We start from the raw sequence: 57,671 nt of genomic DNA, 5'->3' as shown, positions 1-57,671 counted from the left end.
GGCTATCCTGAATTTACGATGTTTGGAGAACTGCCTTCCTGGGGATTTTATGTGCGCCACGTACACGGAATCCAGATGAAAAATATCAAATTAGTTTTGGATAAAGAAGATTTCCGTCCCGCTTTTGTTTTTGATGATGTGAAAGATTTGACAATGAAAACTATTGATGTTCCTTCTGATAAAATAAATCAAATTGTTTTTAAAGATGTTTTATCAAGCAATTTGGACAGCGAATCTTTAAAAAGAAAAATCGAACCAGAGCAAAATAAGTTTGAATTGCCTTCAAAGTAATCAGATTTAAACAAATGAAGATTTTAAATAATCTATTAATAAACACATAGAAACATAGAATAAAAAATAAAGAAGAGTTTTAAAAAAACTAGTTTTTCACACATACCTATGTGTATTGATGCAAGTGAAACGCCTTTTTAGCCAAAGAATAACTATGTTTCTATGTGTTTAATATTAATCAGACCAATTGGTTTTAATAAACAAAAATAAAATGAAAAAGAAATCCATAATCGCGATCCTAATTTTCTGTATTTCCTTAACTGTTTCTGCGCAGAAAATCTACGACGTTAAAAAGTACGGTGCAAAAGGAGACGGAAAAACGAACGATGCAGCAGCGATTCAAAAAGCAATTGATGAATGCAGTAAAACAGGAGGAAGAGTTTTAATTCCGGCACCGTTTACGTTTTTGGCTGGACCGTTTGATGTAAAATCAAAAGTAGATTTACATATCGAAGCCGGAGCAAAATTATTGGCAAGTCCAGATGAGAAATTATATACCAAAAGCGCTTTTAGAACCAATCCCGGAGAAGGAACGATTTGGATTGGAGGAGAAAATATTGAGGATTTTACCATTAGCGGCAGCGGCAAAATTGACGGAAACGGAATCTCTTTTATGGGCGAAGAACAAGAAGATGCTTATGTACTGAAACCTTTTAATGTTTTAGATCCAAGACCTCACGTTTTGACAATTATCGGCGGTAAAAATATTAGAATTCATGATGTGCATATCGGAAATTCAGCGTATTGGACGATTCATTTAGTGGGCTGTAACGATGTTGTAATCAGCGGGATTACTTTATTGAACAGCTTGAAAGTCCGCAATAGCGACGGAATAGATTTGGATCATTCTAAAAATGTTAGAATCAGCGATTGTTATATCGAAAGCGGTGACGATTGTATTTGTTTAAAAAACCGCAGAGAGTTTGAAGAATTCGGTGCCTGCGAAAATATTACCGTAACCAATTGTACCATGACTAGCAGCAGCTGCGCCATTAAAATTGGTTCGGAAAATATGGATGCGATTCGACAAGTCGTTTTCAACAATTGTATCATTAAAAACAGTAATCGCGCTTTAGGAATTCAGAATCGTGATGAAGGAACTGTAAGCGATGTTATTTTCTCCAATATTATTGTTGAAAGCAAATTAAATACAGATACCTGGTGGGGAAAAGCAGAACCGATTTATGTAACAGCTTTTAGCAGAGCAAAAGGAAATCATAAAGATGCGAACTGGCGTTTTCCGAAAGGTGCGACTGAAGGGAAAGTGGGCGAAATCAAAAATATCTATTTTTCTAATATTCAGTGTACTGGAGAAAATGGCGTGTTTGTAAGCGGCGAATCTAAAGACAAAATCCAGAATATAGTTTTTGATAATGTGAGTGTTTTTATGGATAAAACGACTTCTTTTCCGGGAGGATTATATGACAGACGTCCGGCTAATGTTGAAGGTTTTGTAAAAGGAAGTACTTCTGGATTTTATTTTGAAAATGCAGAACGTATTAAGGTTCAAAACTGTACTGTACAATGGGGAAAAAACAAACCAGATTATTTTAAATATGCTGTCGAAAGTAAAAATGTAGATTCTTTAATTATTACTAATTTAGACGGACAGGCCGCTTTTCCTGAAAAATTAGAAGCCGTAAAAAAATAAAGATTTGACTATTTCCAAAAAACTATGAAAAATAACTTCCTTTCTAAATCCATTTTTGGCTGTTTATTGTTGAGCAGTCTTTATACAAATGCACAAAAAGCGAATTTAGAAGTTGATGCTTCTAAAACGATTACTAAAATCCAGCCCACTATGTTCGGACTGTTTTTTGAGGATATCAATTTTGCTGCAGATGGCGGATTATATGCCGAAATGATTAAAAACCGCTCTTTTGAATTTGATAAACCAATGATGGGATGGGAACAGCCGAATACCAAAAGGTCTTCTTTGAACAAAGAATCAGGCAGTGCTTTGCCAATTAATCTTTCGAAGGAAAAAAACAATTCTAATTTTTGCAGGGTTGAAATCAACAATGATAAAGGATATACTTTGATCAATGAAGGATTTAGAGGAATGGGAGTAAAGAAAGATGCGAAATACAACCTTTCTTTAAAAGTCGCCAATCATAATGGAGCGATAAAAAAAATCATTTTTCAGTTAATTAATAAAGATCAAAAAATAATTGGCGAAACGAGCATTGTTCCAAAATCAGAGCAATGGACTAATTATACTTCGCAGTTTACAGCTGTTGAAACCGAAGCAAAAGCAAAACTAAAAATCACTTTTGAAGGAAACGGAACTATTGATCTGGATATGGTTTCGCTGTTTCCCGAAGATACTTGGAAAAATAGAAAAAACGGACTTCGTAAAGATCTTGTACAGCTTTTGTATGATGTAAAACCAGGTTTTTTGCGTTTTCCGGGAGGATGTATTGTCGAAGGGAGAACGCTGTCAGATCGTTATCAATGGAAAAAATCGGTTGGAGATGTTGAGGAAAGAAAAACAATGATGAACCGCTGGAATGTCGAATTCAACCACAAACAAACACCTGATTATTTCCAAAGTTTCGGATTGGGATTTTTTGAATATTTCCAGCTTTCAGAAGATATTGGAGCAGAACCGCTTCCAATTTTAAGCTGCGGTATGGCTTGTCAATATAATACTGGAGAATTAGCTCCTATGGATGAACTCGATCCGTATATTCAGGATGCTTTAGATTTGATTGAATTTGCAAATAGCGATGTGAGCACAAAATGGGGAAAACTCCGCTCAGATATGGGACATCCAAAACCATTTAATCTAAAATATATCGGAGTTGGAAATGAGCAATGGGGGAAAGACTATATTGACCGATACAAAGTTTTTGAAAAAGCTATAAAAGCAAAATATCCAAAAATCATAATTGTTTCTGGAACTGGACCTTCTCCAAAAGGAGAACATTTTGATTATGCGATGACAGAACTAAAAAAACTGAACGCAGAATTGATAGACGAGCATTATTACGAAAGTCCGAAATGGTTTAGAGAAAATGCCGGACGTTATGATAATTACGACAGAAAAGGGCCGAAAATATTTGCTGGAGAATATGCGGCGCAAAGTGTTTCAGGAGCGAATCCGAATAACAGAAACAATTGGGAATGTGCGTTTTCTGAAGCCGCTTTTATGACGGGATTAGAACGAAATGCAGAAGTGGTTAATATGACTTCGTATGCACCTTTAATGGCTCATGAAGACGCCTGGCAATGGACACCGGATATGATTTGGTTTAATAATCTGCAGTCATATGGTTCTGCAAATTATTATGTGCAGCAATTGTTCTCAACCAATAAAGGAACAGATTTGTTAAGCATTACACAGGACGGCAAAGCTTTAATTGGTCAGAACAATTTATACGCTTCGGCTGTAAAAGATGTAAATTCTAAAGAAATAATTGTGAAACTGGTTAATACTGCCGCAACAAACCAAGAAGTAAGTATTGATTTAAAAGGAGCTAAATTAGGTTCAAAAGGAAGTGTAATCAGCTTAGCAAGTGGAAATTTACAAGATGAAAATACGTTTGTAGAACCTAGAAAAATAAGTCCAAAACAAAGCGAATATAAAGTAACAAAAGGAAGTCAGCAATTGACTCTTCCTGCTTATTCTGTTACTGTTTTGAAATTGAAAACGATTTAATTAATTATAAATTATAAATTATCAATTATCAATTATCAATTATAAATCATTAATTAAAGATACATGCTGCATAATTTTTTAAGAAAGGGTTTTGTTTTTATTTCTGTAATTGCCGGATTTTCTGGTTACGCGCAGGATTTAAAACTGCAATACAATCAGCCTGCGGTTGAATGGACAGAAGCTCTGCCAATTGGAAACGGAACGCTTGGCGCAATGGTTTTTGGTCGCGTAGATTCAGAATTAATTCAATTAAACGAAGCGACTTTATGGAGCGGCGGACCTGTTCAGAAAAATGTAAATCCAAATGCATTTCAAAATCTGGCTCTAATTAGAGAAGCCCTTAAAGCGGAAGATTTTGACAAAGCTTATAATCTGACCAAAAATATGCAGGGCGCTTATAGTGAAAGTTTTATGCCTTTGGGAGATCTTTTACTAACGCAGGATTTAGGCAGCAAAAAAACGGATTTTTACAATAGAAGTCTGGACATTCAAACTGGATTAGCAGTGACTAATTTTAAAGCCGACGGCGTAAATTATAAAAGAGAAATCTTTGCATCGGCGCCTGCGAAATGTATTGTAATGAAACTTTCGGCAGACCAGCTGAAAAAACTTTCGGTTTCAATTGACGCTTCCAGTCTTTTAAAAAATCAAAAAGAAATACAAAATCAGTCATTGGTTTTAAAAGGAAAAGCGCCTTCACATGCCGATCCGAATTATATTGATTACAATAAAGAGCCTGTTATTTATGACGATCCAGCTGGATGCCGCGGAATGCGTTTTGAATTAATCGTAAAACCAATTGTAAAAGACGGAACGGTAAGTTATGAAGGAAACAAAATAGTGATTAAAAATGCTTCAGAAATAGTACTTTTTATCTCGGCTGCAACCAGTTTCAACGGATTTGATAAATGTCCCGACAGTCAGGGAAAAGACGAACATGCTTTTGCTGAAAACCCAATTAAAAAAGCATCAGTCAAAAAATATGATATTTTAGTTAAAGAACATCTTCAGGATTTTCAAAAATTCTTCAATAGAGTTTCTTTACAATTGAATGAAAAAGAAACCCATAAATCCAATCTTCCAACTGATATTCGTTTGGAACAATATGCCAAAGGAGAAAAAGATGCTGGATTAGAAGCTTTATTTTTTCAATACGGACGTTATTTATTGATTTCTTCATCGCGTACACACAACGCACCAGCCAATTTACAGGGAATCTGGAACAATAAATTGCGTGCGCCGTGGAGCAGTAATTATACAACCAATATCAATTTGCAGATGAATTATTGGCCTGTTGAATCGGCAAGTTTATCAGAATTGTTTTTTCCGCTTGACGATTTTGTAAAAAATGTTTCTGTAACAGGAGCCGAAACTGCCAAAAGTTATTATCATGCCAACGGCTGGGTTTTGCATCATAACTCAGACATCTGGGCAACGACAAATCCTGTCGGCGATTTTGGAAAAGGAGATCCAATGTGGGCCAACTGGTATATGGGAGCTAACTGGTTAAGCAGACATTTATGGGAACATTATCAATATACAGGCGACACAGAATATCTTAAAAAAGTATATCCAATTATAAAAGGCGCCGCAGAATTTAGTTTAGACTGGTTGCAACAAGACAAAAACGGCTATTTAGTTACGATGCCATCGACTTCTCCAGAAAATAAATATTTCTATGACGGAAAAAAAGGAGGCGTAGTAACAACGGCTTCTACAATGGATATTGGCATTATAAAAGATTTGTTTGAAAATACGAGTCAAGCTTCTAAAATTCTAAATATCGACGCTGATTTTAGACAGAAAGTTGATAAAGCAGCCAATCAATTATTACCTTTTCAGATAGGCGCAAAAGGACAGCTTCAGGAATGGTATAAAGATTTTGAAGACGAAGACCCGCATCACAGACATACCTCGCATTTGTATGCCTTGCATCCTGCTAATTTAATTTCACCTTTAAACACACCAGAATTAGCCGCAGCAGCTAAGAAAACTTTAGAATTAAGAGGAGACGACGGAACAGGCTGGAGTCTGGCATGGAAAGTAAATATGTGGGCGAGACTTTTGGACGGAAATCATGCTTATAAGTTATTCAAGAATCAGCTGCGATTGACAAAAGATAATGATCCAAAATACAAACGACAAGGAGGCTGTTATCCCAATCTTTTTGATGCGCATCCGCCATTTCAGATCGATGGCAATTTTGCTGGAACGGCAGGAGTAATCGAGATGCTGATGCAGAGTCAGAACAATGAAATTCATTTGCTTCCTGCTTTACCAGACGATTGGAAAGAAGGCGAAATTAAAGGAATTACGGCAAAAGGAAATTTCACTGTAAATATAAAATGGAACGACGGAAAAATGAGCCAGACTAAAATCGTATCGAATAATGGAGGAACTTGTAAAATAAGATCTTCGGAACCTTTTGTAATTGAAAAACTGAATATCAAAAGCGAGAAATCATCTATTGGATATACGGCTGTATTTGAGACCAAAAAAGGCACATCTTACATCATAAATCCTCTTCAATAATTTTTCATTTAATAAACTAAAAAATACCATCGTGTTTAAAAATAAGATCTTACTGCCCGTACTTTTTCTTTCGTGTTTTTCTGCATTTGCTCAAATCTCGTTTGGAGATGCAAAGAAAATAAATGACAATTGGAAGTTTAACCTTCAGGATGTTTCTGATGCTAAAAACGTCACTTTTGACGACAGCAAATGGAAACAAGTAAACGTACCGCACGACTGGAGTGTAAAAGGACAATTGAGCCCGACTTTGGCAAGCTGTACAGGTTATCTGCCAGGAGGAATTGCGTGGTACAGAAAATCCATAAATATTCCGCAGAGCAAAGCAGGCGAAAAAGTGTATTTGTATTTTGAAGGCGTTTACAATAGAAGCGAAGTTTTCATCAACGGGCATTCGTTAGGAAAACGTCCAAACGGATATATTTCGTTTGCTTATGATGCTACAGAATTCGTGAAATTTGGAAACGAAAACACTATTTCGGTTCGTGTAGATCATAGTCAAAGCGCCGATTCACGATGGTACAGCGGTTCTGGAATTTACAGAAATGTCTGGTTGGTTTATGCAAATCCGATTCATATTGCACAATGGGGCGTTTATGCCTATCCGGAAGTACAAAATGGAAATGGAGTTTTGAATGTTGAAGTAGAGGTAGAAAATAATGTTGCATCAAAAACGGCTTTAACCGTTGTAAATGAATTATTTTTTAAAGGAAAATCCATTGCAAAATCTTCTTCAAAAACAACCATTTTTGCTAATACTAAAGGAAAAATTGCAGCAAAAATTAACGTTAAGAACCCGAAGTTATGGGATTTAGAAAATCCGAATTTGTATCAGCTGAAAACTACGGTTTTACAAAACGGAAAAGAAATCGATAAAACGGAAACACAGACTGGTTTTAGAAGTTTTACGTTCGATGCCAATAATGGTTTTGCCCTTAACGGAAAATGGATGAAAATGAAAGGCGTTTGCCTGCATCACGATGCCGGTGTTTTAGGATCGGCAGTTCCAAGAGAAGTTTGGAAAACCAGATTAGGAACGTTAAAAGAAATCGGAGTAAATGCCATTCGTACCAGTCATAATCCGCAGGCGCCGGATTTCTATGAACTTTGTGATGAATTAGGTTTATTGGTTTTGAATGAAGCTTATGACGAATGGGAATTCCCAAAACGCAAATGGTTGCAAGGCTGGAATTACGGTACGCCGGGTTACGAAGGTTCGTTTGATATTTTTGCCGATTGGGCAGAAAAGGATTTGGAAGATTTTGTGCGACGCGACAGAAACCATGTTTCGGTTTTTGCATGGAGTATTGGCAACGAAGTAGATTATCCAAACGATCCGTATTCGCATCCCGTTTTAGACAAAGGAAAAGACGGTTTTGGACAGGCAACTTATGGCGGTTACAAAAAAGATGCTCCCGATGCGATGCGTCTTGGAGCAATTGCCAAACGTTTGGTTGCAGCAGTTAAGAAATATGATAAATCACGTCCGACAACGGCAGGTTTGGCTGGAGTAGCCATGTCTAATGAAACAGAATATCCGGGAGCTTTGGATATTACAGGATACAATTATACAGAAAGTAAATACCAATCAGACCACGAAAAATATCCAAACCGAGTTATCTACGGAAGTGAAAACACACACGACATGCAGCCTTGGCTTTCGGTTAAAAACAACAAACATATTTTTGGGCAGTTTTTATGGACAGGAATTGATTATCTGGGAGAATCGGGAAGATGGCCCTCTAGAGGATTTTATTCTGGTTTAGTTGATTTTGCAGGCGTTATCAAACCGCGAGGGTATTTCCGCCAATCTTTATGGTCAGATAAACCGATGATTTATTTGGGAACTTATCCGCTTGTAAATGAAAAAGATATTTCTAAAGATGCCTGGTCAATCTGGAATTACGAAGAAGGACAAAAAATACGCGTGGTTTGTTATACCAATGCCTCAAAAGCACGTTTAGAATTGAATGGAAAAGTAGTCGGCGAAACGAAATTATATGATGAAAAAACCGGCATACTGTATTGGGATATTCCCTTTACATCTGGAAAATTAGAAGCAGTTGGATTGGATAAAAATGATAAAGAAGTAAGCCGTTATGGGATTAATTCAACACAACAGCCTTTTGAATTAACGATTGCAGATAAAAATAGTACCATCAGCAAAGATAAAGGGGTTGCGAAAATCATGGTTCAGGTAAAAGACCAAAACGGACTTCCGGTTATGCTTTCAGACAATGAAGTAACTTGTACGATTTCAGGTTCTGGAACTTTATTAGGTTTAGAAGCTGGAAACAACAGTGATATGACCGATTATACAGATAATGTTCAAAGAGTTTTTCACGGACATATTGCGGCTTATATTCAGGCTAATGGAGATTCGACAGAGCCTATAAAAGTAAAATTTACGAGTCAATGGTTAAAACCTGTAGAAGTTACTATTAATGTCAAATAATTTAAAATAATGTGACATACCGCTGCGCTGGAGCTTTTCATACAAAACAGATAAAATTAGCTATACATATAACGCTCTTCCAGAGCTTAATGTCTCATCGGGACAATTTATTGGTATCTTATGAAAAATAAAATCACATTGGTGTTAGGAATCGTTTTGGTTTCGATTTCTTCACATTCGCAGTATAAAACATTTCAAAATGAAGAATTCAAACAATGGGCACAAACACCGCCAATGGGCTGGAACAGCTGGGATTGTTACGGGCCGACAGTCGAAGAACACGAGGTTAAAACCAACGCCGATTATATGGCAAAAGAGCTTAAGAAATTCGGCTGGGAATATGTAGTAGTTGATATTAGATGGTTTGTCGAAAATGATAAAGCGGGAGGTTACAACCAAACCGATCCGAGATATGTAATGGATGAGTACGGAAGATATATGCCAGCTGTAAACCGTTTCCCATCTGCCAAAGACGGACAGGGTTTTAAGCCTTTAGCCGATTATATTCATAAAAAAGGATTGAAATTCGGAATCCATATCATGAGAGGGATTCCTAAAAAAGCAGTCGAAAACAAACTGCCAATAAAAGGAACAAACGGAATTACCGCCGACCAAGTTTATTCTACCGCTTTGCAATGTGAATGGTTACGAGATAATTATACTGTTTTGGCAGACAAACCAGGCGCACAGGAATATTACAATTCTATTTTTGAATTGTATGCAAAATGGGGTGTAGATTTTATTAAAATTGATGATTTATCACGACCTTATCATGAAGGCGAAATCAACTTAATTCGAAACGCCATTGACAAATGCGGCCGTAAAATTGTCTTGAGTACTTCGCCGGGAGAAACGCCGATTTCGGCTGCTTCGCACGTAAGCACGCATGCTAATATGTGGCGTATGGTTGACGATGTTTGGGATACATGGCCGCATATCACACATTTAATGGATGTGGCTCAAAAATGGTATCCGTATATCGCTCCGGGAACTTGGCCGGATTGTGATATGATTCCGTTAGGAAGAATTTCAATCAGAGGCGAACGCGGAAAAGATCGAATGACGCGTTTGACAAAAGACGAACAATATACTTTAATCACGTTTTTCAATATTTTTAAATCACCATTATTTTTTGGTGGTGATTTGCCCAGCAATGATGCTTTTACGCTTTCATTATTAACAAATAAAGAAGTTGTAAAAATGCATAACGAAAGCACAGATGTAAAAGAGCTTTTTCAGAAAGATGGGAAAATTGCTGTTACTTCAAAAGCAAAAGATGGAAGTGTCTATCTCGCATTATTTAATATCGCTGATAACGCTTCTCAAAAAGTCTCTGTAAATCTTTCAGATCTTGGAATTTCTGGTTCTGTTGATGTTTTAAATATGTGGACAGGAGAAAAATCAAAAGTGACTTCAACAGAAATTGGTACCGATTTAAAACCGCACAGTTCTGTTTTGTACCAATTAAAAAGTAAAAAATAATGGAAAGATTGGTTTTCTATTTTCTGATATTAATGACTGTTTTTAGTCCGGCGAAAGCTCAAAATACGGCAAGTGGAATGCCGCCTGTTCTTGCTGAAAAAGATTTGACGGCTTATTTATTTGTTTATTTTATTGGAAATAAAGTCGAAGAAGAAGCGGTTAATTATGCCGTAAGTACAGATGGTTATCATTATTACAGTCTTAATAATAATAAACCCGTTTTAGACAGTAAAACAATCAGTTCTACAGGAGGTGTTCGAGATCCGCATATCCTGCGCGGTGAAGACGGCAAGACATTTTATATGGTTTTGACTGATATGACTTCTTCCAAAGGCTGGGACAGCAATCGTGCAATGGTCTTGCTTAAGAGCACTGATTTGGTAAACTGGAAAAGCAGTGTTGTTAATATTCAAAAAGCATTTTCGGGAAACGAAGATTTAAAACGAGTTTGGGCACCACAGACGATTTATGATACAAAAGCGGGTAAATACATGATTTATTTTAGTATGAAACATGGCAATGAACCTGATAAAATCTATTACGCTTACGCGAATGCGGATTTCACAGCTTTAGAAAGTGCTCCAAAACTGCTTTTCGTTCCAAAATCAAAAGGTGCGTGTATTGATGGCGATATTATTCTAAAAGACGGTGTGTATCATCTTTTCTACAAAACAGAATCAGAAACGGCAGGAATAAAAACAGCCGTAACGAACGATTTAACTTCTGGAAATTGGACTGAAAATGATAATTATCTGCAGCAAACCAAAGAGAAAGTAGAAGGTTCGAGTATCTTTAAACTCAATAATTCGGATGAATATATTTTAATGTACGATTTATATTCAAAAGGAAAATATCAGTTTACGAAAACCAAAGATTTAGAAAATTTCACGGTTATTGATACTGATATTTCAATGGATTTTAAACCGCGTCACGGAACGATTCTTCCGATTACGCGTTCTGAATTAAAACGAATTACTGCAAAATGGGGAACGCCTTCGCAGCTTTCAAAAATAAATAACAATCCAGTTTTAGAAGGTTATTACGCAGATCCTGAAATTCTGTATTCAAACAAAACTAAAAAATATTATATCTATCCTACAAGCGACGGATTTAATGATTGGTCAGGATATTATTTCAAAACATTTTCGTCTGATAATTTAGTAGATTGGAAAGATGAAGGTATAATTCTAGACCTAAAAAAAGACGTGTCTTGGGCAAACAGAAATGCCTGGGCGCCTTGTATTGTAGAGAAAAAAATAAAAGGAAAATACCAATACTTCTATTATTTTACGGCGGCACAAAAAATTGGTGTTGCCGTTTCCGATAATCCAACTGGACCTTTTAAAGACAGCGGAAAAGCAATCGTAGCAGAAAGACCTCAAGGCATAAAAGACGGTCAGGAAATTGATCCTGATGTTTTTACAGATCCTAAAACAGGGAAAAGTTATTTGTATTGGGGAAATATGTACATGGCCGCTGCAGAATTAAATCCGGATATGGTTTCGCTAAAAGAAGGAAGTACTAAAATAATTGAAGTAAATAAAAGCTTTAGAGAAGGAACGTATGTAATTTACAGAAATGGCAAATATTATTTCTTTTGGAGTGAAGACGATACAAGAAGTCCAAATTACAAAGTAAGATACGGTATTTCAGATTCACCGCTTGGACCTCTTGAAATACCGCAGAATAATATTGTCATTCAAGGAATTCCAAAACAGGGAATTTATGCAACGGGACATAATTCAGTTTTGCAGATTCCCGGAAAAGATGAATGGTATATTGTGTATCATAGATTTTCGTATCCAACAGGTATTAAAATGGGACGTGCAGGCGGTTTTCACCGCGAGGTTTGTATCGATAAATTAGAGTTTAATACGGAAGGATCAATAAAAGAAGTAGTTGCTACTCATACCGGAATTGAAAGCTTAAGGTAGGATTTTTATTGTTTTGTAAAGGAAGTAAAATCAGTAAAATCACGAGTTTGTATATTATAAAAAAGCACGCGGAATCTTTATAATATCCGCGTGGCATTTTTAAGACTTAATTTTACTAGAAAAGTATCTTCTTAGTAATTGTATTCCCATTATTCAGTATTGTTTTAACAAATAAAACTTGAGATCCTGACTCAATGCTTGAAATCTCTAATTCAGCTTTTTCGATTTTTTGCACTATGTAAAGCAGCTTTCCTGCAGCATCAAAAACAGATACCTGTTTTAAAGGTGACTGGTTAGATTTTATTTTTATGATTTTATTTTTAGAAGTAACAATAAGACCCAATGGGGAATTTTCAAAATTATCTAATCCCAAGTTTTTATCTGGACTGTAACTTAAAACAAAACGATCTGTAAAAACACCTGTTAGAGTAGAGAATGTATAACCTCCGCTTTTTAAATTATGAACAGTCCCGGTTTGTTTATCATGTAAATAAATAGCCCTATTGGTTAATTCGCCTTCTACATGATCTATAGCTATATTCATATCACCTGTAATGTTAGATTTGTAGCCCAAAGGTATAGTATCTGCTGGGTCAAAGGGAACTGCGCGTCCTTGAATAACCAGTTTTTTATCATCGTTAATACTGTAAAAATCTGCATAGGGATTCGAATCCATTGTGAGAGCATCATAATTATGATCCCATCCATTGGTCGCTCCTGTTATATATGCAATCAAAATTTGTTTAAAAAGACCCTTTGTATTTGTTAAGTTAATCCATACCCGGTGTCTCTCCGTTTCAAATACACTTACTGATTTTGCAGGCAAGTCAGCTTCAAAGTTTTGAATGGATACAGCTTCCAGATTAACAGCGCTCTGAACAGGGACAGGGGTCAAAAAAAGAATGGAATGAATAGGAAAAAGCAGTACAGATGATAAGAAAAGTTTTTTCATAATACGATAATTTAAATATTAATAAAAGCTATGCGCTGATACTTTAGTTCTTTTAAAATTTTAAAAATTATCAATAGGAAGACACAATAGAATAAATATTCTAAAACTAAAATTACAGATAAAATTATGTGTAGTTTTTATTCCTAATTGAGATAATTTTTAAGTTTTCAATTAGCATTTGATCTGGAAAAGAAAAAATAAATGATTTATAATTAAACATTTAAAAAAGATGTTATACATCGATTTTTTTTAATCTTTAGTCGATCACTCGAAATGTAAATATAAGATTTAAGCTATTTTTTAAAGAGTCTGAATAGGAATGAAATATGAGTAAAAAGAATAAAATATAGTTTTAAAAATACCTAATTGCTTTTTTATCAAAGCTTGGAAAATGAAATATCTTATGTGTTATGCTCACCGCCAAAAAAATGATTAAATGAACATTTAATTTCTGCCCTATGCTGTTGATGTTTTTAAGAAATTTTCACGGTCTTTGCGGCGTTAATTTATATATGCCAATAAAAAACAGAGATGAAAGCCAAAGAAATTGAGATTCTTAAAAATAATGGGATAGATACTCTCTATCAATTGATCTTGAGATATGTAGCGATTAGTGATGATGAATGGAAGTACTGCCAGAGTAAGTTCAGCAGCAGTTATTTTCCTAAAAAGACAATGCTATTAGATCAAAATCAGGTCTGTGATAAAATTTTCTTTATTGCCAGCGGATTGCTGCGTATTTATTTTTCTGATGAGAGAGGAGAGGAGAAGACATTTCATTTTTGTATGGAGAATACCTTTGCTACTGATTATGAGAGCTTTTTAAAGAATATACCTTCAAATTTTTCAATACAAGCCCTTGAGAATAGTGTAGTTATAATAGTTACTCATGAAATGCTGCAAAGTTTATACGTGACTCTGAGAGATGGTGAGAAGCTTGGAAGACTAATTACAGAGGATTATTTTTTTATGCTTAATGAAAAAATCAAGGCTTTTTATATGCATTCGCCCATGGAACGCTATAAAGCAATGAATATTCAGTTTCCGGGCCTTATGCAGAGAGTGCCGCAGTATTATATTGCTTCCTACCTCAATATTAGTCCTGTACATCTCAGCCGTTTGAAGTATACGTTGAAAAAAAAGAACCCAAACGGTTAACATTTGTTATTGCAGGAGTGCTTAAGGTTTATTTATTTGCGGTGGCAGCTGATTTAGTATTTAATCAGTAATGTGAATTTAATTGTAATAAAAATCCAAATTTCATGTCCAGTAGAATAAATGACAATATAAAAATTATTAGAGAGCTTAAAAATTATACCCAGGAATATATGGCTTTAAGGCTTGGTATTACTCAGGCAGGCTACAGTAAGATTGAAAAAGGCTCCAGTACAGTAAGTTTTGAAAAGTTGGAAGAAATTGCTCAAGTCTTTGAAATGGATGTGAGAAACATCATAAAGTTTGATATCAGTCTTTATCTGGACCCTGTTTTTGAGAAAAGCACTGTTCCTGTAGAGCAGGGCATACTTGTAAGCAGACTTTATAATGACAAGATTGCTCTTCTGGAAAAACTGCTGGATAAAACCAATAGGGAGCTAAATTTGTACAAAAATAAATTTGGCTGTCTTTAATACTATTTTGGGAAGCTGAGCCGTAACTTGAAGCAGATTTTAAACCAAATATTGTAGATTATGCAAGCCCACATGTTATTCCTGCGGGCTTGCATAGTTTTGACATTAGATGATTAAGATTTTTAGATTAAAAAATTATTTATCAGTAACGCTGTAAGCTCCGGTTTTTCTTCATGTATAAAGTGACCGGAATTTTCTATTTCTTCTATGCTAAAATTTTCAAGATAAACAGAAAAGAAATAACTAAGCATTTTTGCTCCTTCCTGACTTCCAATTCCTATGGCAGGGATTTGGACTTTTTTGTATTGTTTGATATCCTGAATGTCTTCAGTAAAGGCTTGGTACCAGCCATTAGAGCTTCTTATTGCATCTTTATTGTTATAGGCCTCAGCATAGACTTTTCTGTCAAACTCATTAATTGCTTCGGGGTCAATCAAAAGGTGATTAAAGATATAATTTTGCAATATATCATAACGTCCTTCCAGCAATTCTTCGGGTAGTTGTTTTACTTGGTTAAAAGCAAGCCACCAAGGAAATACAGGATTTCCAATAGGCATCATTGGCAGTTTGTATATGTTTTCGTCGGGGTGCGGAGTATCTAAAATGATAAGTTTATCTGTATTTTCAGGAAAGTTAGCAGCATAACTAAAAGCAACTGCAGCTCCAATATCATGACCTGCAATATTTATTTTTTTGTATCCCAAATGTGCAATTAACAATTGAATATCCTGGGCCATATTTTTTTTAGTGTAGCCGTCTAAAGGTTTTTCCGATGAACCCATTCCTCGTAAATCAACAACAATAAGGCTGTGCTTTTCTGCTAAAATGGGCATAATTTTACGATAACTCCACCAAGTTTGCGGCCATCCCGGAATTAAGACTAATGGACTGCCTTGTCCTCCCGTTACATAGTGCAAATTGACTCCATTTACTGTAGTATAGTTATTTTTAAAACCGGGTATCTGCTGTATTAAAGATTCGTCGTTGTAAAGATTCATTTTTGCTTTTTTATTTATTCGTTATATCCGTAGAAATTAAGTCTGGATTTAATTACAGTTCTTATCTATTTAAACTAATACCTCCTTTCAAAGAAATCCAAGCAAACTTTTTGACCTCGTTAAGTGATGTGTTGCCTGATTGCACGGAAATGACAGATGTTTCAATTATTCCTCCAAATAAATTGTATATCCAGCCAATTGTTAATTCAGTATCAATGTGACCATTATACTGCAGGTTTTCTATAAGTTTGAACCATTCCAGCCTGACATTCTCATATTCAGATTCACTGTTCTTTTTAATTTCAGAATAATCAGTATGCTGATACAATTTTTTTAAAAAGCAGTATTGGTTTCCAACTTCAATTGCTGCATACAGCATATATTCAATTTGTGTAACAGGATCCGCGCTCGATTTAAATGCACTTGTCATTTTTTCATTGCACACAGCCAGCATATTCTCTTTGCAGTGCTCAATTAAGTTCAATCTATCCTTAAAGCAGCGATGTATTGTACGTCTTGTAACTCCTGCTGCAATCGCTATCTGCTCTATAGAGGCTGTTTCATCTTTGTTAAGAACTGATATTGCAGATTCAATTATTTTACCTTTTGTGTCTTTCATAGGTACAAATATAAAAAAAATGTCCCATTATTGAGACATTTTTAATTAAAATTATTTTATGACTGAGCTGTCTTCAGCCAATTACCTCTCTGCGATGCGAAAGACCCCAGTTCCACAATTCATACAATACTTTGTTCAGTGATCTTCCATGGTCTGTTATTTGATATTCGATTAATATTGGTGTTTTGTCATAAACGTGCCGGCTTATAAGTTTATCAGCCTGAAGATTTTTTAATTCTCTGGCAAGAGTTTTATCTGTAATCCCAATTACTTCTTTCTTTAGCTCAGTGAAACGCTTTGGACCGGAACAAAGAGCATAAAGAATAAGCAGTTTCCAGTTTCCGCTCACTGCTTCGAGTGCATCTTTTATAGAAAGCATAGCTTTTGAGCAGTCTTTTTCTTGTGGTATCATGCAATTTTTATTTTAGTTCACTTCCCTTTTGGAAAGTACTTTCCAAAAGGGAAGTGCTATCATTTGGAAAGTAAATATAAGTAATTTTGGAATGTAAAAAGGAAATATAAAAGTTTGACGAGGATTAAAAAATATAATTATGATTGAAATTTTTAAAACGGATATAACAGATAAAAAACTTGCGGATAAGTTGAGCGAGGCTTTAAAGAAAGAGTTTGCCGACTATACGATTAATTTCGACCTAGATGACCAGGATCGCATATTGAGGGTAGAAGCGGAGTTTATTAATAGTGAAAAGATTATCGAAACAGTATTATGCTTAGGTTTTTCCTGCAAAATTATTCCTGATAGGCTGTGCCTGTTGAAAAAAAACTCTTCAAAAGAGATGCAGGAACAGTGGGACACTTGTTTCCAGTCTAATAACACTGTATGGGGATTGGAACCAGCAAAATCTGCCATTCTGGCTAATGAATTGTTTAGTACAAGCAGTCTTAAAAATATACTTATTCCGGGATTTGGATATGGCAGAAATGCACAGCTTTTCATGAATAACGGTATGAATGTTACTGGGATTGAAATATCTGAAACAGCTATTCGTATTGCAGAACAGAACTATAATGGAAAAGTAGAAATAATTCATGGATCTGTAACCGAAATGCCTTTTAATGATATTATTTATGACGGAATTTTTTGTCATGGACTTCTTTATCTCTTAAATACAGCACAACGGACTGATATGCTTAATGCTTGTTATAATCAGTTAAAGCCCGGCGGATACATGTATTTTTCGGTATTATCAAAAACAAGCTCTAATTATGGCCTTGGCAGGGAGATTGCGCCGGATACTTTTGAAAATGCTCAGGGAGTACAGATTTTCTTTTATGATTCCGATTCTATACAGAAAGAGTTTGGAGCGTATGGTCTTCAGGACACAATCGAAATTTCCGAACATGCGGGCACATCTAAAAATGCTTCTTTTGATTTTACTGCAATAGTATGCAGAAAACCGGTTAGTTAATAAATTTTAATTCAGTTTATTGGAGAAATCAGTTATTTTAGACCGTAAAAAATTATATTAAAGAACATACTAGTTTTATTTACGGTCTATTTTGACTTTGTTTCAAAACTGTATGCGTTTGTGTATAGGATTGCCATGGACAGAAGAATTAGGATAAAAATTAAAACTGCTGGGCAGCCTGTCGAAGAAAATGAAGTATAATTCAGTGGGAAATAAGTAATAAATGTCGAGATGTAAAGAGTAATTTTATGGTATAAAAAAAAGAGACAACTATTAACTAGTTGTCTCTTTTAGTGACCTTACTGAACAATTTACAAACCATTTTATGAATGATTTAAAGAAATTGGCTTATTTTTCTTTGAATTTGTAAGATAATTATTTTAAATTTTTCTTCAGTTGTGGTTTGTATGTCTTGTTAGGGTTAGATGTTAAAAATCGTTAATTAGATAAACATATGATTTTATAGAATTAATTTGTGTTCATAAACTTTTGTCGTCAAAAATTCAAAGTATTGAAGTATTTAAATAATAATTAGGAAAATATTTGGGTCAAAATTTATTGATGACAATTAAAAAAGAAGTTTGTGATCATTTTATTTTTACAACCACTTTTCCTTTTGCATGTCCTTTTTCCATATATTCAACAGCATCGTTGGTTTGTTCAAAAGAAAATACTTTATCCACAACTGGTTTAATTGCTTTAGATTCTAGTAAATTATTTATTTGTTCGAGTTGTCTTCCGTTCGCCTTCATGAATAAGAAGGAATAATTAATATTTAAATTTTTAGCCCTATTACGGATTTTTAGGCTGGTCAGCCAAATAATGAAGCGTATTATTGCTGATGCGCCTATTGATTTTGCAAACTCTGGAGTTGGAGGTCCAGAAATTGAGATAATACTGCCTCCCGGTTTTAAAATTGTCAATGATTTTTCAAGTGTTTTAACATCCTGGCTATTAAGTACCACATCATAATCTTTAAGAATATTTTCAAAGTTATCCTTTTTGTAATCTATTATAATATCAGCTCCAAGGGCTTTCAGCATGTCAAAATTCTTTTCGCTGGCTGTCGTGGCGACAAATGCCCCAAGATGTTTGGCAAACTGAATTGCTATTGTGCCAACTCCGCCAGAACCTGCTTGAATAAAAACTTTTTGGCCTTTACGAAGTTTCGCTTTTTCGACGAATGCCTGCCATACAGTTAGTCCGACCAATGGAATTGATGCTGCCTGCTCCATTGATATATTTATAGGTTTTACTGCCAGATCATTTTCATTAACAGCAATATATTCCGCGAAGGAACCGATATGAAAATCGGCTGCTCGTCCATAAATCTGGTCTCCAATTTTAAAGCGGCTGACTTTTGAGCCAGTTTCCACTACTATTCCTGCAATATCATGACCTAATATTAAAGGTAATTGGTAATGAAGGATTAACTTGAAATCCCCATTTTTTATTTTTAAGTCCAGCTGGTTGATGCTGGCAGCATGAATTTCTACTAATACCTCATAATCTCCAATTTCAGGTATTTTTACATCGCTGAGTAATAATTTTTCTGTTTTGCCATATTTAGGGAAGATGTATGCTTTCATATTTTTAGATGTTATTAGCAAGATTTAGTTCCAGATCGCCATTTTGCTGGAGTCCTCTTTCAAATAGATTCTTAATACGATTGCGCGCTTCCGGCTCCTCAAGTGAAGCAAAGAATTTAACCTGTGTGTCTAAAATTTCTTCGTTTGAAGGAAGTTTGGCTCTTTGGTTCATAATCTGCTTTATGGCAGCAATTGGTTTTTTGTCAAATGAATCTATGCGCTTTGCAAATTTTTCAACATATTCATCCAGTTCAGCGTCTGGAATTGAACGGTTTATCCAGCCATAGAAAGCGGCCGTATCTGCATCATAATCGTTACCGCTTAAAATAATTTCAAGAGCTCGGCTGCGTCCTGTAAGGAGATGCAGACGCTCAAGTCCTCCGCCACCAGGAAATGAACCTATTCCTATTTCTACCTGAGCCAAGAATGCTTTCTCTCTGCTGGCAAAGCGTAAATCAAATGCTTGTGCAAATTCACTTCCAAGTCCTCTGGCACGGCCACGGATGGAAGCTATGGTTACAAAAGGGGCAAGTTCCAGTCTGCGCGCAATATCTGGCCAAGCTATAGAAAGGCCTGTTTTTCCGGTTCCTTTTGGAAAGTCTCCAACATTTAGCAATTCTACATGAGCAACAAAAAAGTCTGGATTTTCACTCTCAAAGACTACAACTTTTAGGTTTTCATTTGACTCCAGTTCGTCCATTATAGTCATTAACTGTTTAGAAAATTCGGTATCAAACATGTTAATAGGAGGATTGTTGAAACTGATTTTCCAGTATCCATTTGTAATTTTGTGTGTGGTAAAAATCATAATGTAGTCGTTTTGGTTAATTTTTTGTAATTTTACTTGCAAATTGAAAGTACAAATATAATTAAATTTACTTGCAAAATGCAAGTAGTTGAAATAATAATGAAAGAAATTAAAAAAAGGTCGGGCTGTCCGGTGAGCAGTTCGCTTGATTTGTTTGGAGATAAATGGTCACTGTTAATTGTACGTGATCTGATGTATTATAAGAAGTGCACTTATGGTGATTTTCTGAAATCGGATGAAAAAATTGCAACTAACATCCTTGCCGCAAGATTATCAACTCTTGAAGACGCAGGGATCATTGTAAAGCTGGATCACCCCGAAAGCAAAGTAAAATTTTTATATCAACTCTCTGAGAAGGGCATTAATCTGCTTCCGGTATTAATCGAGATGTATATCTGGGGCGAAAAGTATTTTATGCTTTCTGAGCATCACATTGAATTTTTAAAAGAAATCAAGAAAGATAAACAGGCTTTTATAGATAAGCTGACTGGCAAAATGAAAAAAGCGATTGTATCAAAATAATGATACTCAGGTAGATGAGAAGGAAGCTAAAATTATTTTGGAATTATTGTATTTAGTATCAAAAAATTACGATAAACCAAAAGAGAAAAAAAATCTATATCCTTAACGGGATTTCGAACCATCGTTCAGCTTTGATTAATTCTCTGATAGCGCCACTTTAAGACTGTTTATTTCAAACAGACTAAGAATTTCTCGTGAAAAAATCGAACCACAAATATTAGGCTGTGAAGGCTTGAAATATCTACACATTAGGGTATAAAAAAAAGAGACAACTAGTAATTAGTTGTCTCTTTTAGTGACCTCGACAGGACAAATTACAACATCATTTTTGGATGATTTGAAGAAATTGGCTTTCTATATGTAGTGTCTGTCTTATAATGGCTTTGTAAATTTGATTTAGATGTCCTGTTGGGGATTGATGTAAAAATTTACTTGATTTCTCAAATAATTTTTAATAAATATTTTTGGATAATTAATTTATATAAAATACACAATCTTAAAATTTTTATTTCAAATAAACAGTTGCTTCAATTGCAAAATGCTATTATTTACAATAGATATTAAACAGTAGACATTTATAAAATTTGATTTATTTTTTTTAGCAGAAGGTAGCAAGACCAAAAAAGCAAAGAGAAAACTGTCTTCAACTGGTGCCATTTTTCTCTGGATGCCCTTATTTCACAATTTACAAATCATTTTATCAATGATTTAAAGAAATTATAATATTTTTCAGTTGACTTTTAAGATAATTACTTTAAATTATTACTGGAGAGCGGTTTGTAAAAAGGCTGAAGTATAAACTTCAGCCCATAGATTCTTTGTTTGAATAGGAAAAAATATTTATTTCAAGTTTTCCTTAAAAAAGGTTTCTAATTTATCAAACGGAATTAATTCTACTTTGTCATATAAATCAACATGTCCAGCGTTTGGAACAATGTATAACTCTTTTGGTTCAGCCGCCATTTTGTAAATGTCTTCACTAAAATATCTTGAATGCGCTGTTTCACCAATTATTAATAGAATAGGTCTTGGCGAGATGGATTTTAAATGAGTAAGTATTGGAAAGTTCATCATCGAGCTTGAACTCGCCACAGTATGCTGTGTTAATGAATTTGGATGATAACCACGAGGTGTAGAATAATATTCGGCAAACTCACGGCTGATCGGATTTGTATTTTCGTCAAATTTTTCAGGCGCCCCTTTAGGGTTTAATGCTGGCGTTTTACCGAAATCTTTCCAACGCTGTTCACCAATATCATCCAATCTTTTGTTGCGCTGTTCTTCGGTCATAGAATCTTTCCAGCCGTTTGCCTCAGCTCTTGCTATATCATACATACTCACTGTTGCTACAGCTTTAATCCTTCTGTCACTGGCAGCTGCACTTAGAGAAAATCCGCCGCTTCCACACATTCCGATTACACCTATTTTATTGCGATTGATGAAATCGCGAGTCCCCATAAAATCAACTGCCGCGCTGAAATCTTCCACAAAAATATCTGGAGAAGACGCATTTCTAGGCTCGCCGCCGCTGAATCCTTTAAAAGAAGGGTCAAAGGCCAAAGCTATAAAACCACGCTCAGCCATATTCTGAGCATAGATTCCAGCCCCCTGTTCTTTTACGCCACCATAAGGCGGGCCAACAATTATGGTTGCATATTTTTTAGAACTGTCAAAATCTTTTGGAATATATAAGTCTGCGGCAATTAAAATTCCAAATTTGTTTTGGTATGATACTTTTTGTCTCGTAACCATATCACTCAGATTGAATGTGTAATGATTTTTATCTTTTGTTAATTCCATAGTATTTGATTTTTTGCGTTGTGCGAACGATTGTCCGGCGAAAAGAATAACTAATAAAGCTAGGATGGCTCTTTTTTTCATTATGTTTGAGATTGAATTAATATTAGTTTAATGTGCAGTTTGTATTAAATCTTTTTGACATTTAGATTTTATAAAGTACTGCCAGGCTTTTTTTGTTTTTTTAATTTTTTGATTCGTAATGATGATTGAAAAACAACACTTGCAGCAATAAAGGCAACAACACTGCTGAAGATAAATACACCTTTTGCTCCTAAATTATCAAATACCCAACCGCCGCTTGCTGCACCTGTCATAATAGCCAATTGTATTACTGCTATTTGAATTCCTCCGGCGCTTTCTGCTTCGTCGGGTATGGTTTTAGTCAGCCACGCCGTCCAGCCTAACTGCACAACACCTAAAGCCATTCCCCATAGACCGATCAGGAGTGCGGCTACAATTGAAATGTTTCCAAATAAAACCAAACCCACCGCTGAAATTCCCATCAGCAAGGGCATTAAGGCTAATGAACGGTATAAATCCCATAATAGAAGGTGGCGGGCAACGGTGGCACCAATCAGATTTGTCAAACCAAAACCTAGCAGTATCAGAGACAAAATATTCGAACCTACGCCGGTTATTTGTTCCAGGAATGGTCGTAGATAAGTAAATAGGACAGCATAAGCCATAAAGGAAAATAGTGTTGCAAACATTCCTGATTTAACAGAAGGGAGCTGCAGTACTTTAATTACCGTTTTTAAGGGGGTTATCTTGTCAACAGGCATTTTTGGCAAAGTGATGGCCTGTAAAATAAAGGCAATGAAACCTAAGGCTGCCGCTATTAAAAAAACATTTCTCCAGCCAAATAAATTTCCTAAAAAACTGCCCATTGGTGCTGCAATAACTGTAGCCAGTGATACCGCTATGTAGATAATAGAAAGTGCTTTTTGCACTTCTTTCTCTGCCACCAAACGCATTGCAGTTGCAGCCAGCATTCCCCAAAATCCACCCAGACCAATGCCTAAAAGCACTCTTCCAGTCAATAAGACAGAGAAGTTAGGCGCACAAAAGACCAATAGATTTGATGTGATCTGCAGCACGCAGAGAATTAAAAGAACCCTGCGTCTGTCAAGAGTTTTGGTGATGGATGAGATTAACAAACTGCTTAACATTGCAATAGCTGCCGTTATTGAAATTGCCTGACCTGCCGCTCCTTCGCTTATCTGTAAGTCTTCCGCCATAGGCGTAAGCAGACTAACTGGCAAAAATTCGGATGTTATTAAACCTGCCACGGCAAGTGCAACAGCAAATACCGCATTCCAATAGGAGTCAGTATAATTACTTTCAGCAGTTGCGGTTATATTTTTTTCTTGATGCATTCTTTCTTAATTTTTATAATGCAAAGATATAATGCGATTTTCTTCCATTTGTTACATATAACACTGATATAATGTCACATATTTCGTATTTTAGCATGAAATTGTATTGAATTAAAATGGATCGTATAGATTACCCAAAAATTATATTGTTAAGCGCTTCCAGTGCTCAAGATTTTCCAGAAAACTATCAATCGGCTTACCATAGCCATATCTACTGCGAGCGCGGAAGTGTAAATTTCATTTTTAACAATATGCCTTTCAAATGCGGGAAGGGCGAATTTATTTTTTGGCTGGCCGACAGCAAAATTTCTGAACTGGAGTTTTCTTCAAATTTTAAGGCAACCGTGTTTTTTGTAGAAAAGCATTTGCTAACGGATAATTTTCCAAGTCTTAATATTGGTATTGATGCTATTGTTCATCATCAGATAAATCCAATATTGAAACCTGATAAAAAAAATAAGGATAGGATTTTGAAAAATTTTAAAATGCTTTATCAGAAATCCATAGAGAATGATAATCGTTTTTACAAAGAAATTTTGAAACTGCAGATGCAGCTTTTTTTACTGGAAATGTGGGATATTTTTATCGATCAGCTGGAACGCCGAGAACGCAGCCCCCAAAGTGGGACGTTGTACGAACGTTTTCTGTATTTGGTTGAAGCAAATTGTATGAAAAACAGAGAAGTGCGTTTTTATAGTGGCGAACTCAATATAACTCCGAAATACCTTAACCAAATCTGTAAATCTAATACTGGAATAAGTGCTTCCGAATGGATACAGCGTTATACCAAAGACCGCATTGTCCTTTTGCTTAATAACAAAAAATTGAACATTTCAGAAATCGCTGATGAGATGGGCTTTTCAAGCCGTTCATTTTTTACAAGATATGTGAAAAAGGTTTTAGGAATCAGTCCAAGTGAATATAGACAGCAAATATAAGTTTATTTTATACTTAGAGATAATTGTTTGCAGCCATTGCAAAGCAATAAACCATAATTGGCCTCGGTTGTTTAATCTTAGCTCATATAGTTGGTCGAATCCTGTTAAGTTATCGAATGATAAATCTGGAAAATTCGAAAAGATTCCTCTTATGATTCTTTAACATAGATTATAAAACGGAATTGCTTTAGAATTGGAATAAATCAATTTTTAACTGCGATTGAACAACAATATTTAATATCAAAAAATTACGATAAACCAAAAGAGAAAAAAATCCTATATCCTTAAAGGGATTTCGAACCATCGTTCAGCTTTGATTAATTCTCTGATAGCGCCACTTTAAGACTGTTTCTTTCAAACGGACTAAGAATTTCCTGTGAAAAATTCGAACCACAAATATTAGGCTGTGAAGACTTGAAAAATCTACACATTAGGGTATAAAAAAAGAGACAACTAATTGCTAGTTGTCTCCTTAAGTGACCTTACTGAACAATTTACAAACCATTTTATGAACGATTTAAAGAAATTGGCTTATTTTCAAGTGAATTTGTAAGATAATTTTTTGATTTTTTGTTTTGAAGCGGTTTGCATGTATCGTTAGGGTATGTATTGAAAAACGTTAAATAACTTTATGCTTTTATCTTTTAGCTGTAATAATTATTTGTTGGGTAGATACTTGCATATCCAGATAAAATATAGTGATTAAAAATAAAATATTTATTTAAGAAAATGAATATCAAAATTTGTTGATGATATAATTCAACCTTTCAGATAAAACAAACTTTAGATTTTTTAATTGTGTAAGATTTAATACAGGATATTATTTTATTTAATTTTTATAATGCTTTAAATTGATCGCGTTAAAAGAATATGAAATCATTAAGTAGCTCCAAATAGCAAGTTTATTTTCATCTTGTATTTTTGGCAGATATTGCATTGCGTTTGTTGATTTATAAAAAGAAAAGGCATAATTAATTTCCAGTTCTTTGACAGGTAAGTACTTCAAAGAAAAATCATTTTCATATCCAAGAAACTTTGTCATTTTTTGACCCAAATTATTTAAAAGCGGGTATCGAGTATAAAAAAGGTGAAAATCAGAACGAAGAGATAGTTTACTATTTAAGGGAATTACGGTAAATAGATAAGGATTTACTAAACCTTTTCCGTTAACGTCGGAGGGAAAACGGGTAAAGACATTCATATTTCCATTGAACTTCCATGTCACGCCATATAAGACATCAAAATCTCCCGAACTATTATCTGATAGATTAGGACTGCTGCCACTAATTATTTCTGCACCTAAACGCCAAGTAGATTTCAATAGAGATAATTTAACTTCAGGTTGAAAATAGTAAGTAAATAATTTTTGACCTTTTGAATTACGTCCAAACTGCCAATATGAATTTAAAGTATAATACTATTGTTTCGTTTTAAATTCTATTCTTCCGCCTGCTGTTGCACGAGTATACAATTTCCCTGAACTTGAGTTTTCTAAAAAATCAACAGCATTCAATGAATTAAATGAAAATCCATGATTGTTATTGTAATTGAGACTATTTATCAACAGGTATTTATACCTATTTGATGCAACAGGAGAGTAGGCTGACTCAAATTCAGTGCTGTAGTTTCTGGTAAACAAAAAGAAAAAATCATTAGAGAAATATTTTGAGTATTTCATTATCCGTATTCCTTCATGGGCTCTCCCTTGCTGTGCCCAAGGAGCATCAGAAAATAATCTGCCATTATCTAATAAAACACTTTGCCTTCCCAATCGTACATTTAGAGATTTAATCTTAGTCTCAAAATACAATTGATAAAAATTAATGCTTCCAACTTTGGAAGCTTTGCTGTTTTCATCCCAAAGATGAATTTCCTGTAAATCGGATTTAATAAGCCATTTTTCTCTAGCATACTGCATAGAAATTCTGTTTCTCTGGGTAATAATAAAATAAGGATCAATTGAATCGTTGGGAGGAAGAAAATAATTTGAAGTATATTCGACTCTTGGTCTGATTTCAATATTCATTAGAAACTGTTGGGATAAGCTATTTTTTTGCTGTGCGTATAATTGAAATACACATAAATTAATAAAAAGTAATAAGATTTTTTTACTCGCAAGTATTTTGACTATCATACTTCTAATATCCTATAGAATTAGTGTATAAAAGTAATAATAGTATTCATATTTACAATATTATAATTACGTTTGATAATCCGCATTTATAATTTGTTCTGTTAAATCAGTAATGCGATTAGAGCCGGCACTTCTACCAAAGAATCTATGACAAATGCAAAAGCCTGAACGATGATTATTACCAATACTCCATGCATGCAGCAATGTTAAGCTGGAAAATACTGCCCGTCGCTGTTAAAGAAGATCAAAATCTGTCTCACAATTTGTGTGAAACAGATTTTTTTTGGTTTCTCTATTGGTGCAGCGATAAAAAAAATAATTTTGAAGAACATTCTATACTTTTAAATTACCAAATATCATAACTGTAATATTTTTAATGCTCCTCTAGCGACTATGAAAAACACACAAACACCAATAATAAGATCGGGTACCATTGAATTAGTAAAGTATACTAATATACCAGCAATTATGACTCCCATATTAATTACAATATCATTCGAAGTAAAAATCATACTAGCTTCCATATGTGCCTCTTTACTTTTAGATTTTTGAAGCAGGTAAAGGCATAACGAATTACCTACAAGTGCAAATAATGAAACTATTATCATAGTTCCGTATGCAGGAATATGGTCTGAGTCTACAAATCTTCTTAAAACTTCAATAAGTCCCAAAACTGCAAGACCAATCTGAAAATAACCACTTATTTTTGCTACACTTCCTTTTCTTGAAGCTGTGCTCCCGACAGCAAACAGAGCTAAACCATATACAATGCTATCGGCGAACATATCCAAACTGTCGGCAACCAATCCCATCGAATTGGATATAAAACCTGTAATTATCTCTATTAGAAAGAATGAAAAGTTTACAATGAGAACCTGCCATAATAACTTACTTTGCTGTGAGTCACTGTTTGTCTCTACATGTTCTGATGTATGTTCTGATGCCAGCAGAGTGCTGTCCAGATTAAGAGTATCAATTGCATTTGTTATAAGAGTGTCGTCGTCCGTATGATAGATCTTTAATCTTCTGTTTGCAATGTCAAAATCAAGCTGTTTGATTTGTTCTAAACCAGCGAGCTTCATTCGTATTAATTGTTCCTCACTGGGACAATCCATTTTTCTTATATTATATATACTTTTTTTCATAAGACTATATTTTAATCTTAATACCTGCATTTACAACAAATCCGTCTAACGGTGCATAAATATCTTTGAAAACAGGATTTGAAATTGGTCCTGTGTAGATACTTCCAAATTTTGTCTGTCTGGTATCAGTAAAATTTTCAAAATTGGCAAAAATTGAAAAATTTTCCCAAAGCTTTTCTACCATGAAGCCGAAAATCCAATATTCCCTTCCAGTTGTACCATCACTTAACTTTTGAGGACTGTAATAATAAGCTTCTAAACCAGCTTTCCATTTATCTTCGACTTCATACATCAAAACATTATTTAATCTGTGTTTAGCAGTTAAAGGATTTTGAGATTTTATGCCATTGTTGTCTATCGAAGCATCAGTAAAAGTGTACCCAACAAATAGTTTAAAATCTTTATAGCCTAATTTCACATTTGTTTCTGTTCCTTTTGTATCTAAATATCCATTAATATTTACAAATTGGTAAAGGTCATTAGGAAGCGAAGTTAAAATCAGTGGATTATCAACATTTGTATAAAAGAATAATTGATTCAATGATAATGAAATATCTTCGGTAATTTTAGTTTTATAATTCACATCAAAGTTAAGTCCGTAACTTTTTTCAAGTTTATTGAAATCACTATTAATAGGGAGTACATTTTGATATTGAATACGCTCGCTTTCTTCGGTAAAAATAGTTGGTGTTTTGTAGCCTAAACCGCCACCAAGTCGTGAAGTAAGTTTGGAATTAATTTTAAATAAAGCTGAGATTCTAGGTAATAATGAGAATCCGTAATCAACAACATAATCACCTCGAAGACCAGTCTCGATATCCAGCCATTCTTTAGCTTTGACGGTATTCTGAACAAAAGCACCATAAGTGATCTGATTATAGTTTCTTAATGGAAAAGCTGTCTGGCTGTTTTCAGTAAACTTGTCAGTATATAAATTTCCACCAGCAACCCATTCTGCAATTTCTCCATTTTTAGAATAGCTGATTTCTGAGAAAGTACTGTTCTGCAGGCCATCAAAAATATAGTCAGGAATAGTTATAATGCGGCTGAAATTATTAAAACTGTTTTTAATGGTAATAGATTCCTGATCATTAAATTTATGAGTAAGGGTGAACTGAGTGCTTATTCTCTTCGTTTTATTTTTTTCGAAATAACTGTCAGGATATTTATTTTCGTCTTTTATATAGTCAATATTCCCGCCGATACGATTTTCAAAAACTGTATTAATGCCAAAATTTAGTTTAGTGTTTTCATTAAAATTGACAAAAAGTTTTGGATTAAAATTAAAGCGTTCGAATTTTGGAATCGCAGTAAGCTGTATATCAGCAGGGTCATAAGGAGCGTTTCGGTCATGAGATGCAAAAACAGTCAATCCAATTTTATCAAACTGCTGGGAATAAAAACCATTAATATTCAAACCAAGAGCGGAAGTCCCATTAATTAGAAATCGCAATTCTCTTTCTTCGGTAGGGGTTTTAGATACAAGATTAACCAAACCTGCAATTGCACCACCTCCGTAAAGGGTAGAGGCAGAACCTTTAATTATCTCAACCTGTTTTAAATCTAACGGAGGAGTCTGCAGCAATCCCAGTCCGCTTGATGCACCTGAGTATACAGGAAAACCATCTTTTAAGATTTGTGTATATCGTCCGTCTAGTCCCTGAATTCTGATTGAAGAATTTCCAGAAGTAGCTGAAGTCTGCTGGGTCTGGATTCCGGTACTTTCATTAAGCATCATACGGATATCCCCCGGTTTCATATTTGCTTTTTCTTCAAGTTCTTCTCCTGCTATAAACTCAACTCTGGTTGGAATATTGCTGATTGTTCTTGTACCTCTTGTAGAAGTTACCACTATTTCTTTCATTTCTTCGGCTTCTTCTTCCATTTCACTTTGCAATGCAATTTCTATAAAATTGACAGCTGCAGGCACTTTAAAAAGTGTTTTATTGGGAGCATAACCCTCTATTGAGATCGATAATGTGTAGTCTCCATTTTTAAGGTTTTCGATAATGATGTTACCATTATTATCTGATGACAAAACTTCATTGGTTTCTTCAATTTTAGCTGAAGCACCTTTTACAGGTTCATTGGTTGATGTATTTTTTATATGGAATGTGATTTTATTCTGTGCCTGTACAGTGCCAATAGATGCTATTGCCACAATCAATAAAATATATTTAAACATTTGTGATTTCTTAATGTTAATAAAGGTGATAAGCCCGCTTAATTGAAGTTAAGCAGGTAAAAGCGGTATTTTATTAAGAAATTTTAGGAGGCTGCCAGATTTTGCAGATGAAAGAAGAATCGACAAATTTATAGTATGATAGTGTCTGTGAAGCTTCTTCAATTGTGAATTCTAATTTTTCGGTAATAATTGAAGAATTAAAGTTTATTGTAAAACCAATACAGGTTCCACAGGAATAAAATGGCGAACATTTTCCATTGCATTCATCACCGCAGTCATGAGACTCACCCTTGCAGTTTTTTTCCACTCTACACTCAGAGTGTTTAGCAAACGCAGAGCAAGGTACTGTCGAAAGAAACAGTACAATGAACGATAATATTGTTACCCATATTTTCACGCGTCAAAATTATAAATATTTTACTTAGTAATTTCATGTAATTGTTTTTCTTTCGGCTAAGTTTTCTGTTTTTTTGTTAATATAAATATAAAATTATTGTGCTAGTCTTATATAACAAGGATTAAAGTGGTTTGTATTCTGTCAAGTCACCTTTTAAAATATTCAAACCATATATATTTATAGGTAAAAGTCTGGTTAAATACAATTTAAAAGCATAAAAAAAACGCTAATTCCTCGGAATTAACGTTTTTTTAAGAAGTGACGTTTAGTTCACAATTTACAAATCATTTTATGAACGATTTAAAGAAATTAGCTTATTTTCAAGTGAATTTGTAAGATAATTATTTTAAAAGTTTGTTGATAAGCGGTTTGTATGTATCGTAAGGGTTAAATGTTAAAAATCGTTAATTCAGTAATAGATGTGATTTCTGTCATAATAACTTATAGATTTAAGTTGAAGAGAGCGAAAAAAAATGTCATCAGTAAATTTAAATTATTATTCTTAAAATTTTATAATCAAAATTTGTATATGATAATCTATTGTCCATTAGAAATTATTCAATTTAGCAACATTTTTTATCTTGCTGAATTGGTGGACATGGCACAGTTCCATAACTGCAATATACACAGCAATCACCTTGATTTGGTTTAAGAGTTTGTTTGCAGTTCTCACATTCGTAAAAAAATTGGCATGCATCAGTTGGCATAGTTTCTTCTTTACTGTGGGAGCAAAGGGGGCAGGTTATTATTGATTGTAGAACGATTTTCATTTTAATTTTTTGTTAGTTACTGTATAGCCTGTTGAATTAATTGCTTTTTCAATTTCATTAATAGTAGTTTTGGAATTATCAAATTCTACAATTGCGTTACCATTAGTATAATTTACATTTGAATTTATTATTCCAATCAATTTATTCACTTCGTGATTCACGTGTTTTTCACAGCTGGCACAAGTCATTCCGCTTATTCTAAACTCAGCTTTTTGAGTGCTGGTCTTTTTCACGACCAAGACTTTCTTTTCTGTATTTGGATAAAAAATGCTTGAGTAGTAAGGAAACGAAAGCAAAAGGGCTGCAAATACGGTGATAATTACTAAAAACATTTTTGAATTAACGAATTTCGTATTTTCTTCTCTATCGCAGTTACAGTCTATCAGCTTTTTAGTTTTCAGCTTTTGATACCAAGATAAACCAATAATTATAACAGTCAGGCCGATGAAATAAGGCCTCATTGGTTCAAGCCATGAAAAAGCAGAAGCAATCCCGCTTGTTCCGGCAACTAATGCTAATATGGGAGTAATGCAGCACAATGAAGCAGCTAATGCTGTGAAAAATCCGGCTCCGATCATTTTATTCTCTGTTTTCATATTTTTTCTAAAATTTCATTTTGTGCTAAAATTTCGAAGAAAGGTTTCAGCATTTTTTCATATTCCTTTGTCAATGAATAGAAAATGGTCTGCGCTTCCCGTTTAGTTTCAATAAGTTTTCTGTCTTTTAGTTTCCGTAAGTGCTGTGAAATTGCAGAAATACTCATTTCAAGAATATCACTTATGTCACAGACACAGAGCTGTTTTTCTTCATAAAGTAAAAAGAGAATTCTTAATCTCACATTATTGCCAGCCAATTCAAGCCCACTTGATAAATAGTCAAATGAGGTATTGAGTTCTGATACTCTGTCTTTACAGCGGATTATTTGTTTAATATCTGCTTGCTGTCGTATACAAATTATATCTTCCATAATGCAAATTTATACTTTTTGCTTATTTAAGCAAATGCTAAAATACAAAATAATTGAATTAAAATTTTGAATGATTCCTGCCCATAAAAAAAGACAACTTTTTGAGTTGTCTTTTAAACAGTAAAGCGAAATATTACTTTTTGCAATCTTTCGGAGCACAAGTTCCCGAATCGTCACTACAGCAATGCGTAGAACATTTTTCAGTGCAGTTTTTCTTTGCATCAGTTTTTGATAAGTTCGCATAAGCGAAGATACTTCCAGCAGACAATACCAATGCTGCAAGAGTAATGTACATTTTGTTTTTCATAATTTTAATTTTAATGATTAATACTACTTAAGACGCACTAATCTAAAAATGATGCAGGCTTTGCTGATTTTTTTTTTTTAACAGCCTGAATTTTCTATATATGAAGTTTTCAAAAATGATTCGGTGTTATCAGCATTTTCCTCCGCTGCATGATTTTTTAGAGGTAACGTTCATAATATTTCCACGGCGGTCTAATTCAATACTGCAGCAATCCAGAAGCATTTCCTTTAATTTGGATCTGCCTCTTTGCACTCTAGAACGGATGGAAGGGTAGGCAAGGCTGTATTTTTCTGTTAAGTCTTTCTGTTTAATTCCATGTATTTCGCTATCCATGATAATGTCCCGATAGTCTTCCGGCAACCGTTCAATGAATTTTATCAGACAACAGTCCAGGCCTTCCGAAGTATCAAGATCTGTTTCATGCATTATTTTTTGCATCATACAATCGGTCAGCTCTGATTTTTTATTATTGGAATTTTTTCTATAATAGTCAATAATGGAATTTCTTGTGATCGTGAAAATCCAGCTTTTTAGTTTGCCTTCGTCAGTTAGTGATCCTAAATTCTCGTTTATCTTTATAAAAACTTCCTGCAAAACATCAGATGCATCGTCGGTATCATTAATATGAGCCTTAATATACCTGCCCAAAATGATATAAAACTGATTGTGAATAGTATTTATTTCCAAACTCATAGATTTTATGTTCTGTTTATTAAGAAAGCAGGATTAGCAACAATTGATTTTAGCTCTGAAATTATTCCAGATATGGGCTGTTTTTGGCATGCATAAGAAAACATGAAGAATTGCCATTGCGATAGTTCCGGGTAAAAGATTTACAATTAACAAATTGAAGAAGCCTGGAGATTGATTGATATTAGAAATCATTATTTCCCCATTTTGAAAAGTAAGTCTGATGGAGAGGTAAACTGCAATTGACGCAAAATGAAACCCATTTACGAATAAATGGACAATATATTCCCAGCGCGGAAGCCCTCCCATAAACTGCCTGCTGTCTTTCTCTATAAAAGCGTCGTACCCTAGCACCATTATATCCAAAAGAACTATGGTTAAACCTATTACAAAACTAGTATGATTATCCTGTTTCAAGAACAGAAAATAAAGGATTGCCGGAAAGAAAACAGCTCTCAAAGTATGGGTAATATGCTCGGTTTTGCTTTCTTCCCGATTATGGAGCTGGTATTTGAAAATATGCAGATAAACGCCATCATATAAGGCTAAGACTGCAAATAGGACAAGAAAGAAGGATGAAATGATAATTGCTGTTTCCATTTTATTTTAAATTGGTTATAAAAGCAAAACTATTGGAAAGTATAATCAGCAAAAAGGACAAATGTCCTCGAATTTACTGGGTAATTTCTTTTCTGATCCTGCTCAGCGTCCTGCGTGTTATTCCTAGATAGCTTGCAATATCATTTACTGAAGCTTTGTTTATAACGGCAGGCTGTTCCTCAAGCATGCGCATGTATTTTTCCTTTGCGCTTTCATTGCACAAAACACTGGCATACTGCTCCATCACCATATACTGCCGCTCGGCAATTGACCTTCCGATATTCTGCCAGAGAGCACTCTTCTGATAGAGAATCTGCAGGTCATTGTAACTGATTGTTATAAGTTCGGTATCTTCTACAGCCTGAATGGAAAGTTCCGAAGGCAGCTGCGAAATAAAGCTCTTGTAGGAAGCCGTCAAATTATTTTCTGCGCAGAAGCAGGAAGTCACTTCTTCGGATTTTTCATTTATGTAATATGTCCTGAGGAGCCCTTTTTTTATAAAAGCGGCTTCATGTGAGGTTTTGCCGATCTCTGCAAAATAACTGTTTCGGGTTAATGTCCTTGTTTTGAAATACGGACTGTACTTTTCAAATTCCTGATCGCTGAGAGGGACGATACTCTTTAAAAATAATTTAAAACTTTCCATAGCGGGTTTTATTTCAATACATTAATATGCTTTTCTAAGCATAAACGCGTAAACGTCCGGAAGAGGACTCTCTTCAATAGCACGGGCTGCTTTTTCAATATCATAAGGAACTCTTACGAATTCCACCTTTATGCCGTCTTTTTTGGAAAGATTACTGGTTTTTTCAATGGTTACCACTGCATAGCAGCAGTCCGGATTTCTATCTTTTGGCTTTCCAACCGACCCTGCATTAATGGCATGAAAATAGCTGCCTTTTTTATTGGGATTTTCCAGTATGCGATGATACGGCAGATGAGAATGTCCGCAGATAAGAATGTCTGTATTGGAATCAAGAAAGATGTTAGTGAAATCTTTCTCATTTTTATCCTCAAGCAGATATTCCCTGTTGCTGTAAGGACTGCCATGAACCATAAGTATCTTAATGAGTTTGTTGGATGTCTGGTATTCAAGTTTAATATGGGCAGGAAGAGCAGAAAGATATTTGATCTGCTCTTTACCCACAATCTGATATGCGTAGCTTTCAATGTCATTTGAGCCGTCATTGTGTATTTCTACAGCTTTGACATCGTGATTTCCTGCAAGGGTAGGGATATGCTTTTTACGGATCTCATTTATCACGGCATTGGGGCATAAATTGTAGCCGACTAAATCCCCTAAGCAGTAAACGGCATCAATATTCTGCTCTTCAATACTTTTTAAAGTCTGCTCCAGTGCGGGGAAGTTCGCATGTATATCCGATATTATTGCAATTCTCATATTTTCTTAAGCAGTTTCTGCAGCTACCTGTTTTGTGAAATACTTTTTTCGGAACCAGAAGGCAAGGTTTACCAGTGCTATAAGAGCAGGCACTTCTACCAGAGGGCCTATAACACCTGCAAAAGCCTGTCCGCTGTTTATTCCAAACACGCCGATTGCCACAGCAATGGCAAGCTCGAAATTATTCCCTGTTGCTGTAAATGCTATAGAGGTCGCTTTTGAATAGTCAGCCCCAAAATATTTACCCGTGAAAAAACTGATGACAAACATTAAAGTAAAGTAAATCACAAGCGGTATTGCAATACGAACAACGTCCATAGGGATCTGAACAATAAGTTCCCCTTTCAGGCTGAACATTACAATAATTGTAAAAAGCAATGAAATAAGTGTAATTGGCGAGATAAACGGCACGTACTTATTCTCAAACCATTCAGAACCTTTTAAGGCTATCAAAGCATAACGGCTTATGATTCCCAAGGCAAATGGAATTCCTAAATAGATACCGACACTCTCGGCAATCTGTCCAATGCTGATATTGACTTCAAAACCATCATATCCAAAATAGGGAGGGAGAACGGTTATAAAAATATAAGCATATACACTGTAAAGCAGTACCTGAAAGATGCTGTTAAGGGCAATAAGTCCAGCTGCATACTCACGGTTTCCGTCTGCCAGATCGTTCCATACCACAACCATTGCGATACAGCGTGCCAGACCGATCAGGATCACCCCGATCATGTATTCAGGATATCCGTTCAAAAACAGGAGCGCCAATAAAAACATCAAAACAGGGCCTACGATCCAGTTCAGGAATAAAGAAGCACCTAAGACTTTAGTGTTTTTGAAAACCTGACCCATCTGTTCGTATTTTACTTTTGCCAGAGGCGGATACATCATCAGGATAAGCCCTATTGCCAATGGAATGTTTGTTGTTCCGCTGGAGAAAGAATTGATGAAATCTCCGCTGGAAGGAATAAAGTATCCTATTGCCACGCCTATTGCCATAGCAAGGAAAATCCAAAGGGTCAAGAAGCGGTCAAGGAAGCTTAATTTTTTGCGTCCGACGGCTGGTGCACAGTTATTTGCTGACATTTTATTTTTTTATTTGTGAGAATACGTAAAACATTTCAGTTCCTATCTGCAGGCTTCGCTCCAGATAAGTTTCTTTCTGCTGAGGCGTTCCGTCGGAAATTTTTGGATCTTCAAAGGTAATCGGGATTCTTTTCTCAGCGCCTGCTATAAAGGGGCATCCGCCGTCAGCCTGCGAGCAGGTCATTATTGCGGCGAATCCGCTTTCAGGATTGAAGTCATCATCATAGGTTTTGGAAAAACCGATGACAGGAAGTTCGTCAGCTGAATATTTTATGGAATAAACCGGGTTTGATCCCTCTGAAAGCGTTTTGATGTTGAATCCTGAATCCTTCAAAGTCTCCGCTGCCATTGGGAAAAGGGCGGTAGCCTCTGTTCCTCCTGAATAGCATGAAACGTTTTTGATGCCGTAATAGGCGGCAGCAGTCTGAGCCCAAACCTGCGAAAGATGGCTTCTTCTGGAATTGTGCGTGCAGATTAGGTTTAGTCTGGTTTCCAGCTTACTGTCCACTTTAGTCTGAATGAAGTCGATTAATGGCTGCAGGACTGTTTTGCGATCCTCGGAGATCTGCTTAAAATCAAATGATTTAACGGTATTCTCAATTTGTGGATATAACATAGTTTTTTGGCTGTAAAGGTTTATTGATTATCTGTTTAATGATTAGCAGCATCCTCCGCCCGGAGTGCATGAATTAGCATTGTCAGTATTTAACTGAGATAATTTTACTTTAGGCTTATCAGATGGAATACCGCACTGCTCCTGAGCAAGACAGGCTGTCTGTTTATTAAGCAGAGTGAAGTTTTTACCGTTAAAATCTAAATCGTATTTGCCGATAGTAGTGTTCTGGTATTCCACTTCAATTTCATTGTCTTCAATTCCTAACACTTTTTCTGAAAGCTCAATGATGTGGATCAGTTTCTGAGGTTTAAGCCTGTGCTCGTAGTCGTTGGCATCCCAAAGCTGGAAGTTTACAACTGTTTCTTTTCTTACTGTTCCTCCGCAGTCGATGAAGTTTTTGGTAACCAAGCCTACTTCAGTTACGTGAAAATATTCCGGTACAAATGTGCCGTCCGGCAGTTCAAAATTTACAGCTTCCACTGTTTTAAGCACTTCTTTAATTTCTGAAAGTTTCATAATTTTTTATATTTAGTTAAACTATATTTTTTATTAATTAATAACGGAGCTTCTTCTTTCAAGAAGCGCAGTATCTCTCCAGATACCATTCTGTTTTCCGATTTTTTCTCTTGTTCCCAGTATTCTGAAACCTGCTTTTTCATGGATTCGGAGGCTTGCCGTATTCTCAGGAAAGATCCCTGCCTGAAGCGTCCAGATTCCTTCAGTTTCGCTCTGTCGTACAAGTTCCTTTAAAAGGGTAAGCCCGATTCCTTTTCCCGAATGTGCAGGATCCACATATACGCTCACCTCTGCAACCCCTGCATAAACGCAGCGTGATGAAACAGGTGTAAGGGCAGCCCATCCAATTACCTTGCCATCTTCCTGCATCACAACCCGGCAGGACTTAAGATGCGACTGGTCCCAGTCTTCCCATGAAGGGGCACTGGTCTGGAAAGTTGCATTGCCGGTGTCTATCCCTTTTTGGTAAATTATTTTTACCTCATCCCAGTGTTTGTCCGAAAGTTTTCTGATTTCCATATTTTTATAGATTAGCAGCATTCGCTTCTCTTTTTTGCCAAATGATCTGATATGTGCTGAAAGAAGCCTTTTATCTTTTCCAGTCCAGGTTCATTGATGCAGTAGCAGATCGAGTTTCCTTCGATGCTTCCTTTAATCAAACCTGCATTTTTCAATTCTTTCAGATGCTGTGAAACGGTCGGCTGTGAAAGGGGGAGTTCGTTTACAATATCTCCGCAGATGCAGGCATCCACTTTTAATAAATATTCCATAATAGCAATACGCGCAGGATGGCCTAATGCTTTGGCTAAAACAGCCAGCTCGTTCTGGCTTTCTGTAAAGTGATCTGTTTTTGTTGCTCCCATCGTTTTATATTTATATTGCAATATTACGATAATAATTTAAATAAAAAAAAATATAAAGATTTATTTTTATGAAGATGAAGGCATCGGCTAAGAAAAAGATTCGATGCATATGGTTTTATAATATTGTTTGTTACCCGAATGCTAGTTTTATCAAACCAATGTATAAAGCAATAATTACATGGTTTATCGTTAGCTGATATTATATAAATACAATACAAACTGAACAACCCATAATTAGAAAGATGTTCAGCATTTGCAGTTATTTGTTATTAATAATACCAATTTTAAATTTAAAATTGGTATTATTAGATTTTCATACTGGTTCAATTTCGATCATTAATTTGAATGGACTTCCACACCGTTCAAATGAAAGACAATTTAAAAAAATTGATATCCTTCAATATTAACCGATTAATCTTAATTCTAGAATTTGGTCTTACAATAATTTACTATTGTACTTATAAGCTAGTAATTTAAAATAAATCCTGCACCAAAGCCCATATCACTGTCATAGTGTGAAGACAAAGAACCCCATCTGGTAATTATATAGCGTAGTCCTGCCATATATTCCTTGTCTGTATTCCACATCAAATTCATTCTAAGCCGTTTAGAAACGGGAATGTCTTTACGTTCAAATTGTAATCTGACTTTACCATCGGTAAAAACTTCAGCTTGTGCTACTATTAACATAGGTAGGATGTAGTTAACCCCTAGACTTACCACTGCACGTTTATCCTTAGTATTGGTTTGTCCAAAAAGATTATTTTCTTGTATATCTTCTCCCATTCTTCTATATCTCCAGTCAAATCCTATAAAAGGCATTAACCATTGCATTTTTCCAATATATCGACCAATATGTGTTTCTGTTTCATAACCATGCATGTCATTGTATCCTAACCTCCATTCGGTTCCAATGCTCCAGCGTGTACTTTGATACATTGCTTCACCGTCATTTCCATTGGTGGCAAAATCATTTTCTGCCATAAAGTGGAATTTTCTGTCGTCAGCAAACAATTTTCGTTGAGCCAGTTTAGGGTTTGGTATTTCTGGATTTGGAGGTGAATTTTCATAAGAAAAAATTCTGCCCATACCAGCCATCATATGGTAGAGAATATGACAGTGGAAAAACCAGTCGCCGCCATCTTCGCTTGCGGCGAATTCAATAGTATCTGTTTCCATTGGCATGATGTCGATGATATTTTTCAAAGGCGCAAAATCACCTTGCCCATTGATGACCCTGAAATCATGGCCATGCAAATGCATTGGATGGCGCATCATTGAATTATTATGCAGGACGATACGTAAAATTTCTCCTTTCTTGATCAGGATTTTATCAGCTTCGGAAACGACCTTGTTATCCAGGCTCCACACATAGCGATTCATATTTCCGGTAAGCTCGAATTTGAGCTCCCTCACTGGAGCATCTTTTGACAATGCCGTGCTTGTTGGAGATTTTAGCATCGCATAATTTAATGTCACAATATCGGCAAGAGCATTGGCATTGTACTTATTTTCCATATTGTGCATGTCGTGCATTTTATCAGGGGTATCCAATTTGGTTTCTTCTTTGTCCATCTCCATTGGCATGTCTTTACTTCCTTTTGTTTGTGGGCCTGTAATTTCAGGATACATTACCGAGTTCATATCCATCTGATTCAGCGACATCTTCATCCCCATATCATTTAGGTCTCCGTTCATTTTCATCATATCGTTCATCATTTGCATCCCTTCAAAGTATTTCAGTTTGGGTAAAGGGGAGGTGAGCTGTTTGATGCCATTTCCAATGTAGAGGGACGCCGATTTTGTCCGGTCTTCTGGTGTTGCCAAAAACTCATAAGATGTATTTTCTGCCGGAATGCTTAAAACAAGGTCATAAGTTTCAGAAACTGCAATAAGTAGACGGTCTACTTCAACAGGCTCAACATCATTACCATCACTGGCCACTACTGTAATTTTGCCTCCGGCATAGGTAAGCCAAAAATTACTGGATGCACCGCCATTAGAGACGCGTAATCTTACCTTATCACCGGCTTTGAACTGCGAAAGCTGGCTTTCGTTTTTCCCATTAATTAAAAATTTCTCATAATAGACATCGCTTACATCCATAGCGTTCATACGCTTCCACTCATTGAGGACCTTGGTTTTTAAATAGCCTTGTTTTATAGCTTCGCCATAACTTTGGGTCGTGCCTTTTTTTATTGCAAACCAATCGGAGGCATTATGCAGCATTCTATGAACGTTCTCCGGGTCGATATCGGTCCATTCGCTCAGCACAATCGGAATTGTCGGTAGGTCATCTATCCCTGCCCTGAAGTTTGGATCGGAGCTTCGTTTGTTCATCACAAAAGAACCGTACATTCCTATTTGTTCCTGCAAACCAGAATGGCTATGGTACCAATGGGTCCCATGCTGCCTGATGGGAAAAGAATATTTGTAGGTACTGTGTGCTTTTATCGGCATTTGGGTAAGGTTAGGCACACCGTCTTCTTTATTGGGTAGAAACAAACCATGCCAGTGTAATGACGTTTCTTCGTCAAGTTCATTATGAACATAAATTTCTGCGGTATCACCTTCTGTAAAGGTTAATGTAGGCATTGGTATCTGGCCATTTACCGCTATCGCTCTTTTTGATTTCCCTGAGAAATTTACCACCGTATCGCGAACATATAAATCGTACCTTACAACTTTAGGTGGCTCATCATTTACCATCATTTTTTTTACTGGGGGGCTCGCTGTTTTCTTTTCCATGTTTGTCTTATTATGCGCCTGATGCATATTGATCTTATCCGCAGAGGAAGATTTAGCCTTTTTAGGCATTTCCTCTTTAACAGCAGTTACAGTTTTAGGTTTTGCAGCTGCCTTCGGCTTAGTGATTTTAGACTTTTCTTTCACTAATGCCATGCCGCATTTTGGGCATTTTCCTGGTTTGGATTCATGGATATCGGGATGCATTGGACAAGTATAGGTAGCAGGATTCGACTCTTCTTTGACAGACTTTTTATCTATTGCCATTTTCATATCCTGGGCTTGAATCAGGACAGGAAGCATGATAAATACGAGTATTATAAGTATGTTTTTCATATTGCTTTTTTAAAGAATAGTGTTCTATTATTTTTTTTCCATCTCATTTAACTTGGCCTTCATCTGTGCAATTTCAGTTTGTTGTGCTTTTATAATGTCCTTGGCAAGCTGGCTTATTTCAGGATCGTGAAGAGAAGCCTTCTGAGCCATTAGTATTGCTGCTGCATGGTGCGGTATCATTGATTTTAAAAATTGTTTATCTCCAACAGCTGCTTGCTCTCTTATACAGGAAAAAAAAATGATCGCGATAAGGCTGCCTGTTATAAGTAACATTATGTTCCATTTTTTATTAATATACATACGACCCATAACAATAATTTCAATTACGAGCATTGGCATAGTCATTAGTCCTGCCATGTAAAATTGGTTTACATTGGGAATGACATTAGCAAAAATATCGACCATCGAATACATCAATATGTACATAGAAATAAATGACAATACGATCATAATGGCTAATTTTTTGTACATTTTGGAGTCTACCTCTTTTGAATACTGCTGTGTTGCGTGTTCCATTTTCATATTTTTAGCTTTAAAAGTTATTTAGATTTATCTATTTCCCTGAACAAAACAAGTCTAATGCTACTATAACACTGGATCGGTTTAAATGGCAAGGATTTTTATGCTTCTGTAGTTTTCAATGTGATATTGTAATACTTATTATTTATTTACTTTTAAGTAATAATTGTAACTCTTCAATCTGATTTTTTAATTTTTCAGTACCCTTCATTTTTTTCTGTTCTGCAATTGTTAAGGCTTTTTTTGCTGCCTCAATAGCATTGGGATAATCCTTCAGTTCTAAAGATACTTTCTGTCTTAAAGTGGGATAATAAAAATTTTCGGGATCTAATTTTTCAGCTTCAGCTAACCACGATACTGCTTGATTGTTTGCTCTACCCGTGGCTGAATAATAATTTGCTGCCTGAAACAATAAAGTAGCATTTTGACTTTTTTCTTTAATAATATATTTGTCAATTAGAGCTAAAATTTCTTTGTCAGCTTTGCTTTTCATAGGTATTTTAACCATGGTATTTTCCCATTCTATTTTAAGGAAGCCTTCTCCTTTACTGTTGATGTCATTTAATTCAATGGTAAAAGTTTCGTAAAAATCAATCGTTTTTTCTGTAGGAACGGTAAAACGCATAACATCTTTTTTCTCATCATAACCAGTTTCGCCATGTAAAGTAATATCACTATTGATAATGATAGTCCACTCATTTTCTGAAGGAATTGAGAATACAGAATAAGTTCCTGCTTTCAAAATATTATTTCCAAAAGCGATATCTTCATTAGTACTTATGGTCGTACAATCGCTGGCGCCTGTTCGCCAGAGCTTACCAAAAGGCACTAATTCGCCAAATATTTTTCGCCCTCTTACTAAGGGCCTGCTATAGGATATTTTGACTGTTGAGCTTCCGATTTCTTGTTGAAATGATGCCGAAGGGCTTGCAGAAGTAAGTTTAATTTGAACTTTTTCTTGTGCAGAAATTGATAACGATTGTATAATAATGAAGCTTAGCAGAATTATTTTTTTCATATTTTGTTAATTTTAAATTGATTTTGATATTTTTTCCATTATTGAATGGTCGGTTCCAAATTTGCAGATAGCATCACAATTAGCTCTTAATTCAGAAAACAGGATATATTTGATATTCATATTTGAGTTTTTTATAACGGGCCTATTAAGCTGAAGAACCACATCTTTTTCCCGGTTATCCGGAATAATAATGTAAAAAACTTCATGTCCGCTTGAGATACTAAAATATAGGTCAGACAAGCGAAGTATGCCGGAATAAATACTAGTGCTTTTTTCTACTTCAAAGGCACCTATAATCTTGTTTGTGCCTTTTTCGAACCAGAGTACATCAATAAGCTTGATAGTATTTTGTGTGTCCTTGTCTGTAGGGAGTTCGGGAAATTTATTTATTGATATAAATGAAAAATTTTGTCCTCCAAACGATTTGCTTTTGTCGTTACTCGCTGGGGTGACATCAAAACCCAATGAAACTCCAATTTTTAATAAATGGTACTGCATCTCACTATGAAGATTTTCCTCCAGTTTTTCTTCGAGTATTTCTTTTTGGCGCTTGTGTACGTTTTTTTCGAATCTTGAACGTTCTGCCTCGCTTAAATATTCATCATTGCCGATCAGCATTTTCTGAGTTCCAATTTCAAAACACAATCCTGCAATGGCACCCAAATCATTTGAGAGCTGTGATTTATGTAGACTATTAGTTTTCAATAAAGTTTCTCGGATTTTAAGATACTCAGTCCAGCTTCCTAATTTTTTTTTGTCTTTAAAAAGAAAATTAAAACCATTGAGAATAGCGGTGTTAAAAGGTGGGAACCAGGTTGGGTGTATGAAATATAAAATACTGGCAACAGCAGGCCCTAATCCTTTAATTTTTAATTCATCTAGTTTTATAATTTCTTTTACAACCTGTTCTTCATACTTAGCATTGATGCAATTTTCAAGGAACTGACCAAAAGCCAATTTATTGTTTTGATTCTCATAGATGTCAGGAATACGTAATTTGGGTTTCCAATAAAACGGATGGGAAACCCCTGCAAAGACTTGTTTTTGTTCGGCTATGCAGCTCAAAACAAATTCTAAGCTGCTTTCTTTAAAATCATTAGGAAAGTTCTTGTTTTTAATATCCTCAATGACTTGCAGAACACCGCGTCTAATAGTCCGAAATGCTTTTAACCGTTGGTTGTTATCTATAAACCAGGTATTATAGACACTTTCGTTATCGTTTTTATACTGCAGAATAATTTGTCCTAGATTGGTCATTTGTTTGTATAGTAAAATTATTTATTCTTTAGAGTTTTAAACTTCTCAATCGCAATGCATTCACAATAACAGATACCGAACTAAAACTCATTGCCAAGGCAGCAATCATAGGAGAAAGTAATATTCCGAAAAATGGATATAAAACACCCGCAGCAACTGGTACGCCTAAGACATTATATACAAAAGCAAAGAATAGGTTTTGCTTGATGTTGCTCATTACAGCGTGGCTCAGATTTTTTGCTTTTACAATTCCTTGCAGATCTCCTTTTACCAAAGTAATCTTGGCGCTTTCGATCGCAACATCTGTTCCTGTTCCCATCGCAATTCCAATGTCCGATTGAGCCAAAGCTGGCGCATCATTTATTCCATCTCCCGCCATAGCTACAATTTTTCCTTCGGCTTGAAGTTTCTCGATTACTTTTAATTTATCCTCGGGTAAACAACCTGCCTGAAAAGAGGTTAAATGCAATTCGTCTGCAACCGCTTTGGCTGTATTTACATTATCTCCCGTAAGCATGATTACTTCAACCCCTTGGCGCATTAATTCTTTTATAGCTGCAGCACTTGTTTCTTTTATAGCATCGGTTATCGTTACAAATCCCACTACATTTTTATCTACAGCGATATAAGAAACTGTTTTTCCTAATTTTTGTTCTGCAATAATTTTTTCTTCAATTGTGGCAGAAATAGCTGCCCCTGCTTGCTCCATTAATTTTTTATTCCCTAATGCCATCTTTTTATCAATAGCAGTTCCGATAACTCCTTTTCCGGCGATGTTTTCAAAATCATCTACTTTGGTCAAAGAAACATTTTTAGCTTTTGCAAATTTCACTACAGCCTCCGCAAGAGGATGCTCACTGTACTGATTTAAAGACGCTATGTATTGCAGCAGTTCATCTTCTGAATATTGCAGCGCTACGATTTTTTCTACCGAAGGTTTGCCCTCCGTAATTGTTCCTGTTTTATCCGTAATGAGAACATTTACTTTGTCCATTTTTTCCAAAGCTTCGGCATTTTTTATCAGAATTCCCGATTGAGCGCCTTTTCCAACTCCTACCATTACAGACATGGGCGTTGCTAAACCTAATGCACAAGGGCAAGCAATTATTAATACTGCAATAGCATTTATAAATCCATAAACCATTGCTGGTTCCGGACCAAATTTTGCCCAAATGAAAAAGGTAAGAATGGAAATAACGACAACAATGGGCACAAAATATTTAGCGATGCTATCGGCTAGTTTCTGAATTGGTGCTCTGGAACGACTTGCATTATTAACCATTTGTATAATTTGCGAAAGCAAGGTTTCCGAACCAACTTTTTCGGCAACCATAATAAAGGATTTGTTTCCGTTTATAGTCCCTGAAGACACCATATCACCTATTTTTTTATCTACAGGAATTGGTTCGCCGGTAATCATCGATTCGTCTACTGTGCTTTCACCATCAGTAATCTTCCCGTCTACAGGAATTTTGTCTCCGGGTTTTACCCGTAATAAATTACCTTTTTTGATATCATGGATTGAGATTATTTTATCACCGCCATCAATTACCAAAGTAGCTTGGGTAGGAGCCAGTTTTAATAATTCTTTTATAGCACCACTGGTTTGACTATGTGCTCTTGCCTCGAGTAATTGTCCTAACAAAACCAAAGTTAGAATAACCGTTGTGGCCTCAAAGTATAGCAGCACTGTTCCGTGTTCGGTCTTAAATTCACTAGGAAAAACGTCTGGGAAAAACATTCCTGCCAAACTAAATAAAAATGCCACTCCTGTACCAATTCCGATAAGGGTAAACATATTTAAGTTCCATGTAATTATTGACTTCCAAGCCCGTACAAAAAATATCCAACACGCATAAAAGACAACAGGAAGTGATAAGATAAGTTGTACCCAGTTCCATTTAGAGGCATCCATTAATTGTAGTAGAGGATTCTTGTGAGCCATTTCTATCATAGCTATAGCGAAAATGGGAACAGTAAATACTACCGCTATTTTCATTTTCTTAACCAAATCCTTGTAAATTCTTTGGTCTTCGTTTTCACTTGGCTCCAGTGGCACCAGATCCATTCCGCAAATAGGACATGAACCTGGTGAATCGGTTATAACTTCCGGATGCATTGAACAGGTATACTGCTGAACCCGGGCAGCAGCAGGTTCTTGTACCAAATGCATTCCGCATACAGGACAATCTCCTGCTTTATCATACATTTTATCACCTTCACAATGCATCGGGCAATAATATTTCCCACCCGCATCATTGTGAGGTACGGCTGTCGTTTTATGATCATGTTTGTGTCCATGATTCTCAGCAGTGCTACAGCATGATTTCTCCGTTTTTTTTTCGTGCGAATGCGTGGTTTGAGTCATTTCAATGGTGTACTTTCCAACCGCAGTCAATGCTTCTTGGAGCTCTTCGGTCGCAATATGATTTTCCATTGTAATAGTTGCCAATGGAGGATCTAAGGAGACCTTTGCTTTTATTCCCTCTACAGCATTTAACGTTTTTTCTACTTTTGTACGACATCCATCGCAAGTCATTCCCGATATTGTATAGGTGTGTGTCATAAGGTTATTTTTTACAGTTCCGATGCGTTATTTCTTTAATATATAGAAAGTTAGTGATTTTTTTTAAGCCAATCTGCATATTCTAATTATTTAATTATTTCTTTCACCTCGCCGCACTTGAGCATTTTTTCTCCAAAGTACGGATTGCGCACTTCTTTGGTAGAACTAATCCATACGGCCCCTTTATTGTCGAAAGCCATTGGACAATATTCTAAGTAGAGCTCAGCCTCAGCCATTCCTGCTTTTTTTACCAGGCTGACCATTTCATTACTTAGATTAGAATAAGCAGCTCGCTGCTTATCGATATCGGGAGCTGAAACGATTGCCGTAGCACTTGCTGCAAGATTGCTGTTGCTGCTGATTTCCCGTGCTCCCGCTTCAATTGCATTCGCCGCCAGTTTTGCTTCAGCGACATTATCTTGGGCAAGGGCTACTGTTAAATGGGCATAGTGGCTGTATATCGCGTTTAAAATATCATCATTTATCCTGATTGCGGGATCCTTTAAAATTGGGACAGAGGCTTTATTATTCTGCTGAACCTCTTTCTTATTGTTTTCACCGTTACCGCACGCAATAAGCAGGAAGAGTGAGGCTATTGGAATTCCGATTTTGATTAATTTTTTCATTGTCTGTGTGATTGATTATTACATTTTCATTCCTGACATAGGGTTTTTGCCTTTCTTTAATATAAATTCACTGTACAAAAGATAGGCACCGGATGCAACGACGATATCTCCTTTTTTTAAACCGCTAGTAATTTCCACTTCATCGAAGGTTTCAGAACCAATAGCCACCATTTTAGGCTGATACTTGCCTTTTTCAATTTCAATCCACACATGTGTACCGCTGCCGTCTCTTATTACGGCATCTACAGGTATGGTTAATTTCATTTTTTGTTCTGATGAAGGCAGTAAAACAATTGCCTGTTGACCTGCCTGCCATTGCTTGTTTGGATTGGCAATAGCACCTCGCAGCTGTATGAGCTGTTTGCTTGTCTGCAGGGCAGGATTTATAAAATCTACCGTCATTGTTTGGGGCTGATCTTCATAACCCGAGACAATAACTTTTACTTTTTGGCCTATTTTAACTTTACCGGCATCTGCAGGATAGACATCAGCTTCGACCCATAAACGGGTATAATCTTCCAGTTTCATAATAGAGCCTCCTTCTGCTACATATTGGCCTTCTGTTATGGAAAGTTCTGCAACTATTCCTGAATACGGGGCATAATAAACAACATAAGGAGAAGCTTTTTGTTTTTTTAATAATTCATTAAGCTGTGCTTCAGATTGTCCATATAATAATAGTTTTTGTTTTGCAGCATTTTTTATTTGGGCAAATCGTTTATCCTCAGTAAAGCTTGCAGCCTGTGCCGTAGCTAGAAGGTACTCCTGCTGCAGGGCTGAAAGCTGCTCTGAATATATTTTGTACAAAGGCTGGCCTTTTCGAACGGGAACACCAGTTTCTTTTACATACAACTCTTCAATCCTTCCTGCCACGCGACTTGAAATGTAAATAGTTTGCTCAGGGTCAGTAACCAAACGTCCGTTAAGATGAGAAGAATTTGAAAATTCATTTTCCCCAGCAGTTATTGTAGTCAGATTAGCTAGTGCCTGCTGGCTCGGTCCCAAGGTTAGAAAGTCCTGTGCGTTGTTTTTTTCGAAAGGCACTAAATCCATTCCACAGATCGGGCATGAGCCGGGGCCATCTTTTACAATTTGCGGATGCATGGGGCAGGTATAGGTTTGAGCTTTTTCCTGACTGGTTTTTTTTTCTTCTTTTTGGGCACATGCTGTAAATAGAAGTGGAAAAACCATTGCAATGAGCAAAATAGTACGAATTATTAATTTATTGTTCATGGCTTAATTTTTTAATTTATTTTCTGAAGCTGTCTTGATAAAACTCTCACTGTCTATCATATAAGCCGCATTACTGGCGATATTCCAATTACTGATGTCTTGGTCTATTAGCACCATTCCATCACCATTATTTTTCGTTTTAACTTCTCTGGGAACAAACACGTCCTGCTCTTTTTTGAAAACGATGGATTTATTTCCTAAATTAAGAACGGCGCTTTGCGGAAGCCACCAGCCTTTACTGACAATAGGAATGGCTGCAGTTACTAATTTTCCGGTCTGAAATTTATTATCCTGCAAATAAATCCGTGCTATGGTAAAGTTGCTTCCCTCTTTAAAGACGGGTTGAATGAGTCCGATAGTACCAGTATACACGGTTTGCTTATCTGAGGGTTCATAAAACACCAACTTTTGTCCTTTTTTAATCTGGGATGATACCGATGGATCAAAAGCAAACTCAGCGATAAGGTTTTTGTTGGTATAAATTGTAAAAAGAGATTGTCCTGCACCAACATATTGTCCTTCTCTTAGCATAATAGCAGAGGAAGTAGGGGTAGATGCGCTGCTATTTGATGCTGCACTGCTACTTGAACCCATTGCGCCCATGCCATCATCTGACGGTGCGCTTTGAGGCGAAGCCGCAGGAGCTGCTGTAGAAGCATTTGCCGCTGCCGTGTTGTCTAAGATGTACCCGGTGGCATTACTGTAAACAGGAATGCGATAGGAGATTTTACCTGTTTTTAATACCTGTTGAATTTGCCCCTGCTGCATACCCAGGAGAGACAGTCTGTCTTTTGCTTTTTGAAGCATCGGATTGTTTGGGTCAGATTGATAAATAAACAACAACTCTCTTTGCGCGGCAGCCAGATCAGGGGAATAGATTTCCATGATCAACTGTCCTTTTTTTACGGGCTGGTAATTATAATTAATCAGCAGACGCTCAATCCTTCCGCTTACCCTGCTGGAAATGCTGGTCTGGTCACGGGTATCGTAGGTAATAATTCCCTGTACATGCATGGAGAATATTTTAGTACTCTGGTCAGCTTTTATGACAGATATATTTGAAACGACTTGTTCGTTAACTGGTTTTAGCAGGTGTTTTAAGCTGCTGTCTATGGCTGTTTCCGTTCCAGCGGTATGCCTTGGGACCAATTCCATCCCGCATATTGGACAGCTGCCGGGCTTATCCTGGATAACTTCGGGATGCATTGGACAGGTATATTCCTGATTTGTACTATGCTGGTGTGCTGGCTTATTGTTAGGCTCGGTTTTCTTGTTACAGGCTGTCAATAATAATATCGAAACGAATAACAATCCGACTAACTTAGCGATAGAGTTCTTTTTCATAATCGACAATCATTTGATATAGTTTTAATTTTTCATCTAATAAGTTATTCTGCAGCATATTTAAAGCTTCCCAGGAGTCAATTACTACAGGAATCTGCAGTTTGTTTTCCTGATAGTTCAGAAAGTTTACATCCAGCGATTTTTGCATTGAAGGGATTATTTTTGTTTCGAGTCCCTGGATTCTTTTTTGCATGGTCAGTATTTCATATTGCATACCATATAACATACCCTGGGTTTCCTGCAGCATGGCGGATTTCTCTTTCTCCATTGCCTGTACATTATATTGCATTGCTTTAACATCTGATTTATACATTTTTGATGACCATGGAGCAATAGGAATAGACATCATTGCCATTACCGAATAGGCTTTGGGCATCATTTTATCGAAAGAATTCATGTGGTCAAACTGGATTTTAAAAGAGGGATTTTTCTCCGCTTTCATCGCCTGAATACTGAGCTGCATCGATTCAATTCCCGCATCCATCTTTTTAATATCTCCCCGCACAGCAGCAAGACTTGTGGTGTCGTGCAAAGCAGGGTTGAAGACAGGAGTAATACTTGTGTCGATTGAAAAATCAGCATTGCCAGGCTGGTTCATCAAGCTGTTGAGCCATGCTCTTGCTTTTGCGATTTCACCTTCCTGCATGCGGATCATATTTTTGTTCTCTTCAATCCTTGCGTCAATCTTGTATACATTACCCAATTGCGACTGATTGTAAGGATAGCGTACTTCCTCAATCTTTTTCATGGTCAACATTATCTTTTCGTTCTGATCCAAAACTTTCATTCGCTCTTCGGCTACCATCCAGCTGTAGTAGAGCTGTTTGGCCTGCGCTTTATAGTCGTTAAGGGTAACGGTCCGCGTAGCGTTCTCAATATTTCCTTGGGACTGGATAAATTTTTTCTTCTTGTTTAGCTTTCCTATATTGGGGATATCTTGTTCAACTCTGAACATTAAAGATCCTTTGTCGCGGTCATCCATAACTTCCTGAAAAGGATAGGGTGTCATAAATGTCCCAACACCCACCATTGGTGCCATCCATGCCGTTGCGGCATCAGCACTATATTTGTACCCTTCAGCCTTTAGGCTATAGCTTTGCAGGAGCACGTTTTTTTTATCAATCCTGTGAAGGATTGTATCAAGAGACAAGACCTGTTGGGTCTGGCTCAATAGCTGTAATGGCAGTAAAAGCAATAGTACTGCCAGTATTTTAATGTTTGACATCATGTACTTCAAGTTTGCCATATTTTCGTAATTCATATTCTTTAGACATTAGGAAAATAAGCGGGGTTACTAATAAGATATGTACGGCAGAGGTAAATACGCCGCCAATCATAGGCAATACGATTGGTTTCATTACATCCATTCCGACACCATTGGACCAAAGGACAGGCACTAATCCAAATAATGAGACACAGACGGTCATTAGTTTTGGGCGTAATCTCTTTGCGGCGCCGTGTACCACATATTCTCTGAGATCGTCTTTAGTAATGGTTTCTCTTGAATTACCTTTGGCCTTGATAAGCTGCTCCATTGCATCATTGAGATAGATAACCATCACAATTCCGGTTTCCACGGCAATACCAAACAAGGCTATAAAACCTACAGCTACTGCCACTGATAGATTGACATCCCAGAAAAAAATTATATAGGCACCTCCAATCAAAGCAAAAGGCACTGTTATAAGACTTAAGAAGGCTTCTCTAAGGGAATTAAAGGCAAAATAGAGGGAGAAGAAAATAATAAGCAATACTATCGGTGCAATGATTTTAAGGGTCTTTTCTCCGCTGATCAGGTTCTCATATTGTCCGCTCCATTCTATAAAGTACCCTTCGGGAAGTATATTTTTGGCACTTTCTAATTTTTTCATAGCTTCCTGTACGGTTCCCCCCATATCACGATCACGTATGTTGAACATGACTGCCCCGCGAAGGAGTGCATTTTCTGAACTAATCATTGGAGGGCCATCTACGAATTTAATATCGGCAACAGAAGATAGGGGCACCTCTCCAAAGGTTGGAGACTGCAGGGGAATGCGTTTAATGCGTTCTACGCTATTTCTATAGTCCTGTGCCATACGAACGCTTATTGAAAATCGTCTTCGTCCTTCAACGGTATTGCCGATGGACGCTCCTCCTAAGGCAAATTCCACGGTTTGGTTTACGTCATCTACAGTGAGTCCATAACGGGCCAGTTCGGAACGATTGACATCAACATCCAGGTATTTGCCACCAGTAATAGGATCCACAAATAAGTCAGACACTCCAGGGGTTCCCTCTAAAGCCATTTTTACTCTTTCTGATACTCGCGCAATGGTATCGAGATTTTGACCGTAGACTTTAATACCCACGTCGGTACGAATTCCTGTAGCGAGCATATTGATACGGTTGATGATAGGCTGTGTCCAACCGTTTACCACACCCGGGATCTGCAGTTTGGTATCGAGTTCCTTAATAATGTCTTTTTTGTCTATTCCTTTACGCCATTCTGATTTTGGTTTTAGCATGATAATGGTCTCAATCATGCTCATTGGGGAATTATCGGTAGCTGTATTAGCCCGTCCGGCTTTGCCTAAAACACTTTCTACTTCGGGAACTGATTTTATTATTTTATCCTGTACCTGCAAGATGCGTTTGATTTCTCCATTGGATACATCAGGCAGGGTAACAGGCATAAATAAAATGCTCTGCTCATCCAGTGGGGGCATGAACTCTGTTCCCAGCCGCATCAATAATGGAATGGAAATCAATAACGCCAAAATATTAACCGTAAGGGTTGTTTTTCTCCATTTTAGGACCCAGCGTATGATAGGCTCATAACCTTTTTCCAAAAAACGATTTACGGGATGTGCATCAGTTGGACGGAATTTCCCTTTCATAAAAAAAGAGATCAGTACCGGAGCTAATGTAAGTACCAACAAGGCATCCACAATCAGTATGAAAGTTTTTGTATAAGCCAAGGGATGGAATAGCTTTCCTTCCTGTCCGGTAAGCATAAATACAGGCAGGAAAGAAGTAATTATAATTATGGTGGCAAAGAATACCCCGCGAGAAACCTGCTTGCTGCTTTTCTCAATTACTTTAAGCCTTTCCTCTTCGGATATCCACTGTGTTTTTTTGCGAAATATATTTTTAATTCTTTTCATCAGAGTTTGTTTCAGTTTTTTGTTCGGATTCCCATTGTGCATACCGTTGTGAGAGATGCTGGTAGGCATTTTCACTCATAATAATACCGTTGTCAACTATTACCCCAATGGCAAGTGCGATACCGGTAAGGGACATGATATTGGAGGATATTCCAAAGGCATTTAGAAGTATGAAACTCGCGGCAATTGTAATTGGGATCTGGATTATGATACTTAATGCGCTGCGCCAATGGAAAAGAAAAATAATAACGATAAGCGAAACCACAATCATCTCTTCAATTAAGGTGCGCTTAACCGAATCAATAGACTCTTTGATCAGATGCCCTCGGTCATATACAATATTGAATTTTACCCCTTTAGGAAGCCCTTTTGCGACTTCTTTCATCTTTTCTTTCACATTATCAATAACGGCATCGGCGTTTTCACCGTAACGCATCACGACGATGCCTCCAACAGCTTCGCCTGTACCATTATGATCAAAGATTCCCAATCGGGTTTCTCCGCTCATCTGGACTGTTCCTATATCGCTGACTTTTATAGGGATACCATTCTGGTTTTTCAGTGGAATATCCTCAATTTCTTTTATGGATTTCAGATAACCGGATGTCTTAATGATATAGCCAATATCACTCATGTCGAATTTTCTTCCGCCGCTTTCGTTATTATTGGCTCGTACGGCGCTTATAACCTCAGGGACAGACAGCTTATAATATAGCAGTTTGTTTGGATCAATGGTAACCTGGTATTCTTTTTGAAATCCTCCAAAAGAAGCAATTTCACTTACTCCGGGGACATTTTGCAAAGCAAATTTGACATACCAGTCCTGCAGTGCCCTTTGTTCGCCAAGGTCAATGCCGGGAGCGTCCAAAGTATACCAGAGTATATGGCCAACTCCGGTTCCATCGGGTCCCAATTGCGGTGCAACTCCTTTGGGCAGGGTGCTGCTAATTGTACTGAGCCTTTCCAGTACTCTTGATCTTGCCCAGTATACATCAACATCATCCTCAAAAATGACATAGATAAAACTCATTCCAAACATGGAAGCAGCCCTTACATATTTAATTTTAGGCAATCCCTGAAGGTTGGTAACCAAGGGATAGGTGATCTGGTCTTCAACGAGCTGTGGAGCACGTCCCATCCATTCTGTAAAAACGATTACCTGATTTTCAGATAGATCTGGAATAGCATCAATAGGATTTTTTTGAATAGAGATAATACCCCAAACAAATATTCCTGCTGATAATAGTAATATGATGAAACGGTTGCGCAGGGACCATTCTATTAATTTGTGTACCATAGATTTAATTTATTTTTGAAAGACTATCACTTACTTTTTCAATCCAATTGAGTAGCTGTTCTTTCTGAACAGTATTCAGTACTGCATCTTTATGGATCAGCGTATAGGAAGCCAAAGGCATTTGATTGGCTTTTATCTGCTTGGCAATTCGGTCTAATTTATTTTCCTGTTTTCGTTTCGAATAACTTCCCCATTGGCTGAAATTCAAATTTTCTTTTCCTTCCTTGATATGTCCTTCCATAAAGGTACGTGCCGGCTGGATGTAGGAGTACCATGGATATTGCGTGTTGCTGCTGTGACAATCGTAACAAGAAGTCTTAAGAATCGTTTGTATATTTTTGGGAATGGGATAGACTTTTGAAATGTGAATTGGTAAAACCTGCCCGTAATCGGAATTGCGGGCAGGCTGATACAATTGCATCAGTAGAAAAATAATTAACCCAATAAAAAGAATCTTTCTGATGAACCGTTTCATTTTACAATTGTTTTTTCATTGAACCGCAGGTAAGCATTTTAGAACCATAGTAAGGGTTTTTTATCTCTTTTGTTTCACTGATCCAGATAGCTCCTTTTCCACCATCATACATAGGGCAAGAATCCTGATATAGTGTTTTTGCAGCTCCAAAAGTTTTGATCAAATCATTTATGTCTTTACTCAATAGAGCGAAATGCTCTCTTTGATGCTCAATATTACCGCCATTGGCCCCAATATGTTCTGCATGCTCTTTGGCATCGTCAGCTATATCAAGATATTCAGCTTTGGATTTTGGATTTATCGATTTTACATTTGTGGTTTTGAAAGCCGAATACAGTGCCTTGCCAGCTTTAGCGGCCCCGTTGCTGTCATCTTTTGCGAGTGCATTTTTTAACGCTAAATAATCTGCAACAATTTGCTGAGTTGAAAATTTTGCTTCTGTTTTTTTGCTTTGCGCATTGCCAGAAACCATTACGCATACCATTAATATGGCTGAAAGAATTGTATTTTTCATTTTAATTATATTTTAAATTGTTTAAAAAATAGGTTGCTATTGATTTTTTTTCTAAATATCTATTGGACTGTCTACACAATAAACACATGGGAAATAAGTGAATATTCAGCAAAGAGTATCGCACGGCGTAGTCTAAAAAAATTAGATACATTTCAATAAATTATGAACATCATTAGTCACGAGAAAATTGAGTGGTCATTATGTAAACAGCCCGATAAATTTATTAGTACTTAGCTGTACTATAGTTCTTTTTTCATAGAACCACAGGTTAACATTTTTTTTCCTTGATATGGGTTTTTGATCTCCTTGGTTTCGCTTATCCAAATAGCTCCTTTTCCGCCATCATACATAGGACAAAAGTCCTGATACAATTTTTGTTCTGATTTGAAAGATTTTATCAAATCATTCATGTCTTTACTTAACACGGCAAAATGCTCTCTCTGGTGTTCAATATTTCCGCCGTTAGCTCCAATATGTTCTGCGTGTTCTTTGGCATCATCAGCAATATCAAGATATTCTGCTTTTAATTTCGCATCTATCGAATTGGGATTTACACTGTTAAAAACTGCATATAATGCCTTGCCTGCATCTGCAGCTCCTTTTGTATCATCTTTGGTTAATGCATTTTTTAGGGACAGATAATTACTCACGATTTCGTTTATAGAAAATGTTCCTTGAGCAGTCTGGGCTGTTTCTACTTCTGCACTTTTTCCGGCCGTTTCCTTTACTGGCTCGGTTAATTCCATTCCGCATTTGGAACATTTGTCTCCTTTTTTTCCTGTAATTTCAGGATGCATGGAACAGGCATACAATTGCGAGTCATTCTGAGCTGTCCCGGAAGCCGCTTCAGGAGCTGCAGTTTCTTTGTTTTTTGAATTACAAGCTGTAAGTACAATTGCCATTACAAGGGTTGAGAAAATTAGTTTTTTCATTTTTTTTAGTTTTTATCTCTAATGAATGTTTTTTTGTCTAACATTCCTTTGTTTGAGTGTTATAAGAATTATTCTTTTTTTGATTGCAAATCCAATCTCTATTTTGCCTTTTAAATGCCTTTATATCAGATTTATATTTTCAGCACCAATCCGTTGGGTTTTCTACCGACATTAATCGTTTTAGAGACCGTATGGTTTGATACATTAACAACAGAGACCGTATTGGCGGTCTGATTGGTCACATAGGCAGTATTTCCATCTGCTGTAAATGTTATAGCATGTGCACCGGCACCAGTAGTGAATACACCTCCATGAACCCACATCATCTTAGTCTGGTCCCAGGTCCAATAATGGACTTTTGCATTGACAGGATCACTTACCCAAAGTTCTTTCTTATTTCCATTGTGAGACGCTATTCCAGGCATAAATCCTAGATCAATGGTTTGGCCTACGGCATCGGTTGCCACATTGATTACCGAGATAGATTGCCCGTCTTCATTATCAACATACATTCTGGCGTCAGTTCCTGTCCAGGCACCCACAGGGTTTTTTCCCACAGCAACTGTGGCTGTAACCTGCTTGGTTGCGGTATTTATAACTGACACAGTATTGTCATCTCCATTAGCAATATAAGCCTTAGTCCCATCAGAAGAAAAGGTAAGCTCAGCGGGCATCATGCCAACTGCAATGGTGCTTTTCAATGCGTATGTTAAGGCGTCATAAACCAGAACTTTTCCATTGATGTCCATTTGCGGCACCCAGATTTCTGAACCATTTGGGCTGTATATTGTGTTGTGGTTCATCATTGGCAGGCTGATATTTTTTACTGTTGCCCCACTGGCTGGGTCAATTACAAGGAGTTTACCTGTCATTCCTCCCATACCTGCGGTATGGCCTGCAGAGAAGTCCATTCCGGGTACACCGATAGCCAGATGATTGGAATGTAAAGAAATGTGGTGCGGCCACA

At 36.3% G+C, this 57,671-nt stretch carries 52 protein-coding genes (2 of these 52 cut by a window edge); 12 read left to right on the top strand and 40 right to left on the bottom strand.

The genetic code is table 11. The features are described from left to right. From FJOH_RS16175 to FJOH_RS16145, 7 genes are all read left to right on the top strand, one after another. Positions 1 to 291, top strand: the final stretch of a protein-coding gene (locus FJOH_RS16175) for a glycoside hydrolase family 28 protein (protein ID WP_012025102.1). 1,239 nt of this gene lie to the left of the window's left edge; the window shows 291 of its 1,530 coding nt (coding positions 1,240-1,530); its start codon lies off the left edge, out of view; it ends in the stop codon at positions 289 to 291. Positions 292 to 502: 211 nt separating this feature from the next. Then, positions 503 to 1,942: a glycoside hydrolase family 28 protein gene (locus tag FJOH_RS16170; protein ID WP_012025101.1), complete on the top strand. Its 1,440-nt coding sequence runs from the start codon at positions 503 to 505 to the stop codon at positions 1,940 to 1,942. A gap of 24 nt (positions 1,943 to 1,966) precedes the next feature. After that, the gene (locus tag FJOH_RS16165; RefSeq protein WP_012025100.1) at positions 1,967 to 3,952 is read left to right on the top strand and encodes an alpha-L-arabinofuranosidase C-terminal domain-containing protein; all 1,986 of its coding nucleotides are present in this window, start codon (positions 1,967 to 1,969) and stop codon (positions 3,950 to 3,952) included. Positions 3,953 to 4,015: 63 nt separating this feature from the next. Further along, complete coding sequence (locus FJOH_RS16160) at positions 4,016 to 6,484, top strand: glycoside hydrolase family 95 protein (protein WP_012025099.1); 2,469 nt, start codon at positions 4,016 to 4,018, stop codon at positions 6,482 to 6,484. 31 nt (positions 6,485 to 6,515) lie between these two features. Continuing rightward, positions 6,516 to 8,936: a sugar-binding domain-containing protein gene (locus FJOH_RS16155; protein WP_012025098.1), complete on the top strand. Its 2,421-nt coding sequence runs from the start codon at positions 6,516 to 6,518 to the stop codon at positions 8,934 to 8,936. 120 nt (positions 8,937 to 9,056) lie between these two features. Further along, positions 9,057 to 10,418, top strand: a complete 1,362-nt coding sequence (locus tag FJOH_RS16150; protein ID WP_012025097.1) for a glycoside hydrolase family 27 protein — start codon at positions 9,057 to 9,059, stop codon at positions 10,416 to 10,418. After that, positions 10,418 to 12,352: a family 43 glycosylhydrolase gene (locus tag FJOH_RS16145; RefSeq protein ID WP_012025096.1), complete on the top strand. Its 1,935-nt coding sequence runs from the start codon at positions 10,418 to 10,420 to the stop codon at positions 12,350 to 12,352. Before FJOH_RS16150 ends, FJOH_RS16145 begins: the two co-directional genes overlap by 1 nt. 115 nt (positions 12,353 to 12,467) lie before the next feature. Here FJOH_RS16145 and FJOH_RS16140 read toward each other — a convergent pair whose 3' ends face one another. Beyond that, positions 12,468 to 13,304, bottom strand: coding sequence for a T9SS sorting signal type C domain-containing protein (locus FJOH_RS16140; RefSeq protein ID WP_012025095.1), 837 nt, complete (start codon positions 13,302 to 13,304; stop codon positions 12,468 to 12,470). 531 nt (positions 13,305 to 13,835) lie between these two features. Between FJOH_RS16140 and FJOH_RS16135 the strand changes: the two genes are divergently transcribed. Further along, a complete protein-coding gene (locus tag FJOH_RS16135) occupies positions 13,836 to 14,462 on the top strand; it encodes a Crp/Fnr family transcriptional regulator (protein ID WP_012025094.1) in 627 nt (208 codons plus the stop codon). Between the two features lie 104 nt (positions 14,463 to 14,566). Next, complete coding sequence (locus tag FJOH_RS16130) at positions 14,567 to 14,932, top strand: helix-turn-helix transcriptional regulator (protein ID WP_012025093.1); 366 nt, start codon at positions 14,567 to 14,569, stop codon at positions 14,930 to 14,932. Between the two features lie 122 nt (positions 14,933 to 15,054). Here the strand turns inward: FJOH_RS16130 and FJOH_RS16125 are convergent, their stop codons facing one another. From FJOH_RS16125 to FJOH_RS16115, 3 genes are all read right to left on the bottom strand, one after another. After that, positions 15,055 to 15,930 (bottom strand): alpha/beta fold hydrolase, encoded by an 876-nt coding sequence (locus FJOH_RS16125; protein ID WP_012025092.1) that lies wholly within the window; start codon positions 15,928 to 15,930, stop codon positions 15,055 to 15,057. A 61-nt stretch (positions 15,931 to 15,991) separates the two neighbouring features. Continuing rightward, on the bottom strand, positions 15,992 to 16,549 hold the full coding sequence (locus tag FJOH_RS16120; RefSeq protein WP_012025091.1) for a TetR/AcrR family transcriptional regulator: 558 nt from the start codon (positions 16,547 to 16,549) through the stop codon (positions 15,992 to 15,994). A 73-nt stretch (positions 16,550 to 16,622) separates the two neighbouring features. Further along, entirely contained in the window at positions 16,623 to 16,961 is a 339-nt protein-coding gene (locus FJOH_RS16115; protein ID WP_012025090.1) for a winged helix-turn-helix transcriptional regulator, read from the bottom strand. Positions 16,962 to 17,100: 139 nt separating this feature from the next. On the opposite strand from FJOH_RS16115, the gene FJOH_RS16110 reads away from it, so the two are divergent. Then, the gene (locus tag FJOH_RS16110; protein WP_012025089.1) at positions 17,101 to 17,979 is read left to right on the top strand and encodes a class I SAM-dependent methyltransferase; all 879 of its coding nucleotides are present in this window, start codon (positions 17,101 to 17,103) and stop codon (positions 17,977 to 17,979) included. 587 nt (positions 17,980 to 18,566) lie between these two features. On the opposite strand, the gene FJOH_RS16105 is transcribed toward FJOH_RS16110, so the two are convergent. Further along, the gene (locus FJOH_RS16105; RefSeq protein ID WP_012025088.1) at positions 18,567 to 19,568 is read right to left on the bottom strand and encodes an NADP-dependent oxidoreductase; all 1,002 of its coding nucleotides are present in this window, start codon (positions 19,566 to 19,568) and stop codon (positions 18,567 to 18,569) included. 4 nt (positions 19,569 to 19,572) lie between these two features. Beyond that, positions 19,573 to 20,376, bottom strand: a complete 804-nt coding sequence (locus tag FJOH_RS16100) for an enoyl-CoA hydratase/isomerase family protein (RefSeq protein ID WP_012025087.1) — start codon at positions 20,374 to 20,376, stop codon at positions 19,573 to 19,575. A 78-nt stretch (positions 20,377 to 20,454) separates the two neighbouring features. Here FJOH_RS16100 and FJOH_RS16095 point away from each other — a divergent pair, with 78 nt between their 5' ends. Beyond that, positions 20,455 to 20,898, top strand: coding sequence for a winged helix-turn-helix transcriptional regulator (locus tag FJOH_RS16095; protein ID WP_012025086.1), 444 nt, complete (start codon positions 20,455 to 20,457; stop codon positions 20,896 to 20,898). Between the two features lie 840 nt (positions 20,899 to 21,738). Here the strand turns inward: FJOH_RS16095 and FJOH_RS16090 are convergent. After that, complete coding sequence (locus tag FJOH_RS16090) at positions 21,739 to 22,698, bottom strand: alpha/beta hydrolase (protein WP_235023019.1); 960 nt, start codon at positions 22,696 to 22,698, stop codon at positions 21,739 to 21,741. A gap of 149 nt (positions 22,699 to 22,847) precedes the next feature. After that, positions 22,848 to 24,074, bottom strand: coding sequence for an MFS transporter (locus FJOH_RS16085; protein WP_012025084.1), 1,227 nt, complete (start codon positions 24,072 to 24,074; stop codon positions 22,848 to 22,850). Positions 24,075 to 24,190: 116 nt separating this feature from the next. On the opposite strand from FJOH_RS16085, the gene FJOH_RS16080 reads away from it, so the two are divergent. Continuing rightward, entirely contained in the window at positions 24,191 to 25,012 is an 822-nt protein-coding gene (locus FJOH_RS16080; protein WP_012025083.1) for an AraC family transcriptional regulator, read from the top strand. A gap of 829 nt (positions 25,013 to 25,841) precedes the next feature. Here FJOH_RS16080 and FJOH_RS26300 read toward each other — a convergent pair. From FJOH_RS26300 to FJOH_RS15925, 32 genes are all read right to left on the bottom strand, one after another. Beyond that, entirely contained in the window at positions 25,842 to 26,333 is a 492-nt protein-coding gene (locus FJOH_RS26300; protein WP_012025082.1) for a hypothetical protein, read from the bottom strand. Between the two features lie 96 nt (positions 26,334 to 26,429). Then, positions 26,430 to 27,038 carry a hypothetical protein gene (locus FJOH_RS26295; RefSeq protein ID WP_052017586.1) on the bottom strand — a complete coding sequence of 203 codons (609 nt, stop codon included), beginning with the start codon at positions 27,036 to 27,038 and terminating at the stop codon, positions 26,430 to 26,432. A 464-nt stretch (positions 27,039 to 27,502) separates the two neighbouring features. Beyond that, the gene (locus FJOH_RS16070; protein ID WP_035691042.1) at positions 27,503 to 28,291 is read right to left on the bottom strand and encodes a cation transporter; all 789 of its coding nucleotides are present in this window, start codon (positions 28,289 to 28,291) and stop codon (positions 27,503 to 27,505) included. A gap of 4 nt (positions 28,292 to 28,295) precedes the next feature. Then, complete coding sequence (locus FJOH_RS16065) at positions 28,296 to 30,476, bottom strand: TonB-dependent receptor (RefSeq protein WP_012025080.1); 2,181 nt, start codon at positions 30,474 to 30,476, stop codon at positions 28,296 to 28,298. Between the two features lie 73 nt (positions 30,477 to 30,549). Beyond that, entirely contained in the window at positions 30,550 to 30,873 is a 324-nt protein-coding gene (locus FJOH_RS16060) for a DUF6660 family protein (RefSeq protein ID WP_012025079.1), read from the bottom strand. A gap of 563 nt (positions 30,874 to 31,436) precedes the next feature. Then, a complete protein-coding gene (locus tag FJOH_RS27255) occupies positions 31,437 to 31,643 on the bottom strand; it encodes a GDCCVxC domain-containing (seleno)protein (RefSeq protein WP_012025078.1) in 207 nt (68 codons plus the stop codon). Then, positions 31,640 to 32,239 carry a mercuric transport protein MerTP gene (merTP, locus tag FJOH_RS16055; protein ID WP_012025077.1) on the bottom strand — a complete coding sequence of 200 codons (600 nt, stop codon included), beginning with the start codon at positions 32,237 to 32,239 and terminating at the stop codon, positions 31,640 to 31,642. The genes FJOH_RS27255 and merTP overlap by 4 nt, the downstream gene beginning before the upstream one ends. Continuing rightward, a complete protein-coding gene (locus tag FJOH_RS16050) occupies positions 32,236 to 32,610 on the bottom strand; it encodes an ArsR/SmtB family transcription factor (RefSeq protein ID WP_008463711.1) in 375 nt (124 codons plus the stop codon). The genes merTP and FJOH_RS16050 overlap by 4 nt, the downstream gene beginning before the upstream one ends. Positions 32,611 to 33,046: 436 nt before the next feature. Beyond that, positions 33,047 to 33,610, bottom strand: coding sequence for an RNA polymerase sigma factor SigZ (gene sigZ / locus FJOH_RS16040; protein WP_008463713.1), 564 nt, complete (start codon positions 33,608 to 33,610; stop codon positions 33,047 to 33,049). Positions 33,611 to 33,643: 33 nt separating this feature from the next. Then, the gene (locus FJOH_RS16035) at positions 33,644 to 34,207 is read right to left on the bottom strand and encodes a hypothetical protein (RefSeq protein WP_008463714.1); all 564 of its coding nucleotides are present in this window, start codon (positions 34,205 to 34,207) and stop codon (positions 33,644 to 33,646) included. A 73-nt stretch (positions 34,208 to 34,280) separates the two neighbouring features. After that, positions 34,281 to 34,853, bottom strand: a complete 573-nt coding sequence (locus FJOH_RS16030; RefSeq protein ID WP_008463715.1) for a Crp/Fnr family transcriptional regulator — start codon at positions 34,851 to 34,853, stop codon at positions 34,281 to 34,283. A gap of 21 nt (positions 34,854 to 34,874) precedes the next feature. Further along, positions 34,875 to 35,609 carry a metallophosphoesterase family protein gene (locus FJOH_RS16025; protein WP_008463716.1) on the bottom strand — a complete coding sequence of 245 codons (735 nt, stop codon included), beginning with the start codon at positions 35,607 to 35,609 and terminating at the stop codon, positions 34,875 to 34,877. Between the two features lie 6 nt (positions 35,610 to 35,615). Further along, on the bottom strand, positions 35,616 to 36,701 hold the full coding sequence (gene arsB, locus FJOH_RS16020) for an ACR3 family arsenite efflux transporter (RefSeq protein WP_008463717.1): 1,086 nt from the start codon (positions 36,699 to 36,701) through the stop codon (positions 35,616 to 35,618). Between the two features lies 1 nt (position 36,702). Further along, a complete protein-coding gene (locus FJOH_RS16015) occupies positions 36,703 to 37,317 on the bottom strand; it encodes an arsenate-mycothiol transferase ArsC (RefSeq protein ID WP_008463718.1) in 615 nt (204 codons plus the stop codon). A gap of 42 nt (positions 37,318 to 37,359) precedes the next feature. After that, positions 37,360 to 37,833 (bottom strand): DUF6428 family protein, encoded by a 474-nt coding sequence (locus FJOH_RS16010; protein WP_008463724.1) that lies wholly within the window; start codon positions 37,831 to 37,833, stop codon positions 37,360 to 37,362. Between the two features lie 33 nt (positions 37,834 to 37,866). After that, positions 37,867 to 38,373 carry a GNAT family N-acetyltransferase gene (locus tag FJOH_RS16005; RefSeq protein ID WP_008463732.1) on the bottom strand — a complete coding sequence of 169 codons (507 nt, stop codon included), beginning with the start codon at positions 38,371 to 38,373 and terminating at the stop codon, positions 37,867 to 37,869. After that, positions 38,364 to 38,696 carry an ArsR/SmtB family transcription factor gene (locus FJOH_RS16000; protein ID WP_008463735.1) on the bottom strand — a complete coding sequence of 111 codons (333 nt, stop codon included), beginning with the start codon at positions 38,694 to 38,696 and terminating at the stop codon, positions 38,364 to 38,366. Before FJOH_RS16000 ends, FJOH_RS16005 begins: the two co-directional genes overlap by 10 nt. 465 nt (positions 38,697 to 39,161) lie before the next feature. Beyond that, the gene (locus tag FJOH_RS15995; RefSeq protein ID WP_008463737.1) at positions 39,162 to 41,777 is read right to left on the bottom strand and encodes a multicopper oxidase domain-containing protein; all 2,616 of its coding nucleotides are present in this window, start codon (positions 41,775 to 41,777) and stop codon (positions 39,162 to 39,164) included. Positions 41,778 to 41,804: 27 nt separating this feature from the next. Further along, complete coding sequence (locus FJOH_RS15990; protein ID WP_235023018.1) at positions 41,805 to 42,293, bottom strand: DUF305 domain-containing protein; 489 nt, start codon at positions 42,291 to 42,293, stop codon at positions 41,805 to 41,807. 148 nt (positions 42,294 to 42,441) lie between these two features. Then, positions 42,442 to 43,314, bottom strand: coding sequence for a DUF2911 domain-containing protein (locus tag FJOH_RS15985; RefSeq protein ID WP_008463742.1), 873 nt, complete (start codon positions 43,312 to 43,314; stop codon positions 42,442 to 42,444). Positions 43,315 to 43,326: 12 nt separating this feature from the next. Then, positions 43,327 to 44,571 carry a hypothetical protein gene (locus FJOH_RS15980; protein WP_008463743.1) on the bottom strand — a complete coding sequence of 415 codons (1,245 nt, stop codon included), beginning with the start codon at positions 44,569 to 44,571 and terminating at the stop codon, positions 43,327 to 43,329. Positions 44,572 to 44,599: 28 nt separating this feature from the next. After that, positions 44,600 to 47,137 (bottom strand): heavy metal translocating P-type ATPase, encoded by a 2,538-nt coding sequence (locus tag FJOH_RS15975; RefSeq protein WP_008463744.1) that lies wholly within the window; start codon positions 47,135 to 47,137, stop codon positions 44,600 to 44,602. Positions 47,138 to 47,223: 86 nt separating this feature from the next. Next, the gene (locus FJOH_RS15970) at positions 47,224 to 47,763 is read right to left on the bottom strand and encodes a DUF3347 domain-containing protein (RefSeq protein ID WP_008463745.1); all 540 of its coding nucleotides are present in this window, start codon (positions 47,761 to 47,763) and stop codon (positions 47,224 to 47,226) included. An 18-nt stretch (positions 47,764 to 47,781) separates the two neighbouring features. Beyond that, positions 47,782 to 48,996, bottom strand: a complete 1,215-nt coding sequence (locus FJOH_RS15965) for an efflux RND transporter periplasmic adaptor subunit (protein ID WP_008463746.1) — start codon at positions 48,994 to 48,996, stop codon at positions 47,782 to 47,784. Positions 48,997 to 48,999: 3 nt separating this feature from the next. Continuing rightward, positions 49,000 to 50,340 (bottom strand): efflux RND transporter periplasmic adaptor subunit, encoded by a 1,341-nt coding sequence (locus tag FJOH_RS15960; protein WP_008463751.1) that lies wholly within the window; start codon positions 50,338 to 50,340, stop codon positions 49,000 to 49,002. Continuing rightward, positions 50,318 to 51,601: a TolC family protein gene (locus FJOH_RS15955; RefSeq protein WP_008463753.1), complete on the bottom strand. Its 1,284-nt coding sequence runs from the start codon at positions 51,599 to 51,601 to the stop codon at positions 50,318 to 50,320. The genes FJOH_RS15960 and FJOH_RS15955 overlap by 23 nt, the downstream gene beginning before the upstream one ends. Further along, a complete protein-coding gene (locus FJOH_RS27370) occupies positions 51,552 to 53,486 on the bottom strand; it encodes an efflux RND transporter permease subunit (RefSeq protein ID WP_008463755.1) in 1,935 nt (644 codons plus the stop codon). The genes FJOH_RS15955 and FJOH_RS27370 overlap by 50 nt, the downstream gene beginning before the upstream one ends. Further along, entirely contained in the window at positions 53,473 to 54,783 is a 1,311-nt protein-coding gene (locus tag FJOH_RS27365) for an efflux RND transporter permease subunit (RefSeq protein ID WP_008463756.1), read from the bottom strand. The genes FJOH_RS27370 and FJOH_RS27365 overlap by 14 nt, the downstream gene beginning before the upstream one ends. A 4-nt stretch (positions 54,784 to 54,787) precedes the next feature. Then, positions 54,788 to 55,258 (bottom strand): heme-binding domain-containing protein, encoded by a 471-nt coding sequence (locus FJOH_RS15940; protein ID WP_008463760.1) that lies wholly within the window; start codon positions 55,256 to 55,258, stop codon positions 54,788 to 54,790. 1 nt (position 55,259) lies between these two features. After that, positions 55,260 to 55,772 carry a DUF3347 domain-containing protein gene (locus FJOH_RS15935; RefSeq protein ID WP_008463761.1) on the bottom strand — a complete coding sequence of 171 codons (513 nt, stop codon included), beginning with the start codon at positions 55,770 to 55,772 and terminating at the stop codon, positions 55,260 to 55,262. 239 nt (positions 55,773 to 56,011) lie between these two features. Then, entirely contained in the window at positions 56,012 to 56,704 is a 693-nt protein-coding gene (locus FJOH_RS15930; RefSeq protein ID WP_008463762.1) for a DUF3347 domain-containing protein, read from the bottom strand. A 131-nt stretch (positions 56,705 to 56,835) separates the two neighbouring features. Further along, on the bottom strand, positions 56,836 to 57,671 hold the 3' portion of the coding sequence (locus tag FJOH_RS15925) for a hypothetical protein (protein ID WP_008463763.1). 235 nt of this gene lie beyond the right edge of the window; only the last 836 of its 1,071 coding nucleotides appear in the window; the start codon falls outside the window, past its right edge; the stop codon is at positions 56,836 to 56,838.

The sequence above is a fragment of the Flavobacterium johnsoniae UW101 genome (assembly GCF_000016645.1).
GTDB classification, from domain to species: domain Bacteria; phylum Bacteroidota; class Bacteroidia; order Flavobacteriales; family Flavobacteriaceae; genus Flavobacterium; species Flavobacterium johnsoniae.
The sequence above is the reverse complement of the archived record's forward strand: the minus strand, read 5'-3'. Positions and strand labels throughout refer to the sequence as shown.

Coding starts and splice junctions, on each gene's coding strand:
- FJOH_RS16125 (WP_012025092.1), bottom strand. CDS start 15,930: ATGAATCTTTACAACGACGAATCTTTAATACAGCAGATACCCGGTTTT.
- FJOH_RS16025 (WP_008463716.1), bottom strand. CDS start 35,609: ATGAGAATTGCAATAATATCGGATATACATGCGAACTTCCCCGCACTG.
- FJOH_RS16070 (WP_035691042.1), bottom strand. CDS start 28,291: ATGAAAAAAAGTATATATAATATAAGAAAAATGGATTGTCCCAGTGAG.
- FJOH_RS15975 (WP_008463744.1), bottom strand. CDS start 47,137: ATGACACACACCTATACAATATCGGGAATGACTTGCGATGGATGTCGT.
- FJOH_RS27255 (WP_012025078.1), bottom strand. CDS start 31,643: ATGAAAATCGTTCTACAATCAATAATAACCTGCCCCCTTTGCTCCCAC.
- FJOH_RS15965 (WP_008463746.1), bottom strand. CDS start 48,996: ATGAACAATAAATTAATAATTCGTACTATTTTGCTCATTGCAATGGTT.
- FJOH_RS16005 (WP_008463732.1), bottom strand. CDS start 38,373: ATGCTGCTAATCTATAAAAATATGGAAATCAGAAAACTTTCGGACAAA.
- FJOH_RS16065 (WP_012025080.1), bottom strand. CDS start 30,476: ATGTTTAAATATATTTTATTGATTGTGGCAATAGCATCTATTGGCACT.
- FJOH_RS16165 (WP_012025100.1), top strand. CDS start 1,967: ATGAAAAATAACTTCCTTTCTAAATCCATTTTTGGCTGTTTATTGTTG.
- FJOH_RS16085 (WP_012025084.1), bottom strand. CDS start 24,074: ATGCATCAAGAAAAAAATATAACCGCAACTGCTGAAAGTAATTATACT.
- FJOH_RS16090 (WP_235023019.1), bottom strand. CDS start 22,698: ATGGAATTAACAAAAGATAAAAATCATTACACATTCAATCTGAGTGAT.
- arsB (WP_008463717.1), bottom strand. CDS start 36,701: ATGTCAGCAAATAACTGTGCACCAGCCGTCGGACGCAAAAAATTAAGC.
- FJOH_RS16035 (WP_008463714.1), bottom strand. CDS start 34,207: ATGGAAACAGCAATTATCATTTCATCCTTCTTTCTTGTCCTATTTGCA.
- FJOH_RS15955 (WP_008463753.1), bottom strand. CDS start 51,601: ATGAATTACGAAAATATGGCAAACTTGAAGTACATGATGTCAAACATT.
- sigZ (WP_008463713.1), bottom strand. CDS start 33,610: ATGAGTTTGGAAATAAATACTATTCACAATCAGTTTTATATCATTTTG.
- FJOH_RS16100 (WP_012025087.1), bottom strand. CDS start 20,376: ATGATTTTTACCACACACAAAATTACAAATGGATACTGGAAAATCAGT.
- FJOH_RS16110 (WP_012025089.1), top strand. CDS start 17,101: ATGATTGAAATTTTTAAAACGGATATAACAGATAAAAAACTTGCGGAT.
- FJOH_RS16115 (WP_012025090.1), bottom strand. CDS start 16,961: ATGATACCACAAGAAAAAGACTGCTCAAAAGCTATGCTTTCTATAAAA.
- FJOH_RS15960 (WP_008463751.1), bottom strand. CDS start 50,340: ATGAAAAAGAACTCTATCGCTAAGTTAGTCGGATTGTTATTCGTTTCG.
- FJOH_RS16050 (WP_008463711.1), bottom strand. CDS start 32,610: ATGGAAGATATAATTTGTATACGACAGCAAGCAGATATTAAACAAATA.
- FJOH_RS16130 (WP_012025093.1), top strand. CDS start 14,567: ATGTCCAGTAGAATAAATGACAATATAAAAATTATTAGAGAGCTTAAA.
- FJOH_RS27370 (WP_008463755.1), bottom strand. CDS start 53,486: ATGAAAAGAATTAAAAATATATTTCGCAAAAAAACACAGTGGATATCC.
- FJOH_RS16080 (WP_012025083.1), top strand. CDS start 24,191: ATGGATCGTATAGATTACCCAAAAATTATATTGTTAAGCGCTTCCAGT.
- FJOH_RS16030 (WP_008463715.1), bottom strand. CDS start 34,853: ATGGAAAGTTTTAAATTATTTTTAAAGAGTATCGTCCCTCTCAGCGAT.
- FJOH_RS16170 (WP_012025101.1), top strand. CDS start 503: ATGAAAAAGAAATCCATAATCGCGATCCTAATTTTCTGTATTTCCTTA.
- FJOH_RS15995 (WP_008463737.1), bottom strand. CDS start 41,777: ATGAAAAACATACTTATAATACTCGTATTTATCATGCTTCCTGTCCTG.
- FJOH_RS15930 (WP_008463762.1), bottom strand. CDS start 56,704: ATGAAAAAACTAATTTTCTCAACCCTTGTAATGGCAATTGTACTTACA.
- FJOH_RS16160 (WP_012025099.1), top strand. CDS start 4,016: ATGCTGCATAATTTTTTAAGAAAGGGTTTTGTTTTTATTTCTGTAATT.
- FJOH_RS16135 (WP_012025094.1), top strand. CDS start 13,836: ATGAAAGCCAAAGAAATTGAGATTCTTAAAAATAATGGGATAGATACT.
- FJOH_RS16105 (WP_012025088.1), bottom strand. CDS start 19,568: ATGAAAGCATACATCTTCCCTAAATATGGCAAAACAGAAAAATTATTA.
- FJOH_RS16015 (WP_008463718.1), bottom strand. CDS start 37,317: ATGTTATATCCACAAATTGAGAATACCGTTAAATCATTTGATTTTAAG.
- FJOH_RS27365 (WP_008463756.1), bottom strand. CDS start 54,783: ATGGTACACAAATTAATAGAATGGTCCCTGCGCAACCGTTTCATCATA.
- FJOH_RS16120 (WP_012025091.1), bottom strand. CDS start 16,549: ATGAAAGACACAAAAGGTAAAATAATTGAATCTGCAATATCAGTTCTT.
- FJOH_RS15940 (WP_008463760.1), bottom strand. CDS start 55,258: ATGAAACGGTTCATCAGAAAGATTCTTTTTATTGGGTTAATTATTTTT.
- FJOH_RS16150 (WP_012025097.1), top strand. CDS start 9,057: ATGAAAAATAAAATCACATTGGTGTTAGGAATCGTTTTGGTTTCGATT.
- FJOH_RS26295 (WP_052017586.1), bottom strand. CDS start 27,038: ATGAATATTGAAATCAGACCAAGAGTCGAATATACTTCAAATTATTTT.
- FJOH_RS15980 (WP_008463743.1), bottom strand. CDS start 44,571: ATGACCAATCTAGGACAAATTATTCTGCAGTATAAAAACGATAACGAA.
- FJOH_RS15970 (WP_008463745.1), bottom strand. CDS start 47,763: ATGAAAAAATTAATCAAAATCGGAATTCCAATAGCCTCACTCTTCCTG.
- FJOH_RS16140 (WP_012025095.1), bottom strand. CDS start 13,304: ATGAAAAAACTTTTCTTATCATCTGTACTGCTTTTTCCTATTCATTCC.
- FJOH_RS15935 (WP_008463761.1), bottom strand. CDS start 55,772: ATGAAAAATACAATTCTTTCAGCCATATTAATGGTATGCGTAATGGTT.
- FJOH_RS15990 (WP_235023018.1), bottom strand. CDS start 42,293: ATGGAACACGCAACACAGCAGTATTCAAAAGAGGTAGACTCCAAAATG.
- FJOH_RS16095 (WP_012025086.1), top strand. CDS start 20,455: ATGCAAGTAGTTGAAATAATAATGAAAGAAATTAAAAAAAGGTCGGGC.
- merTP (WP_012025077.1), bottom strand. CDS start 32,239: ATGAAAACAGAGAATAAAATGATCGGAGCCGGATTTTTCACAGCATTA.
- FJOH_RS15985 (WP_008463742.1), bottom strand. CDS start 43,314: ATGAAAAAAATAATTCTGCTAAGCTTCATTATTATACAATCGTTATCA.
- FJOH_RS16000 (WP_008463735.1), bottom strand. CDS start 38,696: ATGGGAGCAACAAAAACAGATCACTTTACAGAAAGCCAGAACGAGCTG.
- FJOH_RS16010 (WP_008463724.1), bottom strand. CDS start 37,833: ATGAAACTTTCAGAAATTAAAGAAGTGCTTAAAACAGTGGAAGCTGTA.
- FJOH_RS16145 (WP_012025096.1), top strand. CDS start 10,418: ATGGAAAGATTGGTTTTCTATTTTCTGATATTAATGACTGTTTTTAGT.